This is a genomic window from Labrys sp. LIt4, from assembly GCF_017813775.1.
Taxonomy (GTDB): Bacteria; Pseudomonadota; Alphaproteobacteria; order Rhizobiales; family Labraceae; genus Labrys; species Labrys okinawensis_A.
The window spans coordinates 57,672-113,442 of record NZ_JAGIPY010000017.1; the positions used below are offsets into that span (position 1 = coordinate 57,672).

Here is a 55,771-nt window from a genome sequence, read left to right on the forward strand (position 1 = left end):
CGTGGGTGACGGCCAGCGTGTATCCCTCGAATCGCCCGCCAGCGAGCCAGGCGCCGACCCGCGCAATCAGGGCGGCAATGCTCTCGCCGCCATGCGGGCAGGCCTTCGGATCGGTCAGCCATGCCCCGAGCGCCTCCGGTTCGGCGGCGGCTACCGCCTCCAGGCCGAGCCCCGCCCAGCGGCCATGATCGCATTCGCGCAGGGCCTCGTCGATCTCGGGCTCGAGGCCGAGGGCCTGCGCCGTCTGGCGGGCCCGCAGCGCCGGACTGCTCAGGATGCGGGTCGCCTTGGCGAAACGCCCTTCCAGATCGCGGGCCGCCGCCATTCCCCGCGCATCGAGCGCCTCGTCGAGCGGGAAGCCCGCCGCGCGCAGCGCAGGCGTCGCCCCGTGGCACAGCAGGATCAGGCGTGGCGTCATGACGGCATTCCCCGAGACTTGGGAAGCATGATCTCTCCCGAAAAGTCGCGCAACCATTCGGGACCACGCTTAATGTCGTTTCCAGAATATTGACATATGCGTGACTTGGGCTCTTATGGAAGAGCTTTGCCAAGGGTGGGAAGCCGGTGGAATTCCGGCACGGTCGCGCCACTGTGAACGGCGGCGCTCGGCGCCGTCCGGAAGTCAGACCTCTTCCAAGGCAGCATGACTCGTAACGGGACGCGTAATCCCAAGGAGCTTTTCATGACCACCGCAACTCTGGCACCCGTCGCCCAGCAGCCGATCGCCATCCCGGTTCGGGAGATTCTGCCCTGGGCTCTCTTCACCGTGTTGCTGGCTGTGCTCGCCATCTATTTCGTCGGCGCCGAACAGGGCGCGACCTCGCTCGTTCCCGGCGTCTACATCCACGAATTCGTGCATGACGCCCGCCATCTGCTCGGCTTCCCCTGCCACTAGGGCGCATAGGCACACGACATGGTTAGATCGCTTTTGATCCGGGGGATGCTGATCGGCATCCTGGCCGGACTGCTTGCGTCTGGCTTCGCCTGGGTCTTCGGCGAGCCTCAGGTCGACGCTGCCATCGCTTTCGAGGAAAGCCACGCGTCGGCGCCGGCGCCCGCTGCGAGTACCGCTGCCGGCGCGGCGCAGACGACCATGGTCCACGACCATGAGGAGGAGCCGGTCAGCCGTCCGGTCCAGTCCAGCTATGGGCTCGTCACCGGCATGGTCGTCTATGGCGCGGCCCTCGGCGGCATCTTTGCCCTGATCTTTGCCTTCGCGCAGGGGCGGATCGGCAGCCTCAGCCCGCGCGCGACCGCCGGATTGATCGCCGTCATCGGCTTTGCCGCCATCATGGTGGTGCCGCAGATCAAATATCCCGCCAATCCGCCGGCGGTCGGCAATCCCGACACCATCGGCCTGCGCACCGCCTTCTATTTCGGCCTGATTCTGCTATCGATCGTGACGATGGCGGCGGCCCTGGGCACCGCGAACCGGCTCGCCGCCAGTTTCGGCCGCTGGAACGCCAACCTCGTGGGAGCGGCGGCCTATCTCGTCGTGATGGTGGTCGCCATGCAGATCCTGCCGTCGGTCAACGACATCCCGGCGGACTTCTCGGCCACGGTGCTATGGAAGTTCCGCATCGCCTCTCTCGGCATCCATGCCGTGCTGTGGGCAACGCTCGGGATCGCCTTCGGCATTGCAGCACAAAAATTGCTGCAAGCGCCGGCCAGCCGCTGAAAAAAGCCGGCCAGCCGCGCAAACGTCGCATTTTTACAACACCGGCCCGATTTCGGGCCGGTTTCAAAATTAATTTCATTTCGCACTTGCGAAATAAACCGATGAGGATCACTTTAGGGGCGTGGTGGACGCGCCTTTGCGCTCCCCCACTGCCCTCCTTGGGCGTTTCCTCCCTAAGACTTGGGCCGCCATTTGGGCGGCCTCTTTCTTTTTCGGGTCGGCAGACCCCATATTTCAAAGTCTGCAGCGGCATTCGCCTCCATTAACCCCAGCGCAAAACGCTTTCAGGTAAGAATGCTTGTCTGCTTTCACTCTCCGGTTCAACGCGTCTTTGCGATTTGACGGGATTCGTTCAAATTACAAAACGCTCTTGCGCCCAAGCTCGTGCTTGCCCATTTGTGTTCACCCTCGCATAGTGTGTCATTATGGATCTGGACTCGCCCTTGTTTGATCGCATCCGGGTGCGCCCAAGGGCCGAGGAGGTCCAGCCGGCGAGCGTACGGCTATGCGAACATGCCGGTTGCCGGAACGCCGGCGAATTTCGTGCGCCTAAGGGGCGCAATCGCGAAGGCCAGTTCTGGCATTTCTGCCTGGAACATGTGCGCGACTACAACAAGACCTACAATTATTTCGCCGGCCTGCCGGACGACTCGGTGAGCGCCTATCAGCGTGACGCCGCCACCGGCCATCGCCCGACCTGGACGATGGGCGTCAATCCCTGGGCCAAGAAGCGCGGCGAAGGGCCGCAACCCGGTCCCGAGATCCATGACGGCTTCGGTTTCTTCGATGAGGATCACGGTTTCCGCCGCCCGCAACGGGCGCCCGAACCGGAGAGGCGGCGGCTGAAATTGCTGGAGCGCAAGGCCCTGGACGCGCTCGATCTGCCGGAAACGGCCACCGGCCCGGAAATCAAGGCGCGCTACAAGACGCTGGTCAAACGCCTCCATCCCGATGCCAATGGCGGGGACCGGTCCAGCGAAGATAAATTGCGCGGGATCATCCAGGCCTATAATACGCTGCGTAGCGCCGGGCTCTGCTGAGCCCCGAAACACCGGCGAGGCTTCCAGGCTTGGAGCGCGTTCCAATCCCGGGAATCTCCGCCAGACCTAGAGCAAAGCGCGTTTAGACGGAAACGCTATTTTGCTCTAACTCTTTGGTTCGACGCGTCTTTGCGATTCGTGGCGATTCCGCCAAATCGCAAAACGCTATGGAAACGACGCCGGACTGCCCATGCCCGCCTGGCGAGACTGGGAAATTCGGCGGGGCCCCTGTCTCCGGCCCGCTGGAACTGATTGTCGGCTGCGCCGTCCTGGCGCCAGCCAAGGAAGGCATAATGACTGACGCAACGACACCGGCCAATCTGCCGGACATCATGGTTTCGGCCAAAAAGCTGTTTGGTTTCGATACGGATCTCGAAGTACCGGCTTATTCCCAGTCCTCCGACCACGTTCCGGACCTCGATCCCGATTATCTTTTCGACAAGCCGACGACCCTGGCGATCCTGGCGGGCTTTGCCCACAACCGCCGCGTGATGGTGACGGGCTATCACGGCACCGGCAAGTCGACCCATATCGAGCAGGTTGCCGCCCGCCTCAACTGGCCCTGTGTCCGCATCAACCTGGACAGCCACGTCTCGCGTATCGACCTCGTCGGCAAGGATGCGATCGTCCTCAAGGACGGCAAGCAGGTCACCGAGTTCCGCGACGGCATGCTGCCCTGGGCCCTGCAGAACAACATCGCCTTGGTGTTCGACGAATACGACGCCGGCCGGCCCGACGTGATGTTCGTGATCCAGCGCGTGCTGGAGGTCTCCGGCAGGCTCACCTTGCTCGACCAGAAGCGCGTGATCCGCCCGCACCCAGCCTTCCGCCTGTTCGCCACCACCAACACGGTGGGCCTGGGCGACACCTCCGGCCTCTATCACGGCACCCAGCAGATCAACCAGGGCCAGATGGACCGCTGGTCGATCGTCACCACGCTGAACTATCTGCCGCATGACAAGGAAGTCGACATCGTGCTGGCCAAGGCCAAGCACTACCAGAAGAGCCCGAACGGCCGCGACATCGTCAACAAGATGGTGCGCGTCGCCGACCTCACCCGCAACGCCTTCATGAACGGTGATCTTTCCACCGTGATGTCGCCGCGCACGGTGCTGACCTGGGCGGAGAACGCCAATATCTTCCACGATATCGGCTTTGCCTTCCGCGTCACCTTCCTCAACAAGTGCGACGAGCTCGAACGCAGCCTGGTGGCCGAGTTCTACCAGCGCGCCTTCGGCGCGGAGCTGGCCGAAAGCTCGGTAAACGTCGCGCTGACGTAACTCGGGAGCCGGACGCCCCTACGACACTCAAGTGAGTGTCGGGCGATCCGCTCCTGGAAATACCACGCTCGCAGGAGAGGAAGAGCGGACGAGGACGTCCGCGCTCCCAGGATTGACGGCATCATGACCACGACGAACCGCAAGCCCGGCGAAAAACCCAAGGACGTGCCCAACGAAGCCTTCAAGCGTTCGGTGGCCGGCGCCCTGCGCGCCATCGCCCGCAAGCCGGATCTCGAGGTGACCTTCGCTTCGGAAAAGCCGATGCTGATGGCCGACAAGGCGCGCCTGGCCGAGCCGCCGCGCAAGCTCGACGCCCATGTCGCGGCGATCGTGCGCGGCCAGGCCGATGCGATGGCCTTGCGGCTGGCCTGCCACGACCCCGCGGTGCATCGCCGCCACGCCCCGCAGAACGACCAGGCCCGCAGCGTGTTCGATGCCGTCGAGCAGGCCCGCTGCGAAGCGATCGGCTCGCGCCGCATGGCGGGGGTTGCCAACAACCTGACGGCCATGCTCGAGGACCGCTATTTCCGCGGCGGCAAATATGAGGACATCCGCGTCCGCGAGGAAGCACCGGTCGAGGACGCCCTCGCCTTGATGGTGCGCGAGAAGCTGACCGGCCTCGCCCCGCCCGAACCGGCGCGCAAGCTCGTGGATCTATGGCGCCCCCTGATCGAAGAAAAGGCCGGCAAGGACCTCGCCCGCCTCGACAGCGTGATCGAGAACCAGCGCGCCTTCGCCCGCGCCATGAACGACCTTCTCACCCATATGGGTCTGTCAGAGGAAGCGCAGGCCGATACGGACGATTCCGACGACCGTGAGAACGACGCCGAGAGCGAGCAGGAAGGCGAGAACCAGGAAAACCAGGGCGAGGTCCAGGACGATTCCGAAGCCATGAAGCTCGAGGAGACCGAGAGCGAGGACGAGGAATCTCAGGACGGCGAGACGCAGGACGCCGAATCGCCCTCCTCCGACCTGCCCGACGATACCGAGACCGGCGATGCCGAGGAGGCGGCCCAGCCCTGGCGGCCGCCCGAGCACCGCGACAATGAGCGGCGGGCCAGCGACTACAAGGCCTTCACCACCCGCTTCGACGAGATCGTCGACGCGGCGGATCTATGCGATCCCGAGGAACTCGATCGCCTGCGGGCCTATCTCGACAAGCAGCTTTCCAGCCTGTCGGGCGTGGTGGCTCGCCTGGCCAACCGGCTGCAGCGTCGCCTGATGGCGCAGCAGAACCGCTCCTGGGATTTCGATCTCGAGGAAGGCATGCTCGATCCGGCCCGGCTGTCGCGCGTGATCATCGATCCGACCTCCGCCCTCTCCTTCATGCGCGAGCGCGACACCGATTTCCGCGACACGGTGGTGACGCTCTTGATCGACAATTCGGGCTCGATGCGCGGACGGCCGATCACGGTGGCGGCGACCTGCGCCGACATTCTCGCCCGCACGCTCGAGCGCTGCGGCGTGCGCGTGGAGATCCTCGGCTTCACCACCCGGGCCTGGAAGGGCGGGCAGTCACGCGAGAGCTGGCTGCAGGCGGGCAAGCCGACCTCGCCCGGCCGCCTCAACGATCTCCGCCACATCATCTACAAATCGGCCGATGCGCCCTGGCGCCGGGCCCGCAAGAGCCTGGGCCTGATGATGCGCGAGGGGCTGCTGAAGGAGAACATCGACGGCGAGGCGCTTGCCTGGGCGCATCAGCGCCTGCTCGGGCGCTTCGAAAGCCGACGCATCCTGATGGTGATTTCGGACGGCGCCCCGGTCGACGATTCCACCTTGTCGGTCAATACCGGCAATTATCTGGAACGCCACCTGCGCTGGGTAATCGAGGATATCGAGACGCGCTCGCCGGTCGAACTGATCGCCATCGGCATCGGTCATGACGTCACGCGTTACTACAAACGCGCCGTCACCATCGTCGACGCCGAGGAACTCGGCGGCGTGATGACCGACAAGCTCGCCGAACTCTTCGAGGAAACCGGGTCACCGGGCTCGCGCCGAGCGGCGGCGTGAGCTCCCGGCAGCCGCCTCTCTGGCATCGGGCTTTGTTCGGGCCGATGCCCCTGGCATATCCCCTGGCCGCGGTTTGCGCCGGGCTCTACCTGCTGGCCGTGCTGTTCACGGCCTGGCTGGCGGGTTCGCCGCAGAATCTGGGGCGGATACTCTGGCAGCCTTCGCAGGGGATTCTCTACACGCTCGGCATCGGCGGCCAGGTTCCCTTCACTCAGGGGCGGATATGGACCTTGTTCACCGCGCCCTACCTGCATGGCAGCCTGCCGCATCTGGCGCTGAACCTGTTCTCGCTGCTGCAGGTCATGCCGATGGTGGAGCGGACCTATGGAAGGCTGCGGGCCTTCGTGATCTACGCCGTCGGCGGCGTTGCCGGAGCCCTCGCCTCGGTGCTGTGGGGCGAGACGTTTTCCCTCGGCGCCTCCGGGGCGATCTTCGGGCTGCTCGGCGCCATCGTGTTCTATGGCGCGCGGCGCGGCGACGCCTTCGGCCGGGCCCTGATGACCAACGCCGCCTTCTGGGCCGGCCTCAACTTCCTCTATGGGCTGCTCAATCCCGGCATCAGCAATGCCGGCCATTTCGGCGGCTTTCTCGGTGGCTTGTCCGCCGCCGTGCTCATCACCCGGCGCATAGGCCCCTTCCAGGACCCCCGCCGTCTTGCCTTCACACTCGCCAGCCTGGCATTGCTCGCCCTGGCCTTCGGGCTTGGCAACACGAGTTCGCAGGTCTGGCAGTTCAGCACGAATGGCCAGAGCGCCGCGATGGCCAACATCGATGACCTGCAGGATCGAGCTAGCGCGGTTCTTGCCGTTGATCCGAGCAATGCGGATGCCCGGCTGCTGCGCGCCGTCGTCCTGGCTGAGCGCGACGATTATGAGGGCGCGCTCCGGGACGTGGATCTCGCCATCAAGGGCGGGCGCAACGATGCCATGGCGCTGAATCTGAGGGCCTGGTCCCTCTTCAAACTCGGCCGCGCCGAAGAGGGTCTGGCGGATGCCGAGGCCGCGGTGAAGGCAGCGCCCAACGAAGGCGCCATCCTCGATACCCGCGCCCATATCTACGAAGCCTTGGGCCGGCGCGAGGAGGCGATCGCGGACTACAAGGCGGCCCTGCGCCTGATTCCGAACGAACCCGAAACCCAGGCCGGCCTGAAGCGGCTGACCGGCGGGGACTGAGGAACACATCACCCCATACATTCCGCCCCGCCATGGCCCGGCCTCGCTTCCTGCAACGCGTTCCGGGCGGAGCGGAACGCGATCGAGGTCTCCTCCCGCAGCGAGCCATGCCTGTGTCGCGCATCGCGATGCAGTCGCAGGCGCGCAGCATGGGACGGAGTTTCGATGAAGGCATGGATCATATTATGGGCTGTCGCCCTTTGCGTCGCGCAGCCGACGAAGCAGGCGCTGGCCGCCGATGGCGTCGGCGTTCGTCGGATTGCCGCTCCTTCCAGGGAACGCGGCGCCGATCTGGACGTGACCGTGTGGTATCCCGCGCAGCCGGGCGCCGAGCCTGTCATGCTCGGCGGCGGCATGTTCTTTACGGGAACGCCGGCGCGGCGCGATGCCGCCATCGCGCCGGGAAAATTCCCGCTCGTTCTTCTCTCCCACGGAGCGGGCCTGGCCGGCAGTGCCCAGGCCTTGAGCTGGATTGCAGCGCCCCTGGCGGAACGCGGCTTCGTGGTGGCGGCTCCCACCCATCCCGGCAATAGCGGGGCGAACAGATCCGCGGCGGAGACGATGAAGCTCTGGCTCAGGCCTGCCGATATCAGCGACAGCCTGGATGCTGTGGCGAGGGAGCCCTTTTTCAAGGATCACCTGAATGCCGGCGAGATCGGCGTCCTCGGCCTTTCCATGGGCGGCAACACGGCCCTGGCGCTCGCCGGGGCGCGCATCGATCCCAAGCGCCTGGCCGCCTATTGCGATACGGATCGGCTGAATCCGTCCCTGTGCGGCTGGATCCGGGAAAGCGGCGTCAACCTTCACGCCCTGGATCTGCGATCGGCCGGCCGGGATGGCCGCGACCGGCGCATCCGCTTCGCCATGGCGATCGACCCGGCTCCGGTCGATGTCTTCGACTCCGAGAGCTTCTCGAGCGTCGACATTCCCGTAGCCCTCCTCAATCTCGGCCCGGCCGCAAACATCCCGTTGACCGCACAGGCCGCCGGGATCGCAAAAGCCATCCCCGTCACGACCTATGAGACGATCGCGGACGCGAGCCATTACAGCATGTTCGCGCTGTGCAGGCCGGGCGCGGCGGAAAGCGCCGAGGCACAGAAAGTGGGGGATCCGATCTGCTCGGACGGCGGCGGACGATCACGGCAGGCCATTCACGCCGAACTGATCGAGCGAGCTGCGACCGCCTTCAGCCGGGCCTTGCGAACCGGCCCCTAGAGCAATGCCGCGTTTGGACGGAAACGCGGCATTGCTCTAACTCTTTGATTGAACGCGTCTTTGTGGTTCCTGGCGATTCCGCCAAATCGCAAAACGCTGTGGCGTATCGCCTGGTCACGAGACCGGGCGGAACGCTCTCGCCAGCATTCGCCTCGGCTGTTCAGGCGCCTATCGGACTCCGCCCGAGACGGCCAGCACCTCGCCGGTCACCCAGCCGGATTCTTCCGAGGCCAGGAAGACCGCGACGGGCGCGATATCGCCGGGCTGGCCGATGCGTCCCAGCGGCGTCTGGGCCACGGTCTGGCTCTCCAGATCGCCGCCGATGAAGCCGGCCGCATGCACGCCTTCGGTCTCCACCATGCCAGGGTTGATCGAGTTCACCCGGATCTTCTTGGGGCCGAGTTCCTTGGCCAGCACCCGGGTGATCGAGGTCACCGCACCCTTGGTGGCGGTGTAGACCGAGGTGGCCGGGAAATTGACGTCGGTCGCAACCGATCCGATATTGATGATGCTGCCGCCCTCGGGACCGAAGTGCTTTTCGGCCTCCTGGCTGGCCAGCAGCAGCCCGAGCACATTGGTGTTGAACTGGCGATGGAACTCGGTTTCCGTCACCTCCTGAAGCGGTGCGAAGGCATAGACGCCGGCATTGTTCACCAAGACGTCGAGCCGGCCATAGGCCTCCTGGACCTGCGCGAAGATCGCCTTCACCTCCTCCGCCTTGGAGACGTCGCCCTTGACGGCGATCGCCTTGCCGCCCTTGGCGGTGATTTCGGCGACGACCTTCTCGGCTCCATCGCGGCTCGATGCATAATTCACCACGACGGCGGCGCCCTCCGCCGCCAGGCTTTTCGCAATACCCGCACCGATGCCCTTCGAGGCACCTGTAACCACGGCGACCTTACCTGCCAATCTGCTCATCGAATATCTCTTGGTTCGAGTGACAATGCTTCGATACTTAGATAATCATCGAAACGAAACAAGAGCGGCCGGTGGAAAATTTCGTGAGCAGATTTGAGTGGAGCGGCGCTATGGGCGTTCCACGGTGCCGCGCCTCACCCTGCCTTACAGGCTGGCCAGTTCGCGCAGATAGGCATCCAGCGTTTCGCGTTTGAGCACGAGCGTGGCGAACTTGCCCTCTCGGACGATCTCGATGAGCCCGGCATTCTCGAGTTCTTTCATGTGATGGGACAAGGTCGCCGGCGTGACCTCATGCTTCTGCTGCATGCAGGCGCAGGCCACCGAGCCGCCCTGGCCGGCGATTTCCTTGAGGATCTGGTAGCGCCGCGGCTCTGCCAGTGCCCTGGCGATCAGGGTGCATTGGCGCTCCGTCAGCGCGACTGGCGAGGTCATGGTCATGATGAAGGCTATATCATGTCTGCCACCGGCTCGCGCAATATCGTAACGCGCGGCTTGCGGTAGACGGGGCGCACCCCCACCTTGCCTTGATTCGGCCTTGTCCTTCCGCTCAACATCACCGATGTCCCTCGCTTCGCTTCCCCTTCCGCTGCGCTTTGCCTTGCGCGAATTGCGCGCCGGCATCCGCGGTTTCGGTATTTTCCTGGCCTGCCTCGCCCTGGGCGTCATGGCGATCGCAGGGGTCGACGCCATCTCCAGCGCCCTGTCGGACGGGCTGCGCAGCCAGGGCCGGGTGATCAATGGCGGGGACATCGAGTTCACGCTGGTGGGGCGCGAAGCTAGCCCCGAGGAGCTCGCCTTCATCGGAAAGCAGGGCCGGCTCTCGATCGCGGCGAGCACCAGGGCCATGGCGCGCACGCCGGACGGCCAGACCGCCCTGGTCGAAATCAAGGCGGTCGACCAGGCCTATCCCCTGCTCGGCGTGGTGGAGTTCGGCCAGGGCAGGGCGCTGTCCGCCACCATCGGCAGCCAGGGCAGCCGGGCGGATGCCGCGGCCGATGCCGCCCTGTTTGCCCGGCTCGGCCTGCAACCCGGCGCTGCCGTCACCATCGGCAATTTGACGGTGACCCTGGCCGATCGCCTCATCGGCGAGCCGGACAAGATCGCCGGCGGCATTTCCTTCGGTCCCCGCCTGATGATCACTCTGGACGCGCTGCGCGAGAGCGGGCTGATCCAGCCGGGGTCGCTGATCCGCTGGCGCTATCGCCTGGTCCTGCCGCCCGATGTCTCGCCGGATGCCGTTCGCCAAAGGGCGAATCAGGCCTTCCCCCAGGCCGGTTGGGAGGTGAGAACCCGCGACGACGCCTCTCCGGAGCTTCGGCGCGGCATCGAGCGCTTCACCATGTTCATCACGCTGGTCGGGTTGACGGCCCTGTTGGTGGGCGGCGTCGGCGTCGCCAATGCCGTCAGGGCTTTCGTCGAACGCCAGCGCGACAGCATCGCCACGCTGAAGACGCTGGGAGCCGGCGCCAATCTTGTCACCGGCATCTATCTCACCCAGACCCTGCTCCTGGCCGCCCTCGGCATCGTCATCGGCCTTGCCGCCGGCGCCGCCCTGCCCTTCATCCTGGCCTATGGCTTTGCCGATTACCTGCCCTTGCCGATCACGCCGGTGCTCAATCCGGCGGGTCTGGCGCTCGCCGCCCTCTACGGCCTGCTCACGGCGCTGGCTTTCTCGCTGCTGCCGCTGGGGCGGGCGAGGGATATCTCCGTATCGGCCCTGTTCCGCGATGCCATCGCCCCGACACGGCGCTGGCCGGCCCCCATCGTGCTGATCCTGGCCGGCCTGGCCGTCGCCGCCCTGGTCGCCCTGGCGCTGTTCTTCGCCGCCGATCGCAAGGTGGCCCTGGTCTATGTCGCCTCCGCGCTCGGCGCCTTCGTCCTCCTGCGCGTGGTGGCAAGCCTCCTGATGGCGCTCGCCCGCCGGCTGCCCCGCCCGCATTCGACGCCGCTGCGCCTGGCCGTCACCAACATTCACCGCCCCGGCGCCGCCACCCCTTCCGTGGTGCTGTCGCTCGGCCTCGGACTCTGCCTTTTGGTGGCGCTCACCCTGGTCGATGGCAATATCCGCCACCAGCTCTCCGCCGCCATTCCCGACAAGGCGCCGAGCTTCTTCTTCGTCGACATCCGCCGCGCCGACGCACCTCGCTTCGATGCCTTCCTCAAACAGGCCGCCCCGCAGGCGACCAGCGAGCGCGTGCCCATGCTGCGTGGCCGCATCGTCAGCGTGAAGGACGTGCCGGCCGAGAAGATCAAGCCGCCGCCGAACATCGCCTGGGTGCTGAGCGGGGATCGCGGCGTCACCTTCACCGACGCGGTGCCGGCCGGCTCGCGCGTGGTCGAGGGCCAGTGGTGGGCTCCCGATTATGCCGGCCCGCCATTGGTATCGCTCGAGCAGGAGGTCGCGCACGGGCTTGGCCTCGCTGTCGGGGATGACATCACCGTCAATGTGCTCGGCCGCAACATCACCGCCAAGGTGGGCGCCCTGCGCAAGCTCGAATGGCAGAATTTCGGCATCAATTTCGTGCTGGTCTATTCGCCGAACACGTTCAAGGGCGCGCCGGTGACCGACATCGCCACCCTCACCTTCCCGCATGGGGCGGATGATGCCGTCGAACTCGGCCTGCTCAAGCAGGTAGCCGACGCCTTTCCGATGGTGACGGCCGTCCGCATCAAGGATGCCCTGCAGAGCTTCGCCGATCTTGCCGGCCAGCTCGCCATGGCGATCCGGGCTGCCGCCGCCATTGCCCTCGTCGCCTCGATCCTGGTGCTTGCGGGTGCGCTGGCCGCCGGGCAGAACAGCCGGCTCTACGACGCCGTCATCCTCAAGGTCCTGGGTGCCACGCGTGGACGCATCCTCTTCGCCTTCATCCTCGAATACGGGCTGCTCGGCCTTGCCACCGGCCTGTTCGGCGTGGTCGCCGGCACCGCTTGCGCCTGGCTGATCGTCACCTATCTGATGAATTTCAGCTTCACCTTCCTGGCCGGGCCGGCTTTCGGGGCCGCCTTCGGCGCCCTGGCGCTGACCATCCTGTTCGGGCTGGCGGGCACCTGGCGCATCCTGCGCCAGAAACCGGCCACGCATCTGCGAAGCCTATAGGCCCGGATGCCAGGCTCTTGGAATGACAAGCGTTTCAGCCGAAGTTCAGGCGATGAAGATCGACCACCCCACGGTGGCATACCGGCAACATTGCAAGCAATTCACTTAACTGTTTCAATGGAAAGCACTACATAAGAACAAGCTTTTTGCGGCATGTGCCGCATCTGGAGAGACACATGGCTTTCAATGATCCTCGTTTCTCGGCCGGCACCGTCAGCGACGTCCGCGCCGGAGCACCGGCGATCGATCAGGGCCTGCGCGCGTTCATGCTCGCGGTCTACAACCACATGACCCTCGGCGTGGCCATTACCGGCCTGGTGGCGCTCGGCGCCTACATGGCATCGGGGATCGTGGTCAACGAGGCGGGCAAGATCGTCGAGCTGAACTCGTTCGGCATGTTCCTGTTCAACTCCCCCTTCAAGTGGGTCGTCGCTTTCGCCCCCCTTGGCATGGTGTTCTGGATGAACATGGGAACGGAAGGTCGCTCGGTTCAAACGACGCGCGTTCTGTTCTACGTGTTCTCGGCGCTCATGGGCCTGTCGCTGTCGACGATCTTCCTCGTCTACACGCATGGCTCGATCGCTCGCGTCTTCTTCATCTCGGCCGCCAGCTTCGGTGCCCTGAGCCTCTATGGCTACACCACCAAGCGTAACCTTTCGGCCTTCGGCGCCTTCCTGATGATGGGCTTGGTCGGCCTGCTGCTCGCCAGCCTGGTCAACCTGTTCTTCCCCTCGGGCATGCTGACCTTCATCATCAGCGTCGCCGGCGTGGGCATCTTCGCGGGCCTGACCGCCTACGACACCCAGATGCTGAAGTCGCTCTATGTGGAGAATGCGCACAGCTTCAGCCGCGACGAAGGCGAGAAGCTCGCCGTCCATGGCGCGCTGACCCTCTATCTCGACTTCATCAACCTCTTCATCATGCTGCTGCGCCTGCTCGGTGACCGCCGCTGATCCCTGAAGAGCTTCTTGACGCATTGCGCCGGCCGGGGTTTCCCCGGCCGGTTTTGTTTTGGAGCGGCGTATCCGGGTGCACGGGCGTCCCGCCGCCCGTCCCTTCCCGCGAACGCAGTATTTCCAAGAACGGGCAGGATGCCGATGCACCCGGAAGTGCTACCCTCAGTCGAGCTCGCGCAGGGCCCGGCGGATGATCTTGCCCGACGAAGTCAGCGGCAGGGCGTCGACATAGGCGATCACCCGCGGATACTCGTGGGCGGACAGGCGCTCGCGCACGAAGAGCTGCAGGTCGGCGGTCATGGCATCCGATGCCGTGAAGCCCGGCTTGAGCACCACGAAGGCCTTGACGATCTCGGTCCGCAAGGTATCGGGCATGCCGACGACGGCCGCCATGGCGACGGCGGCATGGCGCATCAGGCAGTCCTCGATCTCGCCGGGGCCGATGCGATAGCCGGCCGAGGTGATGATGTCGTCCCCGCGGCCGACGAAATGCACATAGCCGTCGGTGTCGCGGCGCGCCTTGTCGCCGGTCATCAGCCAGCCATCACGATATTTCGCCGCGGTGGCGGTGGCATTGCCCCAATAGCCCAGGAACATCACTGGATCGGGCGCGCGCACCGCAATCTCGCCAATTTCGTCCGTCGGGCTCTCCCGGCCCTCTTCGTCGACCACCGCCACGCGATGGCCGGGCACGGGCTTGCCGATGGCGCCGGGCCTGGACACGCCGAGCTCGTGGCACGAGCCGAGCACGAGATTGCATTCGGTCTGGCCGTAGAGCTCGTTGACCGGAAAGCCGAAAGCGGCTTCGGCCCAGGCATAGGTGCCCGGCCCCAGCGTCTCGCCGGCCGACATGATCGAGCGCAGATGGGTGCGGTAGGCCTGGCCGGGCCGATGCGCCGCCTGCAGCATGCGCAGGGCCGTCGGCGGCAGGAAGGCATTGCGGACCTTGAAGTCCCAGAGCAATCCCAGCACCTCGTCCACGGAGAACTTGGCATGCAGGCCGGCCACCACCGGCACGCCCAGCGCCAGGCTGGGCAGCAGCACGTTGAGCAGGCCGCCCGCCCAGGCCCAGTCGGCCGGCGTCCACATCACGTCGTCGGGCTGACCCAGGCCCGGATGGGCAAAGTGCAGGCCCGGAATATGGCCGAGTACCACGCGATGGCCATGCACGGCACCCTTGGGTTGTCCTGTGGTGCCGGAGGTATAGATCATCATCGCCGGGTCGTCGGGGGTCGAGGCGACCGGTGCAAGGTCCCCCGTGGCCCCGGCGATCAGACTATGGAAGTCGAGCGCCCCGCCGCCTGCCCCGTCGACGCTGATCACCGTCTCCAGATCCGGCAGTCTCGCCTCGATCTCGCCGAGCTTGGCGAGCCCGCTTTCGTCGAGCAGCACGGCCTTGGCGCCGGAATCACGCAGGCGGAAGCTCAGCGCGTCCGGGCCGAACAACACGGCAAGCGGCAGGGAGATGGCGCCGAGCTTGGCCACGGCGAGATGGGCGATCACCACCGCCGGCGACTGCGGCAGCAGGATCGCGACCCGGTCGCCCTTGCGGATACCCAGACGTTTCAGCGCCAGGGCGAAGCGGTCTGAGGCCTCGCGCAGGGCGCCATAGCTGATGCGCTCGCTGCCGCCGCCGGGAAGCCGGCGCAGGATGGCCAGCCGGTCCGGATCGCGCCTGGCCCAGACGTCGCAGACATCCACGCCGATATTGTAGCGAGCCGGCAGCTCCCAGCGAAAATCGCGCGCGGCGATGTCGTAGTCTTGCTTGTCCAGCTCGTTCATGCCGCACTCACCCCCCGAACAGGCCGCCGAAGAGGCCTCCGGAGCTTTTCACGCGCGTAGGCCGGCGTACCACGCGTACCACCGGACCGGCCCCAAAGGCCTGCGCCTCTTCCGGCCGACTGGGTTCGCCGGCGACCGCCATGGCCCAATAGACCCGCTCGCCGGCCCTGGCAATGGCGATGCCGAAGCGGGTGGCGCCCGGCATCAGCAGATTCTCGTCATGCTCGGGCGAGTTCTTCCACTGCTTCATGGCATCGAGCTCGGTGTAGGTGCCATAGGAGACGTTCTCACCGATCTTGGAATCGTCGAGCCCGGCTGATTTGACCCGGGAGAAAAAGCTCCCACCGACCGAATGGGAAAGCTGGTTGGCCGAGGCCATGGCATTGGCCTGGTTCTGGGCGAAGGCCGTCAGGCGCGAATCGAGCGCCACCGCGGTGAGGCCCTTGCTCTGGCGGTATTGGGTCAGCCAGTCCCGGGCCTGTGCCGGATTGAAGGATACGGGCCGGCGTTGATAGGAAACGGTTTCGGGCTTTTGCGTGAGGGCGCAGCCGCCCAATCCCAAGGTAACGCCCAAGACAAGAAAAGCGGCCGCAGCCACCCTCATGCGCGACATCGAGTTCTCCACGGTCAGGATCCCGCCGCAGCCGGCGGGGTTGAAGGCTTGGCGGCCGGCTCCGAGGCAGGAGCCTCCGCCTCGGGCTTGTCGCCCTGCAGTTTGGCGGTCATCGCTGCCTGCAGCTCGGGCTCGAACAGGATCACCCGCTGCGGGGGCGCCGCGGCGCCCTGGCCCTGCAGGCGGATGCCCTTGGCCTTGAAATTCTTGAAGATACGGGCGAGCAGGTCGCTCTTCACCGCGACCTGCGTCTCCATGCTGGCGACCATCACGATGAGTTCGAATTCGAGCCCCGCATCCATCGAGGTCATGTAGACCTGGGGCCTCGGCGTCGGCAGGATACGCGGATCGTCTTCCGGCGCGGCCAGCATGGCCGCCTTCACCGCATCGATGTCGCTGTCGTAGAGCACGGTCAGGGCGATGCGCAGCCGGCTCCAGGTATTGCCATAGACCCAGTTCTTCACCGAGCCGGTGATCAGGGTCGAGTTGGGGATGATCAGCGTGGCGCGATCATAGGTTTCCAGCGTGGTCGAGCGCACGCTGATGCGGCGGACATAGCCTTCCTCGCCGGCCGCGGCGATGATGTCACCGACCCGGATCGGTCTTTCGGCCAGGAGGATCAGGCCGGAGACGAAATTGCCGGCGATACCCTGCAGGCCGAGACCGAGGCCGACGGACAGACCGCCGGCGACGATGCCGATATTCTGCCAGCTCAGGCCGATCTCGGACAGCCCGGCCGAAATGGCGAGGATGAAGCCGAGATAGCCGACGATGGTGGCGATCGAGTTCTGAACACCCGAATCGAGGGAAGTGCGGGGCAACAGCGTATTGCCGAGCCAGCCCCTGATCAGGCGCATCACCGCCCAGATGACGATGAACAGTATCACGCCGCTGATGATCGACGAGGGCGAGATCGTCAGCTCGCCGATCTTGAAGCCGAAATAGGCCCGCTGGATCGCCGGCGCCATATCGGTCGAGTAAAGACCGAAGGGCAGGCCGAGGCTGCCGACCGCGAAGGCAATGATCAGAAAGCGCAGGACACCGGAAAGCAGTGTCGCCCCGAAGGTGACCTGCTTGGAGGTGACGCCGATGGTGCTCGCCACCGCGCGACGGCGGTCGACATCCGAGATCAGCCGCTCGGTCAGGGCCGAATCGACCAGCGTGGTGAGCAGATAGCTTGCAGCCACCACGCACAGGACGAGCAACGGGAAGATCGCCGCCGCCACGGCGAGCGTGCTGTAGCCGATGGCAAGGCACACGGCCATCACCAGCACGGCAAGCCAGCCCATCGGCCGGAGAATGTCGAGCCCCGTCAGATCCTCGTCAGGCGGCAGCGCACGCCCGTCCACCACCGTCGGCGGTGCGTTGCGAATGCGGATGAGCAGGGAGACGATGATGGCGAGATAGAGGACGGCCGAAATCGTTTCGCGAGCGACGCTGAGAGAAGGATCGGCGTGGAGATGCTCGATGATGCCGTTCAGGAGAATGGACAGGCCCAGCGCCACCGCGAGCCAGCCCATGCGCCGCCCGATGCGGCGGACGGCCCAGTCGCTCAGGGGCAACAGCCGCAGTTCGGCATGGCCCTCGGCCAGCACCGCCTGCGCCAGGGCCCACAGGCCGAAGCCGATCGAGGAGGCGACGATCAGGTTCGAGCCGTATTCGGCGAGCACCCTCTCCGGCAGGAGCCCGGAAAAACCGAAAGCCAGCACCGTCACGGCGATCCCGACCGGCACGCCGAGCATGATGTGGACAATGCCGAGCACGGCATCGAGCGAGGCGACATAGCGCCGCGAGGCTCGCTTGCTGCGGGGCAGGCGGGCGCGCCAGCGCAGGATACGCAGGCGCAGGAACTGCGTGACGGCATAGCCCGCGGCGATGGTCAGCAGGAAGATCGCGATGCTGGTGGAATTGACCTTCGACACCAGATAGCTGCTGTGATCCGAGAAGGCGTTCCTCGCCAGCTCCCCTGCCCTCGGCAGGTTTTTCAGGACCGGAATCCAGAACTCGGCCGAAAAGGGACTGCTACCGCTTTTGAGCAGGCGGCCCGTGAGTTGTTCGCGCTGCAGCTCGATGATGCTGGTGGAGAAGCCCGCCGCTCTCGAGGACTGGTTTCCCGCCCGCTTGATGACATCCTTCAGCTGTTGTTGCAGATCGTTCTGTGTCGCGCGCGTCTCGGCGATATCGGTGCTTTCCGACGGATCGGGCTCACCGAGCTGCGCCAGTCTCGCCTTGGACTGATCCAGCAGGGGCGAGACCTTCGCCTGCAGTGCCGACAGATTGGCGATGGCCGTATCGACCGTACCACGCAGATCATCCAGGGTCTTCGAGGCTTTCTCCTGGTCGGCGGGGAAGCTGGTCAGAGCCGCCTCCACGTCGTCGAGGGACTTTTGTTCCTTGGCCAGCGCGTTGTTGAAGGGGCGAACGACGATGGTGTTGCCGAGCTGGTCGGCGCGCGAGATCTGCTTTTGCGTCTCGGCGGCCACGTCGTTCAGCTTGGCGAGCAGCTCCGTAGCGGCCTTGCGGGCATCGGTCGTGGCCTTGGCCTCGGGCGGGTCGACCGGCTTGGGCTGCGGAGGGAAGGCATCGAGCGCCGCCTTGGCCTTGTCGCGGGCCGGGATGATGCTACCGAGCAGCGCGGCGAGATCGACGCGCCTCTTGCTGACCGTCTCGCGCAGATCCAGCAGGGACTTCTGCGCTTCGTCGCCGCTGTCGGTAATGGTCGCGAGCTGGGTGGCGATGTCGTCGAGGGATTTCTTGTCGAGGGCCAGCCCCGCCTGGAAACCGGTCAGCGCCTCGGCGTCCTGCGCCTTCGCTGCCATCGGGGCGGCTACAAGCGTAAGGAGCAGGCTGTACAGCAGCAGGAAACGGGAAAGCGAACGAAACATGGCGCGAAACTAGAGCGATTTACGCTTCGGTGGAATGATCAAGACGCGCAAACACGCATCGAACGAGGGATCGGAGCAAAGAACGTTTCACTGTTCACGCTCTGCTCTAGAGGCTGTTGCGGCCTGATGGAAGAATTTGCGGGCGGCATTATGGCGCATAGCCCTCTTTAGGTACCAAAATCATTCCCCGAGGCCCTCAACTCGAAAATATCGAGGAAATGGGGGCTGGTCGTGCAGACCGGAAATCCCGGAATTGCTCACGCTCCGCTCGTCTCGGCCAGGTCGATGAAACCCGGCTCGTCCAGCACCAGGAAGCGATCATGGTCAAGGGTGCGGAAGCCGTGCCGCCGGTAGAAGCGCAGCCCCGCCTCGTTCCCGGCATCGAGGTCGAGGCGCATGAAGCGGGCGCCGCGCCGACGCCCGCGGCGGGCCGCCTCCGCCAGCAGGCGGATGCCGATGCGATCATTGCGCCATGGCGGCGCGACATAAAGATCGACCACGAAAACGCCATTGGCGCCGCGCCAGGTCGAGAAGCTGTCCTGGTGGACGAGATAGCCGGCCAGGCCGCCTTCGGTCGCCTCGGCCACGACGATGCCGATGCGCGGCGCCTCCCCGAAGGCCTCGGCGCGCAGGATGTCACCCGTCGTCCCGGCCGTCACGCCGAACAAGGCGGCAAGCTCGCCCACCATCGCCGCGACGGCATCGCAATCCCCCGGCGCGGCGGAGCGGATCAGCATCAGCGCGGCCGGACGCCGATGATGGCACGCGCCTCGTCCGGGGTGGCGATGGCCAGGCCCAGTTCCTCCAGGATGGTGCGGATCTTGGTGACCTGCTGGGCATTGGAGGTGGAGAGCTCGCCCTTGCCGATCCACAGATTGTCTTCCAGCCCGACGCGGACATGGCCGCCCATCACCGCCGCCATGGTCCCGAGCGGCATCTGGTTGCGGCCGGCCGCCAGCATCGACCACTGATAGTCCTTGCCGAACAACTTGTCGGCCGTGCGGCGCATGTCGACCACGCTGTCGGGATTGGCGCCGATGCCGCCGAGAATGCCGAGTACGGTCTGCACGAAGAGCGGCGGCGTCACCAGCTTGCGGTCGAGGAAATGGGCAAGCGTATAGAGGTGGCCGATATCATAGCATTCGAACTCGAAGCGCGTGCCGAGCGGGCCCATGGTGGTGAGGATGTGCTCGATATCGGCCAGCGTGTTCTTGAACATGCCGCCGCGCGTCGCCTCCAGATAGGGGACTTCCCAATCGTGCTTCCATTCCCGCGGCCGGTCCAGCATCGGATAGAGCCCGAAATTCATGGTGCCGAGATTGAGCGAGCACATTTCCGGCTGAAGGCTCGCCGGCCCTTTCAGGCGTTCCTCGATGCTCATGCGGGCGGAGCCGCCGGTGGTGATGTTGATAATGGCGTTGGTGGCCTCGCGGATGCGGGGCACGAATTGCTCGAAGACGGTCACGTCGGGCGTAGGCGCCCCCGTCTTGGGATCGCGCGCATGCAGATGCAGAACGGCCGCCCCGGCTTCCGCCGCCCCGATGGCCGAGGCGGCGATCTCGTCCGGCGTCACCGGCAGATGCGGCGACATGGAGGGCGTATGGATCGAGCCGGTGATCGCGCAGGAAATGATGACTTTGTTGGCCATGGCGGCTCCTATGGTGAGTGTTTTGGTATCAACATGCATCGAAATCGACTTATCCGTCATTGCGGGCGTCGCGCAGCAATCCCGGAGACCGGAGCATCGCGCTCTCTAATCTCTGAATTGCTGCGCGACGCCCGCAATGACGAAATCGCACCGTTACGCTCCGATATCCGCCAGCGCCTGCCGCAGGGAGACGGCAAAGCGCCCGGCAATCTCGCTCAGTTCGCCGTCAGTGGCGTTGTAGGGGGGCGCCAGGATCACGGTATCGCCCTTGATGCCGTCGACATTGCCGCCGGAAGGGTAGCAGATCAGCCCATTGGCGAAGGCCCGCGCGCGGATGTTGAGGAACAGCGCCTTCTCGGCCGGGAAAGGTTCCTTGCTGTCGCGATCGGCAACGATCTCGATGCCGGTGAAGAAGCCGCGCCCCCGGATGTCGCCGACATAGGGAATGCCATGGAGGGCATCGGCCAAAGTGCGCTTGAACTCCTCGCCCTTCACCGCGACGCGCTGAACCAGCCCCTCGCGCTCGACGATGCGCTGCACGGCGACCCCGGCCGCGCAGGCGGTGGTATGGCCGGTGAAGGTGTGTCCGGTTTGCGGCCCGCCGTCGACCGCGTTGATCGGCTCGGCCACCCTGTCGGAATAGACGGCCGCCCCCAGCGGCAGATAGCCCCCGCCCAAACCCTTGGCCACCGTCATGATGTCGGGAAAGACGCCATCATGCTCGAGCGCCCGCCAGGTGCCGCAGCGCCCGGCCCCGCACATCACCTCGTCGGCGATCATCAAAACGCCATGGCGGTCGCAGATCTCGCGCACCTTCCTGGCATAGCCCGGCGGCGCCGGCACCACCCCGCCGGCCGCGCCCACCACCGGCTCGAACACGAAGGCGGCGACCTTGTCGGGGCCGAGTTCCAGGATCTTGTCTTCGAGTTGCTGGGCGCAGGTCGCCCCGACATCTTCCGGCGCCACACCGGCGGGCGGGCGATAGATGTTGGCGGGAGATAGGCGCGGCACATCGACGAGTGCGCCCTCGAAGGAGAGGCGGCGCTCGCGGAAACCCGAAAGCGCCAGCGCGCCCAGCGTGTTGCCGTGCCACGAGCGTTCGCGCGAAATGAAGCGCCGCCGGCTCATCTCGCCGCGGGCCGCGAAATATTGCAAGGCGAGCTTCAGGGCTGATTCGACCGCCTCCGAACCGCCGGAGACGAACACCATCTGCCTGAGCGTACCACCGCAGAGCCGGCCGACGCGCTCAGTCAGTTCCTCCAGGGGGTCGGAGGTGAAATTGTAGCGATAGCCATGGGCGATGCGGTCGAGCTGGTCCTTGATCGCCTGGTTGACCTCCTCATTGCCATGGCCGAGACAATAGACGGCGGGGCCGCCCGAACCGTCGAGATAGTGCTTGCCGTCGACATCGGTGAGCACGAGGCCCTTGCCCCAGGCGATCTTCGGCAGGCCCGCCGCCGCTACCGAGGTCGATTCCGCGACGTCGCCCGCCATTGCCGTCTCCATTCCCGGTATCGAGCACCGAGCTCCGGCGCATTGTTTGGCAGGATTTATGGGAGGTCGCATCGCCGGGCGTCAAGCGTGACATCTTTACCCTCCCCTGGAGGGGGAGGGTCGGTCCGCAGGGCCGGGGTGGGGTGAGAATACGCAGACCGTGATGATAGCGACTTTCATTTTTATAAAGAAATCACCCCACCCCGAGGCTCTGCCTCGCCCCTCCCACTCCAGGGGAGGATAAAATGTCCGCGCTCCCAGCATCTTGATCTTACCCCGCAATCCACGCATGGTCCGCTCTTTCGCCGGCTTTGGCGGCTTTGGGGCGCGTACATGAATATCGATATTGCCAAGAGGGTGTATGATCGGACCTGGAAGCTCGATCCGATCGTCCGCAGCCTCCTGGACACGGACTTCTACAAGCTCCTGATGCTGCAGCCCATCCATGCCCGGCATGAGAATGTGCGCACCACCTTCACCGTGATCAACCGCACCAAGTCGATCAATCTCGCCGCGGTGATCGACGAGAAGGAACTGCGCGACCAGCTCGACCATGCCCGAACGCTGCGCTTCGGCAAGCGCGAGCTGATCTGGCTGCGCGGCAATACCTTCTATGGCAAGCAGCAGATCTTCCGGCCCGAATTCCTCGACTGGCTCGCCGATTTCAGCCTGCCGGAGTATGATCTGCGCATCGAGAACGGCGACTATGTGCTCGAATTCGACGCGCCCTGGAGCCAGGCCACCATGTGGGAGGTGCCGGCCCTCGCCATCATCAACGAGCTGAAATCGCGGGCCGCCACCCGCTCCATGGGCCGCTTCGAGCTCGACATCCTCTATGCCCGCGCCAAGGCCAAGCTGTGGGACAAGATCGAGCGATTGAAGAAGCTGGACGGCCTGAGGATTTCCGATTTCGGCACCAGGCGGCGCCATTCCTTCCTATGGCAGAGCTGGTGCGTGGAGGCGATGAAGGAGGGGTTGGGCAACGCCTTCGTCGGCACCTCCAACGTGCTGCTCGCCATGAACAACGATCTGGAATCGATCGGCACCAATGCCCATGAGCTGCCCATGGTCTATGCGGCGCTGTGCGAGGAGGACGGTTGCCTGCGCGAGTCGCCCTACAAGGTGCTGGAGATGTGGCGCGACTTCTATGACGGCAATCTGCTGATCGTGCTGCCCGACACCTTCGGCACCGCCGCCTTCCTGGCGCGCGCCCCGGACTGGGTGGCCGACTGGACCGGCATGCGCCCCGATTCCAAGCCGATCCAGCAGGCCGGCGAGGAGATCATCGCCTGGTACAAGGCGCGAGGCCGCGACCCTGCCAAGAAGCTGATCATCTTCTCCGACGGCCTCGACATCGATTCGATCGAGACCGCCCATCGGAATTTCAACGGCCGCATGCGCCCCTCCTATGGCTGGGGCACCAATCTCACCAACGACTTCCGCGGCTGCGGCTCGCATCCGATCCCGCTGCTCGATCCGATCTCGCTGGTGTGCAAGATCACCTCGGTCAACGGCAAGCCGGCGGTGAAGCTTTCGGACAACCTCGCCAAGGCCACCGGCGGCAAGGAGGCGATCGATCGCTACCTGAAGGTGTTCGGCGAGGAGGGGCGCGGGGTGCAGGCAGTGAGTGTATGAGAAAATCGGTCGGCTGCCTTGCTCTTCTGGCCTTCGACTCAGCACGATCGCGCCGAACATGGCGTGGGCGGGGATCTCGCCTTCGAGACGCTCAGTCTTATTGACAGCCGCTCGGCGGTCTTGGCTGGGGGCCCACCGCTGCTCGACAGATGAGGGATTATTAGATAAAGTTGCGTAATATTATTGAATGAACTGGCACTCTATGCCGCAAATTCGCAACGCCCCCGAGATTGTCGACGGCCGAACGATCCGTGGCCTGGTGGAAGCACGGGCCTTGCGCGGCGCGACTATCCTCGGCCAACCTGGCGGCTGGGCCGTGCTCGTGCGCTATGGCGATACCGAGCGCGCCGTGGCGGCACAGCGCGCGCGCAAGGCACGGTTATGGCGCAATCTCAACACGGCCGCTTCCTATGTCAGCGAAGAGCTCGGCCTGTCGCGTTTCGAGGTCGACAGTACCGATCATCAGCCCGACGCCATCGAACGCAAGCGCCCCGACAGCGCCGAACGCCTGCGCAAGCAGCATGAGGCGGCGGCCTATGACGCCTGGTTCCGCGCCATGGCGCAGGAAGGCATCGAAGCTGCGGATCGCAGCGACTTCGTACCGGAAGACGAAGTCGCCAGGCGCTTTGCCCGCATGCTGGGTAGCTGATGCAGGTACGATGGACGACGCCAGCTCTTTCAGACATCGAACATATCCACGCCTGGCACAAACCGCATGGCGAACATGACGCCGCCAAGCTCGTCTCTCGCCTTCGCGAACGCGCCGAGAGTCTCGCCGCCCTGCCGAAGCAGGGGCGGCCCGGGCGCGTCGCCGGGACGCGCGAGCTGACGGTCAGCGGTACAAGCTACCTGATCCTCTATCGCTTGCGGGACGACTATGTCGACCTGCTCCGCGTGCTTCACACGCGGCAGCAATGGCCGTTCAAATCGTAGCGATCCCAGGGCGGCTACCCCTCCTCCGCGGCGACAGCCCGCCGCCCCAACGGCCGCTTCAGCAGTTGCGCCGCGATCACGCCGGTCAGCACCAGCCCGCCGCCGATGACGTGGTGGGAGCGGATCGGCTCGCCCAGCATGACGATGGCGGTGAGCGCTGTGAACACCGGCAGCAGGTTGAGGAAGATGGCGCAGCGGCTGGGGCCGAGCTGTTCGACGCCGCGGATCCACAGGACCGGCAGCACCACCGAGGCGGCGCAGCCGGCATAGGCAATCAGCGGCAGGGTTTCCGGGTTGAGAGCCCTGAGCGGCGCCGGCGTCGCCAGCAAGGCCGGGAACATCACCGCCAGCGAGCACAGCGCCTGCATATAGGTCGACTGCCAGCCCGACACCGGCAGGTTCCAGCGCTTCAGCAGCACCGAATAGAGCGCATAGACCAGGCCCGCCAGCAGCATCAGGGCATCGCCCGGATGCACGCCGTCCCGGACGAGGCTGCCGAGATCGCCGGCACTGACGAGATAGACGATGCCGACGATCGAGAGGATGCCGCCGCCGACCATGCCGAAGGTCGGCCGCTCGCCCAGCATCGCGGCGCTCAAGGCCACCGTCAGCAGGGGCGACAGCGCGGTGAACACCGCCATGTTGGTCGCGGTGGTCGAGCCGGCGGCGAGATAGGACAGGCTCTGGAACAGGCACATGGCCAGGAAGCCGAGCACCGCGAACTCGCCGAGATGGCGCCACAGCACGGCCCGGTTGCGCCAGGCCGGCAGGCCGACGAAGAGGCTCATCAGGCCGATGGCAAGCACCAGGCGATAGAAGGTGATGGCCTGCGGCCCGATCGCATGGGCCGACAGCCTGGAGACGATGACGTTGCCGGCCCACAGGACGATGGCAAGGAAGGGATAGAGCAAGGCTAGGGGTTTGGAAGGCATGGCACACCCGTGACGTTGAGGGGCGGACCCTGCCTGTTTCCATCACGTCCGTCTCACGCTAATCTAACATTGACTATTGCGTTTGAGACATGAGCGACGACCGCACCACCCGCCACCTTGCTTTCCACGACACCGGACGTGCCGTCGTGGCGATGGAGATCGACTATCCCGACGGCTCCGATACCGGCTGGCATGCCCATCCGCGTGCGCAGCTGCTCTATGCCATCCAAGGCGTGATGATCGTGCGTTCCCAGGCCGGCAGCTGGGTGGTCCCGCCCAACCGGGCGGTTTGGCTGGCAGGCGGGCTGGAGCACGAAGTGCGCATGTGCGGCGACGTGAAGATCCGCACCGTCTTCATCGACCCCACGGCGTCCGCCACCCTGCCCACCGGCAATTGCGTGATCGCCGTCTCCCCGTTGCTGCGCGAACTGATCGTGGCGGCCGTCGCCATTCCGCCCGATTATCCCCCCGGCGGCCGCGACGAAAGGCTGATGCAGCTGCTGCTCGACGAACTCAAGCTTCTCGACGTCCTGCCGCTTCATCTGCCGATGCCGACAGATCTTCGCCTGCGCGCCATCTGCCGGCACCTGATAGCCCACCCGGAAAACGAGGAGACGGCGCAGGACTGGGCCCGGCGGCTCGGCATCACGCCCAAGACGGTTCACCGGCTTTTCGCCAGCCAGACGGGGCTCACCTTCGGCCAATGGCGCCAGCAGGCCCGCCTGCTCTTTGCCCTGGAGCGCCTCGCCGCCGGCGCCCGTATCATCGATGTCGCCTATGACAGCGGCTATGCCAGCCAGAGCGCCTTCACCGCGATGTTTCGGCGGCATTTCGGCCTGCCGCCGAGTGAGTTCTATCGCTGAGCGTGTCTTCCCGGGGACTTGCCAAGCCCGCCTTCCTTGCTTCAAACAGGCATTCTCCCTTTTCCGGATTGCTTTCATGAAATTTCATAAGCTCGGCCGCACCGGCCAGGACGTCTCCGTGATTTGCCTGGGCACCATGACCTGGGGCGAGCAGAACAGCGAGGCCGATGGCTTCGCCCAGATGGATTATGCCGTCGAGCAGGGCGTCAATTTCTTCGACACCGCCGAAATGTATGCCGTGCCGCCGCGCGCGGAGACCGCGGGTTCGACCGAGCGCATCATCGGCAACTGGTTCAAGGCGCGCGGCAGCCGCGACAAGGTGATTCTCGCCAGCAAGGTCGCCGGCGCGGGCACCTCGGTCTGGCTGCGGGACGCCGGGGAACCGACCCGGCTCAATCGCGCCCAGATGACCGAGGCGCTCGACAAGAGCCTGAAGCGCCTCCAGACCGACTATATCGACCTCTACCAGCTCCACTGGCCCGAGCGCTCGATGCCCTGGGGCTCCAATCCCACCGCCTTCCGCGTCAGTCCGGCCGACGAGACCACCTCGATCGGCGAACAGCTCGATATCCTCGACGGCTTCGTGAAGGCCGGCAAGGTCCGCTGGCTCGGGCTCTCCAACGAAAGCGCCTGGGGTGCGATGCGCTTCCTCACCGAAAGCGAGACGCGCGGCCTGGCGCGCATGCAGTCGATCCAGAACGCCTACTCGCTGGTCAACCGCACCTTCGAAACCGCCCTGGCCGAGGTCGCCATGCGCGAGCAGCTCGGCCTGCTGGCCTATTCCGCCCTGGCGCAGGGCTATCTCACCGGCAAATACCGCGACGGCGCCCTGCCGGCCGGGTCGCGCAAGGCCCTGTTCAACCGGCTGCAGCGTTACGAGAAGCCCGGCGCCGACATCGCATTCAACGCCTATCTCGACCTCGCCCGCGAACGGGGCCTCGATCCGGCACAAATGGCGCTGGCCTTCGCCAACACCAGGCCCTTCACGACCGCCACCATCATCGGGGCGACCACCATGGCGCAGCTCAAAACCGCCATCGCCTCGATCGACGTCGCCATTCCGGCCGATCTGGAGGAGCGGATCGACGCCATTCACCAGCTGCACATGAACCCGGCGCCGTGAAGACGCAGCGGATCGGCAGCCGGCGCTGGCCTGGCCGTTTTCCGCAGAAAAAAACAAGCCGCCGGGAGGCCGCGACGCTTTGCGCTTTCCCCTCGGCGGCAAAACTCTCTAGGATTGGCCATCCGACGATAACCATACGGCGTTCATGCCATGCCGCGTCTGTTTACCGCTCTGGAAGTCCCCCCAATCATCGGCATGAAGTTGTCGACGCTCCGCGGTGGCTTGCCCGGTGCCCGCTGGATCGACGTCGAGAACTATCACATCACCCTGTCCTTCATCGGCGACATCGACGATGGGCTGGCGCGTGATGTCGCCGAAGCCCTCGACGGCGTTCGCCGCCCCATCGTCGACATCGTCGTCGACGGGCTGGACGCCTTCGGTGGCAGCAGGCCGAAATCCGTCCATGCCAGGGTGCTGCCCAACCCGGCCCTGATGGAATTGCAGGCCGTGCAGGAGCGCCTGCTCCGCCGGCTCGGCGTGCCGATCGAGAACCGGCAATATACGCCGCATATCACGCTGGCGCGGCTGCGCAGCGAGGCGACGGCTCGCCTTACCGCCGACTGGCTCGCCCTGCGCGGCGGCGGGCGTCTCAGCTTCACCGCCGAACGCTTCGTGCTCTACTCCTCGCGCGATTCGGTGGGCGGCGGTCCCTATATCGTCGAAGAGGCCTATGAGCTGCAGCGGCGGGAAGAGCCTGCAATGCGCTGACGTCGTCCCTGCTGCCTACAAAGCGGCATCGTCACCGCCACGGCTCAATTGCATCGAAGGAGGCCGACATGCCCCAGGCGAAACTGAACGAGGACGAACGCCGCTCTGGCTTGGCGGAGCTTTCCAAATGGGCACCGACGCCGGGCCGGGATGCGATCCGCCGCGTCTTCGTCTTCCGCAATTTCAGCGAGGCCTTCGGCTTCATGGCACGGGCCGCCCTCACCGCCGAAAAGCTCAACCACCATCCCGAATGGTCGAATGTCTACAAGACCGTCGACGTCACCCTCTCCACCCACGACGTCGACGGGCTCACCGAACTCGACCTCAAGCTCGCCAGGAGCATGGACAAGATCGCCGCGACGGTGGGGGTTTGACAGTCGATTCCCGATCGGTTGAAGTTCATCTTCAACCCGGTTCACCGCGCAAATAGGTGCTTTTCCATGATGATCGTACGTTCATCACCGTAATAGCTGTCTCGCACGGCCTTAAAGCCCAACTTGTTATAGAACCGTTCAGCCGTCACGGTTGACGGAACCCGCAATGTCACAAGACCTGCGCGCCGCGCCAAATCCTCGATCTCGGCCATGAGGCGTCGACCAATACCGGTGCCCTGAGCTTCGGGAATGACAAACACCGTACGGACCCACTCCCCTTCCAAGCTCGCAGTCCCAGTCACTCGCCCGTCTACGAGAGCAACGAGGACTTCTCGTTTCCGTATCAGTTCTTCCACCTGTGGAGGCGTGAAGCTCCGTTCGACCTGCTCAATGATTTCAGGTCCATAGTCGCGAGCATTGGTTTCCCATAGAGCTGCAAGAATGATCTCGCTGATCGCTGCCGCATCGTTCGGGTTGGCACGACGGATATCATGATTGACTGGCATGTGCTCACACCATGACGTTGCATCGTTCCAGCGCAAAGTTTGATCGCACCTTCAGGCCGCCTGCCATTTCTGAGCGTATTCACCGCGCAGGGCGACGAACCAGGGTGGCTGCGCCGGCAACCACCAGATCTTCGACAGGGCATCGTCAGGATAGGCAGCCCGGAGAAAATCCCGCAGCTTGGCGTCGAGCCGGTCGACGGCCCCCCGCGCCACCGGATTGGCGGAAAAAGCCGTGGCATAGGCAGCCGAGGCCTCCGGCGTCACGATGAAGCGGGCCCATTCATGCGCCTGTTCGGCATTGCGGGCAGTCTTGAGCAGGCCGTAGCCCTGCAGCCAGCCGAAGGCGCCCTCCTTGGGGGCGACGAAGCCGACATCGTCGCCGGCCAGCACCAGAGCCGTGGTGTCCCAGGTCAGTCCCAGCGTACAGACCTTGCTGCGGAAGGCCGTCAGCGCCTCATTCTCGCTGCTCCAGAACTGGCCGATCATGGCTTTGCGCCTGACCGCCTCGGCCAAGGCCAGGTCCCAGAGCCGGCGCATGGTCGCCTCGTCCTTATAGCCGTCGAGCCAGGGCCTCGGCAGTTTGCCCTCGGCCTCCAGCACCCGGCCCATCGCCGCCAAGCCCGTCGACGGCCGCAGGGTGACCTTGCCGCGGTATTTGTCGTCGAAAAGCATGGCGAGCGAGGCCGTGCCATAGGCCTGCGGTGCAGTCTGGCGCGCATAGGCCAGCGCCTCGGCGCCCCAGACCACCGGCAGGAAATAACGCCGGCCCTCATGCATGGCCGAGCCGGTCAGGAAGGCCTTGTCATAGAGATCGAGACCGACATTGCCATCATCCCAGGGCTGCAGCAGGTCCGCCTGCAGCCATTCCGGCAGTCGATCGATCGACGGCTCGACGATGTCGGCACCCACGCCTTGGGAGGCGATGCGCGCCTGCGCCAGCATCGCCTCCTGATCGGGCTGCTCGACGAAATTGACGGTGATGCCGGTCTTTTCGGTGAAGCTGCGGAACAGGGCGCTGAAATCATAGCCCGACCAGCCCAGATAATTCAGTTCCCCGGAGGAGGCGAAGGCCCGGCTGACGATGGCGGGCGAAGCCACCGTTCCCAGGCCGAGCGCCGCCGCTCCACGCAGGAAAGCGCGGCGGGTGGGGCGCGGATGATGCCGGCTTGCCGTGCTCATCGGGCCTCGGAAACGCGAAGCCAGGCCCATGTAGATGCCTTCTCCTCTTGCGGGAGAAGGTCCCGGCAGGGGGATGAGGGGAAAAGCAGCATGCTTACCACCAGTGGGCTCCATTCATGATCTACAGGACTGGCCTCCGGCTCACCCCTCATCCGCCTGCCGGCACCTTCTCCCGCAAGGGGAGAAGGAACATAATTCTCCGCTGTCACGCTTGTCTGCGGCCATCCGCCTCACCTACTCCGCGCGCGCCAGCGCCTGGGCCAGGAAAGTGCCGCCGAGCCGCAGGCCCTGATTGTCGATGCCGTGGCCGAGCCCGCGGCTCATATGGGCCTCGACCGGCACGGACAGGGCCTTGAGCCCTTCCTGGGAGAACTGGAGCGCAAAGGGAGGAATGACCTGGTCCTGGTCGCCATGCATCAGCAGGACCGGCGGCCTCGCCGTGATCTCCGGCGTCATCACCGTCGGCAACTGTCCGTCCGGGCAGACGAGCACGCCGGAATAGCCGACGATCGCCCCCATCGCCTTGGGCCGGCGAAGCCCGACATGCAGGGCCATCATGGTACCCTGGCTGAAGCCGACCAGGGCGAGAGCGGCCTCGTCCAGCCCTTCGCGCTTCAGTTCCTCGTCCAGAAAGGCATCGAGCACGGGACGGGCCGTCTCGACGCCATGCCAGCGCTCATTGGGAATCTGGAAGGTCAAAGGAAACCATTGGCGCCCGAAGGGACCTCCGGCGCAGGGCTCGGGCGCGTGGGGCGAAACAAAGGCGGTGTCGGGCAGGAGTTCCTGCCAGGCTCGGCCGATGTCGATCAGGTCGTTGCCGTCCGCGCCATAGCCATGCAGGAACACGACGAGCTGGCGGGCTTTGCCCGATCGGGCGGGCAGGCGGGGTCCGTCGAGCTTCGTCATCCTGGTCTCCTCAAGCAACTCTTGGATTCACTGAACACCCTTGCGTGACGAAAATACGTCGCATCGTCTACTCCAACGCGACGCCCGCGCGGTTCTTCATCTTGGCGTAATAGGCAAAGAGCAGGCGGGCAGCAACACTGCGCCAAGGACGCCAGGCTTCGGCGATATCGGCAAGCGCGGCCGCATCCGGGCGCTCTTCGAGCTCGAGCAGCATGCGTGCGGCTTCCTGCAGGGCAAGATCGCCCGTAGCGAAGGCATCGCCATGGCCGAGGCAGAACATCAGATAGATGTCGGCCGTCCAGGGACCGATGCCTTTGACCTTGGTCAGTTCGAAGCGGGCCTCATCGGCGCTCAGCGTGGCAAGGGCGTCGAGATTGAGCCCCTCCAGCATCGCCTGGCCGAGTGCCCTGAGGGTGCGGATCTTCGGCATGGAGAGGCCGCCGGCGCGAAAATCCGCCTCGGGAGCGCTGACCAGTCTCCGCGCCGTGAAGGGATCGAACACAGCCTTGGTGCGCGCCCAGATCGCCCGGGCGCTGGCGACGGAGACCTGCTGGGACACGATGATCCAGGCGAGCCCCTCCAGGCCTCCTTCCCTGCGGCGCAAGGGCGGCTCGCCACACAGGTCATGGATGGCGGCCAGCCTCGGGTCGAGCGCGCGCAAGGCCTCGACGCCGGCGAGGATTTCGGCACGCGAACGGATGATCACGGTCATGCCTCTGTGTTACATCGCAGGCGTGACAAATCAATCGAGCAACCGCCCGGTCCTGCGCTTCGCACCCAGCCCGACCGGCCATCTCCATCTCGGCCATGCCCTCTCGGCCTTCGAGAACGAGCGCTGGGCGAAGGCGAGCGGCGGGCGCCTGCTGCTGCGCATCGAGGACATCGACACCACACGCTGCCGCCCGGAATTCGTCGCTGCCCTGCTGGAAGATCTCGCCTGGCTGGGTCTCCCCTTCGAACCATCGCCGCGGCGCCAATCCGAGCATTTCGACGATTATCGCCAGGCCCTCGACCGTCTCGCCACCATGGGGCTGCTCTACCGCTCCTATGCCTCGCGGGCGGAGATTGCCGCAGCCGTCCGCCAGCCCGGCCATCCGCGCGATCCGGACGGAACACCGCTCTATCCCCGCGCCGCGCTCGCCGCCATGGACGATCCCGCCAGGAGGGATCCAGCCGAGCCCTTCGCCCTCCGGCTCGACATGACGGCGGCCTTGGCAAAGACTGCGGCGCTGGGACTGTCCCTATTCTGGCGGGAACAGCGAACCCCTGGAGACCAGAGCGCCCAGCCAATTCCCGCCGGGCCGGAACGCTGGGGCGATGTCGTGCTGGCGCGCAAGGAGTTTCCGGCGAGCTATCATCTGGCCGTGGTGGTCGACGATGCCCTGCAAGGCATCACCCATGTCGTGCGCGGCCGGGATCTCTACCATGCCACCGGCCTGCACCGCCTGCTGCAGGCCCTGCTCGGCCTGCCCGAGCCGATCTACCATCATCACGACCTGCTGCTCGGCCCCGACGGCGAGAAACTGTCGAAATCCGCCCGTTCCACCAGCCTGCGGGCCCTACGCGCGGACGGCGCCACGCCGGCGGACATCAAGCAGATGGCGGTGATGGGCTGAGGGCGCGTGATCGACGGGCGTTGATTTTGGAGCGCGTTATGCCGCCCCTCACCCTGTTTTTATGGGGCGAGGGTAAGGGTGAGGGGCAGAACCAAGCCTAGCCAGTTTCTATTCTCACGCCTGCTTTGCCACTTCCTCCACCGCCAGCCATCCCCCCTCGACACGCACCACCCTGATACGCGCACCAGCGCCTGCGTCGGGACCCCTGACCTGCCACACCGTGTCGCCGACCCGGATCCGCCCCTCGCCGTTCACGATGGGGTCGGCCAGGGTGAAACTCTGGCCGACGAGTGCATCGGCCCGGCGGTTGAGGAAGGGCTGCTCCTTGTCGGACGCATCGGCCCTGTGGGCGAAATGCCGGCCGATCCAGGCGAAGACCACGCCGAGAGCTGCGAACAGCAGCAGGGCCAGCGGCCAGCTCAATGGCAGGAAGAGGCTGACGACACCGATAGCCGCGGCGGCGAGGCCGAGCCAGATCATGAAGGCGCCGGGCAGAAACACCTCTAGGCCGATCAGCACGGCGGCCAGAACGAACCATCCCCAGACATTGATGGACGCAAGTTCGGTCATGGGCAGCTCCAGTCTCAATCCTGGCCGGTCCGCGGCACGCCGGAGCCGGCGCGCTTGGCCGGCGAGGCTGCATCCCCGAAGGTCGCCTTGGCGATCTCGCCGATACCCGCGAGCGAGCCGATCAAGGCCGTCGCCTCCATCGGCAGCACCATCACCTTCTGGTTCGGTGCCGTCGCCATCGCCTGCATGGCCTTCACATATTTGTCGGCGATGAAGTAGTTCAGCGCGGCGACATTCCCATGCGACAGGGCTTCGGAGACGACCTGCGTCGCCGCCGCTTCGGCCTGGGCCGCGCGCTCGCGCGCCTCCGCATCACGGAAGGCGGCTTCCTTGCGCCCTTCAGCTTCCAGCACCTGGGCCTGCTTGCGGCCATCGGCCCGCAGGATCTCCGCGCGCTGCTGGCCCTCGGCCTCGAGAATGACCGCCCGCTTCTCGCGCTCGGCCTTCATCTGGCGTCCCATCGAGGCGATCAGGTCCGCCGGCGGCACGATATCCTTGATCTCGATGCGGGTGACCTTGATGCCCCAGCTGGTCGCCGCCGCATCGACCACGGTCAGGAGCCTGTTGTTGATCTCGTCCCGATGGGAGAGCAGCTGGTCGAGATCCATCGAGCCCATCACCGTACGGATATTGGTCATCAGCAGGTTGAGGATGGCGCTGTTGAGATTGGCCACTTCATAGGCCGCCCTGGCCGCATCGATCACCTGGAAGAAGGCGACGCCGTCGACCGCCACCGAGGCGTTGTCGCGGGTGATGATTTCCTGGGTCGGAACATCCAATACCTGCTCCATCATGTTCATGCGCACGCCGATGCGATGAAAAATCGGCGGTACGATGTTGAGGCCAGGCTGAATGGTATAGGCGTAGCGGCGAAAACGCTCGACCGTGTAATTGTAACCTTGCGGCACGGTCTTCACCATCTTCATCAGGAAGAACAGCAGGACAATGGCCAAGACAAGCACGGCTGTCGTTGCGGTGAGCGGAATATCGGGCATGGCGGTTTCCAGGATCGGGCGAGATCTCACCATGTCTAGCGGTGACCGCGAAGGCTGCAAAGCGCTCTTGCGAATTCGTACAACCGGAAGATGCGAAAACGCACGACGGCCGCCGCCAGCAATGCCATTGCGCTTGCTTGGGTGCGTGATATTAGGATGTATCGAACGAAACGTTCGGCAAATCGAACGAATTGCCGGACGGGCCTTGGGTGACGTGGGAAAAGCAGACGCATGTCGGAAGGTGAGCAGCTACGGGCGAGCTTCCCGGAACTGGCCCGCAAACAGGCAGACCAGCCCGATGACAGCCTGATCGTGGATTTCGGCCCGGAACGGCCGCTCCGCCTCGACAGCGGAGTCGATTTTGCCCCGCTGCGCATCGCCTACACCACGGCGGGTACGCTGAATGCGGCGCGATCCAATGCGGTGCTGGTCTGCCACGCACTCACCGGCGACCAGCATGTCGCCAGCATCCACCCCGTGACCGGACGCGCGGGCTGGTGGGACACGCTGGTGGGGCCGGGCAAGCCGATCGACACCGAGCGCTTCTTCGTGATCTGCCCCAATGTGATCGGCAGTTGCATGGGCTCCTCCGGCCCGGCCTCGACCAATCCGGCGACCGGCCGGCCCTATGGCCTCGATTTTCCGGTGGTGACCATCGCCGACATGGTGCGGGCGCAGGCCATGCTGCTCGACCATCTCGGCATCGAGAGCCTGTTTGCCGTGCTCGGCGGCTCGATGGGCGGCATGCTGGTCCTGCAATGGGCCGCCTCCTACCCCGAACGGGTCTTTTCGGCGCTGTGCATTGCCAGCGCCGCCCGGCATACGGCCCAGAACATCGCCTTCAACGAGGTCGGTCGGCAGGCGATCATGGCCGATCCGGACTGGCGCGGCGGCCGCTATATCGAGGCCGGCACCAGGCCCGCCAAGGGCCTGAGCGTCGCCCGCATGGCGGCCCACATCACCTATCTTTCCGAGGACGCGCTGCAGCGCAAATTCGGCCGCAACCTGCAGGATCGCGCCGCGCGCACCTTCACCTTCGATGCCGATTTTCAGATCGAAAGCTATCTGCGCTATCAGGGCCTGAGCTTCGTGGAACGCTTCGACGCCAATTCCTATCTCTATGTCACCCGCGCGATGGACTATTTCGATCTCGCCGCCGAGTATGGCGGCTCCCTCGCCGCCGCCTTCAAGGGCACGCATACGCGCTTTTGCGTGGCATCCTTCACCTCGGACTGGCTTTTCCCCACCAGCGCCTCGCGCCAGATCATGCATGCGCTCAACGCCGCCGGCGCCCGTGTCTCCTTCGTCGAGATCGAGACCGACAAGGGCCACGATGCCTTCCTGCTCGACATACCCGAGCTGTTCGAGATGGTGCGCGGCTTCGTGGGGGCCGCCGCCCGCGAGCGAGGCGTGGCATGAGCAGGTTCCGCCCCCGCGACACCAGGACGATGACGGCCCAGCGCAGCGCCACGGCGGCGCCGGGCAGCCGCCTCGATTTCCTGCAGATCCGCGACATGGTGATGCCCGGCGCCCGCGTGCTCGATGTCGGCTGCGGCGATGGCGAATTGCTGTCCCTGCTGGAGGCGACGCGCGGCGTCGATGGCCGCGGCATCGAGATCAGCCAGCTCGGCGTCAACGCCGCCGTCGGGCGTGGCCTCGCCGTGATCCAGGGCGACGCCGATTCCGACCTCTCCGACTATCCCGACGACAGCTTCGACTATGTGATCCTGTCGCAGACCCTGCAGGCCACCCGCAATCCGCGCCAAGTGGTCGAGGACATGCTGCGCATCGGCCGGCGTGCCATCGTCTCCTTCCCGAATTTCGGGCATTGGCGCATTCGCGGCCAGATCATGTTCCGCGGCCGCATGCCGGTGACCGACAACCTGCCCTATGCCTGGTACGACACGCCCAACATCCATTTCTGCTCGATCCGGGATTTCGTCGAGATGGCGCGCGGCCTCGATGCGGTGATCGAACGCGCCGAGGCGCTGACGCTCTCCGGCCAGCCGGTCCAGGTCAGGGCACCGTGGTGGTTCTGGAACCTGTTCGGCGAACAGGCGGTATTCCTGCTACGGCGGCGCTGAGTTGCTGTCTGGGGACGCTCCCCTGTCATCCCCGGCTAGGCCGAAGGCCGAGGGAAGGGGATCCAGGGGCATAAGTCGAGCCCCTTAATTCCTAGATCCCCTTCCCTGGCTGCGCTCGCCGGGGATGACAGTATTTCTGATTCATTTTCGAAAAGTAGCAAGCTCACGCCCCGTCGGCGACCCGCCCGGCCGCCGGGCTCGGCAGCAGCACAGGCGTGAATTTCGGCGACACGGCGCGCTTGGCGCGCACGGTGATCGGGCGGAACACCTGCTTGGAGGCCTCCACGATGTGCACGCCGGCGAAGGGGGAGGCAAAGCGCCCGGCAAAACGCTCATAGGCCGGCGCGGAACGCAATGCCCAGCCATGGAACATTGGCGGCAGATAGAGCGCCTCCGTCCAGTTCACCGGCGAGAACAGCGCATCGCGCAGCAGCCGGGTCAATTGCGGGCGCGAGAAGGGCCGGCCATTGCCGAAAGGCGTGGCATCCGAACGCGCCCAGACCCCGCGCCGGTTAGGCGCCACCAGCATCACCGTACCGCCCGGGGCAAGCACCCGCCAGATCTCGCGCAGCGTATCGAGGGCGGAATCCGCCTCCTCGAGCAGATGGATGGCCAGCACGCGGTCGAGGCAGCCGTCCGCCAGCGGCAATTCGGTCTCCTCGACCAGCGCTGCGGCAAGCGGGCCGTTTTCAGGCCATTCCAGCACACCCTGCGTCGCCGGATTGAAAGAGACGACGCGTTCGGCCTCGTCCCGGAACATGGTGAGATAGGGGGCGGCAAAACCGATGCCGGCGACGCGCTGTCCACGCAGGTCGCTCCAGCGCGCCCGGATCTTGGTGGCGATCAGGCGACCGGCCACGATGCCAAGATTGGTCGAGTAGAAGTCGCGGAGATCGACGACATCGAGCGACATTGCAACCAACACCCACTTACGACAGCTGCAGGTCGACCCTGCAAACCGGAATGACGCCGCCCCGTGCCTTGCCAACTCCCGCCAGGACCGAGCGTCTCCGTGCCCTACCGATCGCGGGCACGCTGACAGTTGAAACCGTTCAGCCGGCAAGCGCAATAGAATGCGTGAGCCCTCTCCCATGCCGGGAAAGGGCTCACGGATCAATCGATCAAGAAAATCGGCGTCAGTTGGTCGCCGTAGCGCCCTGCTCGCCGCCCAGGCCCAGCCAGCGCTTGTAGAAGGGCTGCTCGGTCGGCGGATTGGTGATCGCCGGCGGCAGTTCGGCCATCTGCGCGGCCGGCAGTGCCGCCGCGGCCATCATCGGCTTGCCCGGCGTCAGCGTCTTTGCCTTGCCCGGCTTGGGCTTGGCATCGGGCACCGTGCCGGTCTGGATCGGATCGACCTTGATCGCCGCAACCGGCGAAGCCGGCTGCTCGGTCGGCGCAAAGCCAAGCCAGCGCGCATAGAAGGGCTGGCCTTCCGGCGCGGCCGAAGCCACCAGCTGGCTGGCCGGCGCACTGGAAGCAACCGGTGCAGCGGCCACCGCCACCGGCGTCTGCGGTATCGGAGCCGGCAACTTGCTGCCCATCAGGCGGGCATAGACGGCCTCCTGGCGCTTGGCGACAGCCTTGGGATCCGCCGCGCCCTTGATCGGCTTGCGGGCCACTGCGGCTTCCGAATAGAGCAGGCTTTCGGCTGCGGCATAGGTGACGCGATGGGCCGCATTCGCATCCGCTTCCGTCGCCGGGGCACCCGCGTCATTGAGCGCCACTTCGGTCACGTCGACGCGCGAATAGCTGAAGGGCCGATCCTTGCCGGGCACCGCCGACTGATCGACGGCACGCGCTGCGAACACCGGATTGGAACCGCCGTCCTGATAGATATAGTTGACGGCCTTGGTACCGGAGGCGATCAGCGCGGTGATCTTGGCATCGTCGCTGCGCCGCTTCTCGTAGACGGCGGCAGCCACGCTTTGGTTCGCCGGAGCGATACCGCACTCGGTCCCGCCATTGCCGTTGAAGACATAGCGGCCCTTGCAGACATCGACCTTCACCGTCTGCTTGGTGACCTCGAAATTGTCGGTGCCTTCCTTGAGATTCTGCCAGAAGCCGATATTCGGATTGCGGCGATTGCGGGCCATGTTCTCGGGCGTCATGCGGAAGGGCAGCGACTGCACCTGGAACGAAGCCTGGCCGCCCTGCAGCGCCTCGCGCGCCACGGCATAGATCTCGGCCACCTGCTTGTCGGTCATGGCAAAGCAGCCGCGCGAAGAGCAGGAGCCGTGCACCATGATGTTGCCGCCGGCGCGGCCGAGCTGACGATCGAAATTGTTGGGATAGCCGATGTCGAAGGACAGGTAATATTGCGAATTCGGATTGAGGCTGCTCATGCTCACGGCATAGAAGCCCTCGGGCACCTGCCGATCGCCCTCGCTCTTCTTCGGACCGAGCTGGCCCGACCAGCGGCAGACCGGATAGCTCTTGAGCAGGGCATAACGTCCACTCGATGTCTGCTTCCAGATTTCGAGTTCGGACTCCTTCTTGTAGATGCGCACCAGGATCGGCGCAGAACGCGCCATGCCCTTGGCCTGCATTTCGGCAATCAGCGCCTGCGGCACCGGGCTAGTCGAGCGAACACTTGCGCCATTCTGATTGGAACAGGCCGCCGCCAGCAAAAGAACCGGCACGGCCATTGCAATCTTGCGCATCAACTTGAAGTGAGCGGTCATGAACCAGTGAACCCGTGCAAAGTCAGTAATACAGACTAAGGGACATTTACAGTCAACGACCACTCGCCGCAAGTCGTGGGCCAATCGTGGTTACGCAACAGCGTGAACGAACTCTTAACGGCACAATGCCTGATTCCACGCCCTGCCGATAGGGGCCTTTCACCCGAAACTGGCTGGCGACCCTATAGATTTCCTCACCACTCGACAAGCATCGCCGCGACGAGACCTCGGACCGCACAGGACAATGGATTGCGGGATGGAGTCTTCGCCGCTCCCCCCGGGCGAACGAGCCGCCCCTATACTGCGTATGAAGCGGGCTGATCCTGAGCCTGCTCGCTGTCATGGACCTGTCGCACGCGCTGGCTATCCCTAGCGCAAAGCGCGTTCAGGGGGAACGCGCTGTCTTCCAGCTCTTTGTTTCGGCGCGTCTTTGCAAGTGCGGCACCTTCGCCAAACCGCGGGAGGCTCCAGTGACAAAGTCGGCTTCGCATCGCGAAAGGATTGCCATGCGCACGCTCCTCGCCGCTCTTGCGGTCACCACCATGCTGATCGGTCCCAGCCAGGCCGCGGGCATCTATCCTCTCGACCGCGCCACCATCCTGGCCGGCTCGCCCTTCGACTTCAAGGCCGAGTTCGCCGGCACCGTGAAGCCGGAGGATGTGCGCGTTACCGTCAACGGCCAGGACTACAAGGGTGTGTTCGGCAAGGACGTCGAGTTCATCGCCTCCGAAAAGGGCAAGGACGACAAGGATCTCGGCTCGGCGGTGCTGCTGCGCGGCCTCACCCTCGGCGTGCCCGGCACCTACAAGGTCGAAGTCTCGGCCGGCGGACAGAGTCGCAGCGTGACCTGGGACGTCTTCGGCACGCCCGCCACGCCCAAGGCCAAGAACATCATCTTTCTGCTCGGCGACGGCCTGACGGTCGCCAATCGCACCGGCGCGCGCATCATGTCCAAGGGCATGACCGAGGGCAAGGCCAATGGCCGTCTCAACATGGACGACCTCGACCACATGGCCTTCATCGGCACTTCGGCCACGGACGCCATCGCCACGGACAGCGCCAACACCATGTCGGCCTATATGACCGGGCACAAGACGGCGGTGAACGCTCTCGGTGTCTACGCCGACCGCACGCCCGCCACCCTGGATGATCCGCGTGTCGAGACTATCGCGGAGGCGCTGCGCCGCACGTCCAAGAAGTCGATCGGCGTGATATCCACCGCCGAGATCGAGGACGCCACCCCCGCCGCCGTGGTCGCCCACACCCGCAAGCGGGCCGACAAGGCAGAAATCGTCGGCATGTTCTACGACGTGAAGCCCGAAATCATCCTGGGCGGCGGCTCGGCCTATTTCCTGCCGAAATCGACCACCGGCTCCAAGCGCAAGGACGACAAGGACTATATCCAGCTCTTCAAGGATGCCGGCTACACTGTCGCCACCGACAAGGACAGCCTCGCCGCGGCTTCCGGCACCAATACCGGCAAGATCCTCGGCCTCTTCCACACCGGCAACATGGACGTGGCGCTCGACCGCAACCTGCTCAAGAAGGGCACGGTGGAGAAGTTCCCCAACCAGCCCGGCCTGGTCGACATGACCAAGACGGCCCTCGACCAGCTGTCCAAGAATCCGGAAGGCTTCTTCCTAATGGTGGAAGCCGCCACGGTCGACAAGATGTCGCATGCGCAGGATGGCGAGCGCTCGCTCTATGACACCATCGAATTCGACAAGGCAATCGGCGTGGCGCGCGAATTCGCCAAGACCCATCCCGACACGCTGATCGTCGCCACCGGCGACCATACCCATTCCATGTCGATCATCGGCACCGTCGACGACAGCAAGCCCGGCACCGACATGCGCGAGAAGGTCGGCATCTATGCCGAGGCCGGCTTCACCAATTACGAGGACAAGGACGGCGACGGCTATCCCGACAAGATCGATCCCAGCAAGCGCCTGGCCATCGTCTACGGAAACTATCCCGATCACTACGAGACCTTCAGCCCGAAGCTGGACGGCCCCTATGAGCCGGCCATCCAGAACGAGAAGAAGGAATATGTCGCCAATCCCGCCTATAAGGACGTGCCCGGCGCCGTCTTCGTGCAGGGCAACATCCCGCGCAACAACGACAGCACCGCCCACGCCGTCGACGACGTCGTGCTGCAGGCAACGGGCCCGGGCGCCGAAGGCTTCAAGGGCTATCTGGAAGAAAGCGACGTCTATCGCGTTCTTGCTGACGCCTTCGCGCTCGGCGCCTCCGGCCCTCAGAAGGCCCAGATGCAGTAAGGCTTTGCCTGAAATAAACGAGTCGAATTGGCTCAACCTTTGTCATTGCCGGGCTTCACCCGGCAATCCAGCCCTCCTCCCGGCACTGAAGACGAGGCGGTTGGATGCCCGGGTCAAGCCCGGGGCATGACAATGGCAGCGTTTCAGTTGTTGCCGACAACGCCTAATGATCGGACGGCAACCCTCGGGCGGCTAGCCGCCCGATGGCGATGTTTCTCGAGAGCGCCGACCTCGGCCCGCGTAAGAGCTCACCATGACGACCATCCCTTTCCTGTCCCGCCGCCATGTCGTGACTCTGCTCGGGCTGTCGCCTCTCCTCCTGGCTCGACCGGCCCTGGCGGCCCCTGCAACGCTCGGCTTTCCCGAACTCTACGGCAAGATCAGCGTGCTCGGCCTGGAATTCTCGGCCAAGGTCAAGGAGCTCGACGGCAAGGACGTGGTAATGAGCGGCTTCATGGCGCCGCCGCTCAAGGCCGAGGCCACCTTCTTCGTGCTCACCGAAATCCCGATGTCGATCTGCCCCTTCTGCTCTTCCGACGCGGACTGGCCGGACAATATCGTGGTGATCTATCTCGACGAGAAGCAGACCTTCGTGCAGCCCGGCACCAGGATCGAGGTGTCGGGACGCCTGGAAATGGGGTCCTGGACCGATCCGGAAACCGGCTTTCTCAGCCGGCTGCGCCTGCGGGATGCCCGCTACTGGGTGGTCTGATCCCGTGCTGGCGCTCAAGCTCGAAAATATCACCATCTCCTTTCCCGGCCTCGCCGCACCGGCGCTGCGCATCGAGCGGCTGGCTCTGGCCGCAGGCAGCCAGCTCGCCGTGACCGGCCCGTCGGGCTCGGGCAAGAGCACCTTCGTCAACGTCGTCACCGGCCTCGAGCGCGTCGCGCAAGGCCGGGTATGCTGGGGGGAAACCGACATCGCCAAGCTGCCGGAGGGCGCCAGGGATCGCTGGCGCGGGCAGAATATCGGCCTGGTCATGCAGGATTTCCATCTCTTCCCCGGCCTGTCGGCCCTGGAGAACGTGCTGCTGCCGCTGCGCCTGTCGGGGCGTGCCGGCAAGAGCGCGATCGAGCGCGGCCACGCCCTGCTCCAGCGGGTGGGCTTGTCCCGGCCGGATCAGGCGATCGACGGCATGTCCCGCGGCGAGATGCAGCGTGTCGCCCTCGCCCGGGCGCTGCTGCGCCGGCCGGCCGTGCTGGTGGCGGACGAACCGACCGCCAGCCTCGACGCCGAGAGCGGCGCCCTCGTGGGCGACCTCCTCATCGAGCTTGCCGGCACGGAAGGCTCTACGCTCATCGTCGTCTCGCACGACACCGCACTCACGAGCCGGCTGGCAAGGCGGCTGACGCTCGCCGCCGGCCGCGTCGCATCGGACGAGCAAATAAGGGCGCAGGCCGCATGATCCGCTTCATCCTCGCCGATCTGCGCCGCGTCTGGGAGGGCGCGCTGGCCGTGGTGCTGCTGGTGGCGCTGGCGACCGCACTCGGCGTCGGCGTGGTGCTGCAGGAACGGGCGATGCGCCTCGGCAGCGCCCGTGCCGCAGACAGGTTCGATCTCGTCATCGGTGCCGCCGGCAGCGAGGCCCAGCTGGTGCTCTCCTCCGTCTTCCTGCAGCCCTCGCCTTTGCCCCTGATGCCGGCGGAGACGCTGCGCAAACTCGCCGCCGATCCGCGCGTGGCCTGGGTCGCCCCGATCGGCTTTGGCGATTCCTACCAGGGCCGGCCGATCGTCGGAACCACCACGGCCCTGCTGAAGGCGTTGTCGGATGGTCTTGCCGAAGGCCGCGCTTTCGCCGCCGAGGGCGAGGCGGTGGTCGGCGCTGCCGCCGGCATTCCACTCGGCACCCGCATCAAGCCCTCGCACGGCATGGCCGAGGAAGGGGGCCATGCCCATACCGAACTCGCCTATACCGTGGTGGGACGCCTCAAGCCGAGCCATACGGCCTGGGACAAGGCCGTATTGGTGCCGATCCAGGCCGTCTGGCATCTGCACGGGCTCGGCCATGCCGAGGAAGCCGCCGATCACGATGCTCATCACGAACATGAGGGCTCCAAGCCTGGAGAAGCCGACCATGGCGAAGCCGGCCATGAGGAGCATGAGCATGAGCATGAAGGCGCGATCGACGCGGCGGCTCCGCTCGACGAGAGCTTTGCCACTACCGCCGCCGGCGTGCCGGCCCTGCTGATCAAGCCCCGCACGATCGCGGACGCCTACAAGCTGCGCCAGGCCTATCGCGGCGAGGGCACGCTCGCCGTCTTCCCGGCCGAAGTGCTGACTCGGCTCTACGCCACGCTCGGCGACGCCCGCACCGTGCTGGTGGCGGTGGCAGCCGGCGCGCAATTGCTGGTGGCGGCGGCCCTGATCTTCGTGACGGTGATCCATGTCGGCCAACGCCGGCGCCAGATCGGCGCGCTGCGCGCCCTCGGCACGCCGCGCCTGACCGTTCTTGCCATCGTCTGGTCCGAGCTTTTCGTCCTGCTCGCACTCGGCATCGCAGCCGGCTTCGCGCTCGGCTATCTCGGCGCCCTCACCCTATCGGGCTGGGTGACGAGCTGGAGCGGCATGGTCCTGCCGGTGGCGTTCACGCGGGCCGATCTCGGCCCCGCCGCCCTGCTGGCCGGTTTCGCTGCCCTTCTCGGCCTCGCCCCTGCCTTGCTGGCCTATCGGCAATCGCCGGCGGCAGCGCTGAGGGGGTGAGGCGCAGACGCCTTGACCATGTCATTGCGAACGTAACGGAGCAATCTAGGAGTTACAGCCGATATTCGCGACCCAGGATTGCTTCGCTACGCTCGCAATGACGCGTGAATAGCAGCCCCCCTCTACAGGCTGCGGCCGATCATCAGATATTTGTCCTGGCGCGCCCGGATCAGGGCTTCGCGGGACTGATTGAAGAGTTCGCGCAGCGAATTCTGAATGAAGTCACCGGTGGTCTCGATCGCCTTCTCGGGCGTGCGATGCGCACCGCCTGTCGGCTCGGGAATGATGGCGTCGATCACGCCGAACTTCAGGAGATCCTGCGCCGTAATCTTCATGTTGTTGGCGGCATCCTGCGCCTTGCTGGCCTCGCGCCAGAGGATGGAGGCCGCGCCTTCCGGCGAGATCACCGAATAGATGGAATGCTCCAGCATCAGGACCCGGCTCGCCGCCGCCACCGCGATGGCACCGCCGGAACCGCCTTCGCCGATGACGACGGCAACGTTGGGCGAGCCCAGCCCCAGACAGGCATCGGTCGAGCGGGCAATCGCCTCGGCCTGGCCACGCTCCTCGGCATCGATGCCCGGATAGGCGCCGGCCGTGTCGACGAAGGAAATCACCGGCAATTCGAAACGATCGGCCATTTCCATCAGACGCACGGCCTTGCGATAGCCTTCGGGCCGCGCCATGCCGAAATTATGCCGGATGCGGCTTTCGGTGTCGGAGCCCTTTTCATGGCCGAGGATGCAGACGGCCTCGCCGCGGAAGCGGCCGAAGCCGCCGATGATCGCCTCGTCGTCGCCGAACTTGCGGTCGCCGGCAAGCGGCGTGAAATCCTCGATCAGGGCGGCGATATAGTCATTGGCGTGCGGACGCTCCGGGTGGCGAGCCACCAGGGTCTTCTGCCAGGGCGTGAGCTGGGCATAGAGATCGCGCAGCGCCTGGTTCGCCTTGGCCTCCAGCCGCTGGATCTCATCCCCGATCGCCACTGCGTCACCCGACTCCGCCATCGCGCGCAGTTCCTCGACTTTGGCCTCGAGCTCGGCCACGGGTTTTTCAAAATCGAGATAGCTGCGCATGGGTGCCCAAATGACGACGAAAGGAGCCGGAAACTGGCGTCTCACGCCAGGGAAGTCAAGGAAGGGTTTCGCATATCTCCCCTTCGCACAGACCGTTCACCGCTTCATGACGAACGGAGCAGTCCGGCGAAAGGCACTATTTCTGCCGTCGCTGCCGCTGGGCGCGGGCGAGGACGGGCAACACCATCCGGGTCGGCAGGACCGACAGGATGGCAACCATCAGCCTCGGGATCATGCCCGGCACCACCACGGTACGACGCCCGAAATAACCGGCCAGTCCGATATGGGCAACATCCTTGGCCGAAAGCGGGCGCGTCATGGCGATAACGCCGGACCTGCCGAAACCCGCCCGGGCGCCGAAGCGGGTGGGCACCGGGCCGGGGCAGAGGGCGCAGACGCGGATACCGCTCTCCCGCTCCTCGAAAGCCAGAGCCCGCGTCAGCGACAGCACGAAGGCCTTGCTGGCGTAGTAGACGGCAAGCCCCGGCCCCGGCGTGAAACCGGCGACCGAGGCGACGTTCAGCACGCCGCCTTCGTTCTCGCGGATCTCGGGCAGGAAGGCGAGCGTCAGCGCCAGCAAAGCCCGGCAATTGAGGTCGACCATGCCGATCTGGCCGGATACCGGCAGGTCCGCCATGTCGCCGGCCAGGCCGAAGCCGGCATTGTTGACCAGGTGCCGGACGCTGAGGTCCTGCTCGCGCAACGCGGTCCTGACGGCCTCGGCAGCATCGGCCCGCTCGAGATCCAGCGCGGCGACCGCAACGAAACGCCCCGTCGCCGCCGCGATCTCGCCCTGGACGCGCAGCAATTCGCCCTGCGTCCGGGCGATCAGCATGAGGTCCTCGCCCTGCTCGGCCAGGGCATGGGCCAATGCCTCGCCGATGCCGCTGGATGCGCCCGTGACCAAGGCGACCGGACGGCTCACTCGCTGGCTTCCGGCAGGAGCACGTCGTTCTGGGCAGCCGCCTTGCTGCGGATCGTGGTGCGCGCCGGCACCGGCACATCGAGGGCCTCGGCGACGCGCCAGACGAGATTATCCTCGAACTCGTGCAGCATACCGTCGGCGAACACGATCTCCCACATCATCTCGACGATGCGCTGGCGCCCTTCGATGTTGTAGGCGCGCTTCACCACGCCGGTGAAATCATTGAAATCGAGGGCATCGCGATTGCGCTCGCCCGCCGCTGCCAGCAAAGCGCGGGTCTCGTCCTCATCGAGCGAAAAGCGTTCCTGCAGCAATGCGGCTACCCGCGCCTTCTCGGCCGGACTCTCGACCCCGTCCACATTCATGGCATAGACGAGCAACCCGGCGGCCGCGACGCGATGGTCGGTCTCGTCGAAGACGTAACGCGGCCTGGCCGGTCCGCCCGGTGCAAAACCGCGTATCAGCTTTTGCAAGCGAGCCAACATGGCAACATCCCGCCTCGGAACCATACCCGTGCAGAACGCGCGTTCACGGCTGAACGTGCCTTGCACCAACTCTTCAGTTCGACGTTCTTTGCGGCTTGCGGTGATTCCGTCAAACGGCAAAGACCCTGTCCTGCGCTGGCTCCGATTATGGCCGCCCGGCTGACCCAGAAGGCGATAAATAGAACCTGAGTTCAATATGCGGGGGCCCTGCGCAAGTTCAACCCGTCGACAATAAAAAAGCCGGCGATCCCGTGGGATCGCCGGCTGCTCAGGTAAAACCGATTGGTTTGGCGCCTATTCGCTCGCGGTTTCCGCGCTCGCTTCAGCCGTTTCACTTGCGGCGGCAGCCTTCTTCGAGACACGGCGCTTGCGCGGACGCGGGGCGACGGCAGCCTCCGCCTCGGCTTCCACCGCTGCGGGAGCAGCTGCAGGAGCCGCTTCTAGCGTTGCGGCAGGTGCCGGGGCGGCGGGGGCCATTGCCGGCGTGCCGGTGATGAAGGAGGGCAAGGTGGAAAGGGCATGGTCGTCATGCAGATCCGGCTGGGGCTGGTCGACCGGCACCACCGGTGCCGGCTGGAACGCGCCGCGCTCGCCCTGCCCCCGTTCGCTGAAAAGCGGCCCGTCGCCGGCATTGGCGCGGTCACGGAAGGGACGATCGCCACGATCGAAGCGGCGGTCACGCCGGCCATGGCGCTGATTGAAGCGCGGTTCGCCACCACCCTCGCCCTCGGCCGCCTGGCCATTGGGCTGTCCGTCGAACTGACGGTCACGCTGGCGCTCCTCGCGATAAGGCCGCTCCTCGCGGGGCTGCCTGTCCTCGCGCGGCTGGCGCTCCTCACGCGGGCCGCGCTCGCCGTTGAAACGGTCATTGCGGTCGCGGAAACGGTGCTCGCGCTCGCGGTAAGGCTGGCCGCCTTCGCCGCGCTCGCCGAAATTGCGGTCACGTCCCGGCTGTACCAGGCGCGGCTGCTCGTCGAAGCCCTGCGCGCCGCCGAACTGATTCGCCGGCGTACCGAACCCCTGCGGCATCGACGGGATCGGGCCCTCGAAATCGGCATCGTCGCCGTCTTCCTCGTCCTCGGCACCATGGCCGAAGGTCTGGTCGCTGGGAAACTGGGGCTGTGCCGCCGCGATGATGCGGAAATAATGCTCTGCATGCTGCAGATAGGACTCGGCCAGGATCGGGTCGCCGGAGGATTGGGCATCGCGCGCCAGCTGAACGTATTTTTCAGCAATGTGGGCGGCGGTTCCACGAACCTTCACGTCCGGGCCATTCGACTCATAGCTCCGGCTCAGCGGGTTCGGACCCTTGCCGCCGCGTGAACGGCCACGCATACGCTTTTGCTGTCCCTGCCTCATAGATTGATCTCATTCTCCGCTATAAACCTGCGCAATCTCGCGAAGCGACGGCGAACCTTCGTCATGGCCATTGCATCGCAGCAGTCAATGCATGGGTCAGGAAAACCATGGTTCAGCCTGCGTCGGGCGCAGCAGCACACTCCGGCAGATCGCCACCTTGGCTCTTGGTACCGGAATAGGCATTTCCATCGTTAGGGCGAACGAGCGCTTCGCTCGATGTTCGACTAAAAGTGCATCTGCACTCGAGCCGGCTCGTACTATCGACGCCAGCCCCGAACGATTTGTGTATCTCTAGATAGTCGCTCGCGCGGCAAAGTCCAAGCCCTTTTTAAAGAGCTTGGGCGCTTTTTACAGAAAATATGCTGCCCAATCGAGATTTTGCGGCCTGTGAGGTTTTTTGGCAGCTCGGCTTGTCATTCGCGCCGCGATGGCCCATATACGCGGCGGGAGGTTGGCGGTGGACGCAACACTCGCCAACCGGGTCAGGTCCGGAAGGAAGCAGCCCCAACGAGACCGCTGCGGGTCTTCGTCCAACCTCCTACCTCATGCAGTGGCAGCGGATCGCGAGGGACCCCTTCCAGGGATTCGGGGGAATTGATGGAAGACGCGACGCCGACCGACAGCCAGCCCTACCGCGTCCTCGCCCGCAAATACCGTCCCCAGACCTTCGACGACCTGATCGGCCAGGACGCGATGGTGCGTACCCTCTCCAACGCCTTCGAGACCGGACGCATCCACCAGGCCTACATGCTCACCGGCGTCCGGGGTGTCGGCAAGACCACGACGGCGCGCATCCTGGCACGCGGCCTCAACTACGAGCCGCCGGAAGGCGGCGGCAGGCCGACCATCAACATGCCGGGCCTCGGCCGCCACTGTCAGGCCATCATCGACAGCCGCCACATCGACGTGATGGAGCTCGACGCCGCGTCCCATAACGGCATCGAGAACATTCGCGAGATCACCGACAGCGTGCGCTACGCCCCGGTCTCGGCGCGCTTCAAGGTCCTCATCATGGACGAAGTCCATATGGTGACCACGCAGGCCTTCAACGCGTTGCTGAAGACGCTGGAAGAGCCGCCGCCGCATGTAAAATTCATTTTTGCCACCACCGAAATCCGCAAGGTCCCGATCACCATCCTGTCGCGCTGCCAGCGCTTCGACCTCAGGCGTGTCGACAGCGGCCTGCTCGCGCGCCATCTCGGCGCGATCTGCGAGAAGGAAAGCGTTTCGATCGACGCGGAGGCGCTGGCGATGATCGCGCGGGCCGCCGAGGGCTCGGTGCGCGACTCGCTGTCCCTGCTCGACCAGGCCATCGCCCATGGTGGCGGCACGATCGACGCCGAGAGCGTGCGCGCCATGCTGGGCCTCGCCGACCGTTCGCGCGTGATTGACCTGTTCGAGGCGGTGATGCGCGGCGATGCCGCTTCGGCGCTCGACGAACTGCGCGCCCAGTACGACCAGGGCGCCGATCCGGCGGTAGTGCTGTCGGAGCTCGCCGAATTCACCCATTTCGTCACGCGCGTGAAGATTTCGCCGGCCGCCGCCAATGATCCTTCGGCAACCGAAGTGGAGAAGGTGCGCGGCTCCGAACTCGCCGGCAAGCTCTCGATCAAGGCGCTGACGCGCCAGTGGCAGATGCTCCTCAAGGGCATTCCCGAGACGCAGACCGCCGCCAAGCCGCTCGCTGCCGCCGACATGGTGCTGGCGCGTCTGTGCTATGCGGCCGACCTGCCTTCGCCCGACGACCTCATCCGCCAGCTCACCGAGAATGGTGGCGCCCTGCCCTCGCGTGGGCCTGCGGCACCGCCGCCGGCATCCCCACCGCCCGCCCCGCGGGCCCAGCTGATCACGGCCGCCACCCAGGCGCAGTTTCAGCCGCAACCGCAGCGGGCGCTCTCGCCCGAGCCGGCCTCGGCCGGGCAGCCCAGCCGCGCGCTCGCCAGCTTCGCCGAGATCGTCGCCCTTGCCATGGAAAAGCGCGACCTGCCGCTCAAGCTGGCGCTGGAGCGGTTCGTGCGGCTGGTCGCCTTCGCCGATGGCCGCCTCGACATCGCCCTCGAGCCCGGCTCGCCACAGGGCCTAGTCAACGATCTCTCGCGCAAATTATCGGACTGGACCAATAAGCGCTGGCTGGTGGTGCTGTCCTCGGAAAGGGGCGAGGCGACCCTGCGCGAGCTCGCCGAAGCGCGGCAGGCCGCCGTGCTCTCGGGGATCAGGGCCGATCCCTTCGTCCGTGCCGTGATGGAGCGCTTTCCCGGCGCGGAGATCGTCGACATCCGGGACAATGCCCCGGTGGAGACGCAATCCCTGGCGCCGGCGCCCGACGATGGCGGCGATCCCGACGATGCCGAGGAGGCCGCGTCCTACTCGGCCGACGACATCTGAACACAGGAACAGGAGTTCCCATGAAAGACGTGATGGGCATGATGAAGCAGGTTCAGGCCATGCAGGCCAAGATGCAGTCCCTGCAGGCCGAACTGGAACAGACCGAGGTCGAGGGCGTGGCCGGCGGCGGTCTCGTCAAGGTGCGCCTCACCGCCAAGGGCGAGATGAAGGGCGTCGACATCGACGCATCGCTGCTCAAGGCCGAGGAAAAGGAAATCGTCGAGGATCTCGTCCTCGCCGCCCATAACGATGCGCGTGGCCGGGCTGACCGCCTGACCCAGGAAAAGATGGGCTCGATCACGGCCGGCCTGCCTTTGCCTCCGGGGATGAAGCTGCCGTTCTGAGATCATATCGATGTGGCGGGCCATGCTGGCAGTTTTGCTGGGGATCGCCATGACGACAATGGCGCAGGCCGCCAATTATGCCGTCGGCCAGATCTGGTCCTATCGCACGCGGGCGGGCGAAGAAAACTCGCGTGTGATCATCGATAAGATCGAGGACGCCCGCACTCTGGGAAAGATCTATCACGTCACCATCAAGGGCGTGAAGGTCAAGAACCCCAAGATCGCCGGCGGAATTTCAGATACACTGCAGCATCTGCCGCTGTCCCAAGCTTCATTGGATGGCAGCGTGCTCAAACTCATTGGCACCGGCAAATCCGATCTCTCGTTTCAGGAGGGATATCGCGAATGGAAAACCGCTTTCGATGCCGGCAAGGCGGGGATTTGGACGGTTTCCATCGAGAAAATCGTCGGAGCGGTCGAGAAAGCCATCAACCAATAGCGGTTGGCCATGCCGACACGCATTGGCTGGTCTCCTTGCCAGGATAGCTGACCCGCATCGGCCAACGAACTGGCCAACACGAGCCGACGGGAGCCAGCGGGCAGACCATCACCGCGCTCTGCCCTCGGCGGTCAACTCAGCAGCGGCAGCATCCAGAACCCGAATGATTTCTTCATCGGACAGAACGCCACCCTCTTCTATGGACGCGTTTACCATTTCTCTGAGTCTGACGAGCCGCATCGCTCGTTCCTCTTTTTCCTGGGCAATGGCGCCACCAGCTTTATCCCATCCAAGAGGCATAGGATCATTCATGGCGGTATTCCTGCGCTTGCCGTAAGGCATGGCGGCTACCCCAGCGCGTTCACCGCGGCCGGCGTGTTGCGGAAGCTGATGGCCAGGCGGTTATAGGTGTTCATCAGGCCGATCGCGATGGTGAGGTCGGCGACTTCCTTCTCGGAAAACACCGCCCGCACGGCTTCGAACTCGGCTTCGGGCACGGCGGTCTCGGCAACCCTCGTCACCGTCTCCGCCCAGCGCAATGCCGCCTTTTCCTGTTCGCTGAACAGGGCACCGGCCTCGTGCCAGACCGGCACCAGCACCAGCTTTTCCTGGGGCAGGCCGTCCTTGGTCAGGTCGCGCGAATGCATGTCGATGCAATAGGCGCAGCCATTGATCAATGAGATCCTGAGATAGACCAGGTTGACCAGCATGCGGGGTAGGCTCTGGCTGACATAGCCATAGACGCCGCCGAGGGCCTTCATGCCGGCCGGAGCGGCAGCGTTGTAATCGAGGCGCGGGGCCATTTCACTTCTCCTGTTCGTAGACGGTGAGGTTGCGGTCGCCGGAATCGGCGACGAAGACGGCGAGCAGCGAGGCGGGCCTGGTCTTGCTGACATTCTCGCTGACCTGATGGTGGGCTCCCGGCTCCTCGAACCAGCTCTCGCCGGCGCGATAGACCTTGACCGGCCCGCCATTGACCTGGCTGCGGATCGAGCCGGACAACACATAGGCAAAGACGAAGGCCGTCTTGGAATGGGTATGCGCGGGCGACTTGCCGCCGGGCGCATAGCGCACGAGGACGCTGGTCATGCTCTTGCCGGGCACGTTGGGCAGCGCCTGCTCGAACACCGGCGCGGCGCTGGCCCCGCCGGATCTCGATTGCGGCGAATGGGCGAGAGCGGGGACGGCCGCGAGAGCGATGCCCGTGCCGAGCAGAAAGGCTTTGGAGATCATCATCTTGGTTCCTGTCTTGCGATGGCCGGAACATCGCTCTCTTTCGGCTCACAAAAAAGCACCAAGAATTACATGAAATATTGTACCATCGATCGCATGAACGAGCCCTTCAAGATCAGCATCGATCGCGCCGCCCAGATTCCGCTGGCCGTGCAGATCCATCGCAGCATCGCCGCCGCCATCCTCGACGGCCGACTGGGAAACGGCGTCCGCCTGCCGTCCTGGCGCGATCTCGCAGCCCAGCTCGGCGTCGCCCGCGGCACGGTGCGTGTGGCCTATGAGAAGCTCGCCGACGAGCAGCTGATCGCCGGCATGGGAGCGGCCGGCACGCGCGTGATCCACAAGGCAAGCCGCCCGCAGGCCGCGGGCCGGCTGCCGGAAGCCACGCCCCTGCCGGCACTCTTTCCCGATTTCGAGCGCCCGCCCGCCACCTTCCAGATGGGGGTGCCGGCGCAGGACGCCTTTCCCTTTTCGCTATGGTCGCGCATCATGGCGCGCAGCGCCCGCGCCGCCGCCGCGGCGCCGGTGAGCTATCCCGACCCGCGCGGCCATATCGAGCTTCGGCGCGAAATCGCAGCTTATCTCGCGCTGGCGCGCGGCATCCAATGCGAGCCGGCTCAGATCCTGGTGACATCGGGCTATGCCGGCGGCCTCGGTCTCATCCTGCGCGCCCTCGGGCTCGGCGGCCGCAAGGCCTGGCTCGAAGATCCCGCCTTCATCCTGACACGCCTCGCCCTGGAGCAGGCCCGGGTCGCGGTCACGCCGGTTCCGGTCGACCGGGACGGCATCGACGTCGCTGCCGGCATCCGCTTCGCGCCGGATGCCGCCTTTGCGGTGGTCACGCCCGGCCAGCAATCGCCGCTGGGCCTCACCCTGTCGCTCGAAAGGCGTCTTGCCCTGCTCGATTGGGCGCAGGCGCGGCAGGCCTGGATCGTCGAGGACGATTATCTCAGCGAGCTGCAATTGAGGGGGAGGGCAGCGCCCGCCCTCGCCTCGCTCGACCGGCAGGGCCGGGTTCTGCATGCCGGAACCTTCAGCAAGACCATTACACCGGCGCTGCGCCTGGGTTTCCTGGTCGTGCCGCCGCAACTGGCGGCCCGCTTCGGCGACGTTGCCGCCGCCCTCGCGCCGGCGCCGGCGGCTTCGATCCAGCGAGCCGTGGCGAGCTTCCTGGCGGAGGGCCATTACCTCCGCCATCTGCGGCGGATGAAACGCCTCTACGCCACCCGGCGCGACGCCCTCGCCGCCTGCCTTGCCGAGCGCATCGGCCCCGGCCTGACGGTGCATGCCAATGGCGGCCTCGCCGTGCTGCTCGAACTGCCCGACGCCACGGACGATGTCGCCGTTTCCCGGCAGGCCCTGCCTTTCGGGCTCGCTCCCGTTGCGCTCTCGCCCTGGTACAAGGCCACGCGCCGGGCCGGCCTGCTTCTGGGCGTCACCAATGTCGATATCGACAGCCTTGCAGCCGATTGCGACCGGCTGCTGGCGCTGGTCGCAGCCCATGGCTGAACGCGAGGCCGCCAAGACGGTTTACATTCGCCGGCACTAGTGCACACTGCGCAGCCTGCGGCCTGCGAGGTAGCGAAGCCGCGGGGAGGAATTCGATCGAGCTGGTGCGTTCCACGCAAGATCCAAGCAAGACATGGTTTCTGATCCGGATGGATCAAGAAACCCCTTTCCAAGGGAGGCTGGCCGCACCTTCTCATGGCTTCGCATGTCGATCATATCCGCGAGATCGAAAGCGTCGGCCTGGGCGCAGCGACCATGCGCGACGCCACGGTTGTGCAAAGCTGGCTGCGCTGCATCAACAAGCATCGCTTGGATCCGGCCCAGGCCTGCGAGGCCTACATCGTGCCGGATACCCAATTGCGCGAGCATCGCCAGCAATCGGAAGAACTGATCACAATCGCCCGCTCGGGCCTCGAAAGCCTGTTCCGCCAGGTGGCGGGGCAGAACTACGTGCTGCTGCTCTCGGACAGGGCCGGCGTGACCGTGGATTTCTACGGAGACCCGCTGTTCGACAACAATCTGCGCAAGGCCGGCCTCTATCTGGGCTCCGAATGGTCGGAATCGCGGGCCGGCACCTGCGCCGTCGGCGCCTGCATCGAAGCCGGCGAGGCCTTGACCATTCATCAGACCGACCATTTCGACAATACCCACACGCCGCTCTCCTGCACCGCCGCTCCGATCTACGATATTCAGGGCGGGCTCTCGGCGGTGCTCGACATCTCCCTGCTTTCCTCGCCGATCAAGAAGGCCAGCCAGAACCTGGCCCTGCATCTCGTCTCGGCCACGGTGCGGCGGATCGAGCTCGCCAACCTGATGGCGCAATCGAGCCGCGAATGGGTGCTGCGCTTCTCACGCTCCCCGGAATTTCTCGATGTCGACCCTGAAGCCGGCATCGCCATCGACGGTTCCGGCCGCATCATCGGCATGACCAATGGCGGCGCCAAGGTGCTGGCGCGCTCGGGCAATCTCGACTGGCGCGACCCGCAAGCCCTGATCGGCCAGCCCTTGTCACGCTTCTTCGACATGGACATCGACGACCTGCCCGATCTGACGCGCCAGCATCGCCCGCAGGATCGCCTCGTCTTCGCGCGCGACGGCAACGCCCTGTTCGCCCATGCCATCGAGCCCAATATTGCCGTGCGCTCGCCGGCAGGGGCACGCCACGACATTCCCGCCTCGCTGCGCAATCTGAGCGGCGGCGACGGCCAGCTTGCCGCCTTGCAGGCCAAGGTCGCCAAGCTCGCGCCCCGGCCGGTCTCGATCCTCATCCAGGGCGAAACCGGCACGGGCAAGGAATATCTGGCCCGCGCCATCCACGAGGCGAGCGGCCGAACCGGCAAGTTCGTGGCGGTGAACTGCGCGGCGATCCCCGAGCCGCTGATCGAAAGCGAATTGTTCGGCCATCTGCCGGGTGCCTTCACCGGTGCGGCCCCGCGGGGGCGCATCGGGCTGATCGAGGAGGCCAATGGCGGCACGCTCTTCCTCGATGAGATCGGCGACATGCCGTTGGCGCTCCAGAGCCGGTTCCTGCGGGTGTTGTCGGAGCGGGAGCTGACGCCGGTGGGCGCTTCGCGCGCCAAGCCGCTGGACATCAGGGTGGTGTCGGCCTCCAACCGGCCGCTCGAGGCGCTCGCCAGGGATGGCGGCTTTCGCGAGGACCTGCTCTACCGGCTCAATGCCGCGACGCTCGTGCTGCCCGCCTTGCGCGAGCGATCCGATTTCGTCTGGCTGCTCGACAAGATCCTTGCCAAGCACCGCATGAACGGCGAGGCGCTGGCGGTTGCGCCGGCGGCCCTGCTCGCGCTCAAGGCCTATCACTGGCCCGGCAATATCCGCGAACTCGACAATGTGGTCTCGGTGGCCGCGGTGCTGTGCCACAATGGCGTCATCGAAGTGAGCGACCTGCCCGAAACCTTGTTGCGGCGGGCGCTTCCGCAGAGCAGCGAGGAGCCGCATACGCAAAGAGGCGCTCTCGAGGCCGTGCTCGCCAGCTGCAATTGGAATGTGTCAGAGGCGGCACGCAGCCTGGGCGTCGACCGGTCCACGGTGCATCGCCAGATCAAACGCCATGGCCTGAACCACCGCAACTGACCTGTTGCAGCAGCCCTGCCACAGCTGTGGCATTCGTTGCACGCCGTGC

53 protein-coding genes, 1 other RNA gene and 1 riboswitch (1 of these 55 running past the window's edge) are annotated in these 55,771 nt (G+C 65.5%); of the genes, 29 read left to right on the top strand and 25 right to left on the bottom strand.

The window, feature by feature from the left end; translation table 11 throughout:
- On the bottom strand, positions 1-418 hold the 5' portion of the coding sequence (locus tag J8I29_RS24360; protein ID WP_209433625.1) for a histidine phosphatase family protein. The gene continues 137 nt to the left of window position 1, outside the view; 418 of the gene's 555 nt are visible here — the first part of the coding sequence; it begins with the start codon at positions 416-418; its stop codon lies off the left edge, out of view.
- Between the two features lie 102 nt (positions 419-520).
- Positions 521-650, top strand: a riboswitch (cobalamin riboswitch).
- Between the two features lie 32 nt (positions 651-682).
- Between J8I29_RS24360 and J8I29_RS24365 the strand changes: the two genes are divergently transcribed.
- The 7 genes from J8I29_RS24365 (at position 683) to J8I29_RS24395 (ending at position 8,398) form a co-directional block, all read left to right on the top strand.
- Positions 683-895, top strand: coding sequence for a CbtB-domain containing protein (locus tag J8I29_RS24365; RefSeq protein WP_105861261.1), 213 nt, complete (start codon positions 683-685; stop codon positions 893-895).
- An 18-nt stretch (positions 896-913) separates the two neighbouring features.
- Positions 914-1,678, top strand: coding sequence for a CbtA family protein (locus J8I29_RS24370; RefSeq protein WP_209433626.1), 765 nt, complete (start codon positions 914-916; stop codon positions 1,676-1,678).
- A gap of 443 nt (positions 1,679-2,121) precedes the next feature.
- The gene (locus tag J8I29_RS24375) at positions 2,122-2,718 is read left to right on the top strand and encodes a J domain-containing protein (protein WP_342588399.1); all 597 of its coding nucleotides are present in this window, start codon (positions 2,122-2,124) and stop codon (positions 2,716-2,718) included.
- Between the two features lie 293 nt (positions 2,719-3,011).
- The gene (cobS, locus tag J8I29_RS24380) at positions 3,012-3,998 is read left to right on the top strand and encodes a cobaltochelatase subunit CobS (RefSeq protein WP_105861258.1); all 987 of its coding nucleotides are present in this window, start codon (positions 3,012-3,014) and stop codon (positions 3,996-3,998) included.
- 123 nt (positions 3,999-4,121) lie between these two features.
- Positions 4,122-6,011 carry a cobaltochelatase subunit CobT gene (gene cobT, locus J8I29_RS24385; RefSeq protein ID WP_105861257.1) on the top strand — a complete coding sequence of 630 codons (1,890 nt, stop codon included), beginning with the start codon at positions 4,122-4,124 and terminating at the stop codon, positions 6,009-6,011.
- 44 nt (positions 6,012-6,055) lie between these two features.
- A complete protein-coding gene (locus tag J8I29_RS24390) occupies positions 6,056-7,183 on the top strand; it encodes a rhomboid family intramembrane serine protease (protein ID WP_209433627.1) in 1,128 nt (375 codons plus the stop codon).
- A 165-nt stretch (positions 7,184-7,348) separates the two neighbouring features.
- Entirely contained in the window at positions 7,349-8,398 is a 1,050-nt protein-coding gene (locus J8I29_RS24395; RefSeq protein ID WP_209433628.1) for an alpha/beta fold hydrolase, read from the top strand.
- A 168-nt stretch (positions 8,399-8,566) separates the two neighbouring features.
- On the opposite strand, the gene J8I29_RS24400 is transcribed toward J8I29_RS24395, so the two are convergent.
- Positions 8,567-9,316 carry a glucose 1-dehydrogenase gene (locus J8I29_RS24400; RefSeq protein WP_209433629.1) on the bottom strand — a complete coding sequence of 250 codons (750 nt, stop codon included), beginning with the start codon at positions 9,314-9,316 and terminating at the stop codon, positions 8,567-8,569.
- 144 nt (positions 9,317-9,460) lie between these two features.
- On the bottom strand, positions 9,461-9,754 hold the full coding sequence (locus J8I29_RS24405) for a helix-turn-helix domain-containing protein (protein ID WP_105861253.1): 294 nt from the start codon (positions 9,752-9,754) through the stop codon (positions 9,461-9,463).
- Between the two features lie 121 nt (positions 9,755-9,875).
- Between J8I29_RS24405 and J8I29_RS24410 the strand changes: the two genes are divergently transcribed.
- Complete coding sequence (locus J8I29_RS24410; protein ID WP_209433630.1) at positions 9,876-12,413, top strand: FtsX-like permease family protein; 2,538 nt, start codon at positions 9,876-9,878, stop codon at positions 12,411-12,413.
- 176 nt (positions 12,414-12,589) lie between these two features.
- Positions 12,590-13,366, top strand: coding sequence for a Bax inhibitor-1/YccA family protein (locus J8I29_RS24415; RefSeq protein WP_105861251.1), 777 nt, complete (start codon positions 12,590-12,592; stop codon positions 13,364-13,366).
- A gap of 165 nt (positions 13,367-13,531) precedes the next feature.
- Here J8I29_RS24415 and J8I29_RS24420 read toward each other — a convergent pair whose 3' ends face one another.
- The 6 genes from J8I29_RS24420 to J8I29_RS24445 form a co-directional block, all read right to left on the bottom strand.
- The gene (locus J8I29_RS24420) at positions 13,532-15,151 is read right to left on the bottom strand and encodes an AMP-binding protein (protein WP_209433631.1); all 1,620 of its coding nucleotides are present in this window, start codon (positions 15,149-15,151) and stop codon (positions 13,532-13,534) included.
- A 7-nt stretch (positions 15,152-15,158) separates the two neighbouring features.
- Positions 15,159-15,764 carry a CAP domain-containing protein gene (locus tag J8I29_RS24425; protein WP_209433632.1) on the bottom strand — a complete coding sequence of 202 codons (606 nt, stop codon included), beginning with the start codon at positions 15,762-15,764 and terminating at the stop codon, positions 15,159-15,161.
- 14 nt (positions 15,765-15,778) lie between these two features.
- A complete protein-coding gene (locus tag J8I29_RS24430) occupies positions 15,779-18,649 on the bottom strand; it encodes a DUF3772 domain-containing protein (RefSeq protein WP_209433633.1) in 2,871 nt (956 codons plus the stop codon).
- 257 nt (positions 18,650-18,906) lie between these two features.
- Positions 18,907-19,386 carry a GNAT family N-acetyltransferase gene (locus J8I29_RS24435; protein ID WP_105861247.1) on the bottom strand — a complete coding sequence of 160 codons (480 nt, stop codon included), beginning with the start codon at positions 19,384-19,386 and terminating at the stop codon, positions 18,907-18,909.
- Entirely contained in the window at positions 19,386-20,297 is a 912-nt protein-coding gene (locus J8I29_RS24440; protein ID WP_105861246.1) for a 3-keto-5-aminohexanoate cleavage protein, read from the bottom strand. The genes J8I29_RS24435 and J8I29_RS24440 overlap by 1 nt, the downstream gene beginning before the upstream one ends.
- Before the next feature lie 153 nt (positions 20,298-20,450).
- Positions 20,451-21,791: an aspartate aminotransferase family protein gene (locus tag J8I29_RS24445; RefSeq protein ID WP_209433634.1), complete on the bottom strand. Its 1,341-nt coding sequence runs from the start codon at positions 21,789-21,791 to the stop codon at positions 20,451-20,453.
- A gap of 333 nt (positions 21,792-22,124) precedes the next feature.
- On the opposite strand from J8I29_RS24445, the gene J8I29_RS24450 reads away from it, so the two are divergent.
- From J8I29_RS24450 to J8I29_RS24460, 3 genes are all read left to right on the top strand, one after another.
- A complete protein-coding gene (locus tag J8I29_RS24450) occupies positions 22,125-23,426 on the top strand; it encodes a nicotinate phosphoribosyltransferase (RefSeq protein WP_105861244.1) in 1,302 nt (433 codons plus the stop codon).
- Between the two features lie 202 nt (positions 23,427-23,628).
- On the top strand, positions 23,629-24,075 hold the full coding sequence (locus J8I29_RS24455) for a hypothetical protein (RefSeq protein ID WP_245197321.1): 447 nt from the start codon (positions 23,629-23,631) through the stop codon (positions 24,073-24,075).
- Complete coding sequence (locus tag J8I29_RS24460; protein WP_209433635.1) at positions 24,075-24,359, top strand: type II toxin-antitoxin system RelE/ParE family toxin; 285 nt, start codon at positions 24,075-24,077, stop codon at positions 24,357-24,359. The genes J8I29_RS24455 and J8I29_RS24460 overlap by 1 nt, the downstream gene beginning before the upstream one ends.
- A gap of 14 nt (positions 24,360-24,373) precedes the next feature.
- Here J8I29_RS24460 and J8I29_RS24465 read toward each other — a convergent pair whose 3' ends face one another.
- Entirely contained in the window at positions 24,374-25,291 is a 918-nt protein-coding gene (locus tag J8I29_RS24465; RefSeq protein ID WP_209433636.1) for a DMT family transporter, read from the bottom strand.
- An 89-nt stretch (positions 25,292-25,380) separates the two neighbouring features.
- Here J8I29_RS24465 and J8I29_RS24470 point away from each other — a divergent pair, with 89 nt between their 5' ends.
- From J8I29_RS24470 to J8I29_RS24485, 4 genes are all read left to right on the top strand, one after another.
- On the top strand, positions 25,381-26,154 hold the full coding sequence (locus J8I29_RS24470; RefSeq protein WP_209433637.1) for a helix-turn-helix transcriptional regulator: 774 nt from the start codon (positions 25,381-25,383) through the stop codon (positions 26,152-26,154).
- Between the two features lie 76 nt (positions 26,155-26,230).
- Entirely contained in the window at positions 26,231-27,277 is a 1,047-nt protein-coding gene (locus J8I29_RS24475) for an aldo/keto reductase (protein ID WP_209433638.1), read from the top strand.
- Positions 27,278-27,427: 150 nt separating this feature from the next.
- On the top strand, positions 27,428-27,985 hold the full coding sequence (gene thpR, locus J8I29_RS24480; protein WP_105861239.1) for an RNA 2',3'-cyclic phosphodiesterase: 558 nt from the start codon (positions 27,428-27,430) through the stop codon (positions 27,983-27,985).
- 68 nt (positions 27,986-28,053) lie between these two features.
- Positions 28,054-28,359 carry a 4a-hydroxytetrahydrobiopterin dehydratase gene (locus J8I29_RS24485; RefSeq protein ID WP_105861238.1) on the top strand — a complete coding sequence of 102 codons (306 nt, stop codon included), beginning with the start codon at positions 28,054-28,056 and terminating at the stop codon, positions 28,357-28,359.
- Positions 28,360-28,400: 41 nt separating this feature from the next.
- Here the strand turns inward: J8I29_RS24485 and J8I29_RS24490 are convergent, their stop codons facing one another.
- From J8I29_RS24490 to J8I29_RS24505, 4 genes are all read right to left on the bottom strand, one after another.
- Positions 28,401-28,865, bottom strand: a complete 465-nt coding sequence (locus tag J8I29_RS24490) for a GNAT family N-acetyltransferase (protein WP_209433639.1) — start codon at positions 28,863-28,865, stop codon at positions 28,401-28,403.
- A 51-nt stretch (positions 28,866-28,916) separates the two neighbouring features.
- The gene (locus J8I29_RS24495; RefSeq protein ID WP_209433640.1) at positions 28,917-30,044 is read right to left on the bottom strand and encodes an extracellular solute-binding protein; all 1,128 of its coding nucleotides are present in this window, start codon (positions 30,042-30,044) and stop codon (positions 28,917-28,919) included.
- Positions 30,045-30,278: 234 nt separating this feature from the next.
- Positions 30,279-30,950 (bottom strand): dienelactone hydrolase family protein, encoded by a 672-nt coding sequence (locus J8I29_RS24500; protein WP_209433641.1) that lies wholly within the window; start codon positions 30,948-30,950, stop codon positions 30,279-30,281.
- A gap of 67 nt (positions 30,951-31,017) precedes the next feature.
- Entirely contained in the window at positions 31,018-31,662 is a 645-nt protein-coding gene (locus J8I29_RS24505) for a DNA-3-methyladenine glycosylase 2 family protein (RefSeq protein ID WP_245197323.1), read from the bottom strand.
- Here J8I29_RS24505 and gluQRS point away from each other — a divergent pair.
- The gene (gene gluQRS / locus J8I29_RS24510) at positions 31,661-32,566 is read left to right on the top strand and encodes a tRNA glutamyl-Q(34) synthetase GluQRS (protein ID WP_245197325.1); all 906 of its coding nucleotides are present in this window, start codon (positions 31,661-31,663) and stop codon (positions 32,564-32,566) included. The two genes, J8I29_RS24505 and gluQRS, sit on opposite strands and share 2 nt — an antisense overlap.
- Positions 32,567-32,680: 114 nt before the next feature.
- Here gluQRS and J8I29_RS24515 read toward each other — a convergent pair whose 3' ends face one another.
- Positions 32,681-33,136, bottom strand: coding sequence for an NfeD family protein (locus tag J8I29_RS24515; protein WP_209433644.1), 456 nt, complete (start codon positions 33,134-33,136; stop codon positions 32,681-32,683).
- A gap of 14 nt (positions 33,137-33,150) precedes the next feature.
- Positions 33,151-34,131: an SPFH domain-containing protein gene (locus J8I29_RS24520; RefSeq protein WP_105861233.1), complete on the bottom strand. Its 981-nt coding sequence runs from the start codon at positions 34,129-34,131 to the stop codon at positions 33,151-33,153.
- Between the two features lie 231 nt (positions 34,132-34,362).
- On the opposite strand from J8I29_RS24520, the gene J8I29_RS24525 reads away from it, so the two are divergent.
- Positions 34,363-35,550, top strand: coding sequence for a homoserine O-acetyltransferase (locus tag J8I29_RS24525; protein WP_209433645.1), 1,188 nt, complete (start codon positions 34,363-34,365; stop codon positions 35,548-35,550).
- A gap of 29 nt (positions 35,551-35,579) precedes the next feature.
- A complete protein-coding gene (gene metW / locus J8I29_RS24530) occupies positions 35,580-36,215 on the top strand; it encodes a methionine biosynthesis protein MetW (protein WP_209433667.1) in 636 nt (211 codons plus the stop codon).
- Positions 36,216-36,378: 163 nt separating this feature from the next.
- Here metW and J8I29_RS24535 read toward each other — a convergent pair whose 3' ends face one another.
- Positions 36,379-37,128: a methyltransferase domain-containing protein gene (locus J8I29_RS24535; protein WP_209433646.1), complete on the bottom strand. Its 750-nt coding sequence runs from the start codon at positions 37,126-37,128 to the stop codon at positions 36,379-36,381.
- A gap of 223 nt (positions 37,129-37,351) precedes the next feature.
- Positions 37,352-38,896, bottom strand: coding sequence for a murein L,D-transpeptidase family protein (locus J8I29_RS24540; RefSeq protein ID WP_209433647.1), 1,545 nt, complete (start codon positions 38,894-38,896; stop codon positions 37,352-37,354).
- Between the two features lie 506 nt (positions 38,897-39,402).
- Here J8I29_RS24540 and J8I29_RS24545 point away from each other — a divergent pair.
- The 4 genes from J8I29_RS24545 to J8I29_RS24560 all read left to right on the top strand — a co-directional run bounded on the left by J8I29_RS24545 (position 39,403) and on the right by J8I29_RS24560 (position 43,876).
- Positions 39,403-41,175, top strand: coding sequence for an alkaline phosphatase (locus J8I29_RS24545; RefSeq protein ID WP_209433648.1), 1,773 nt, complete (start codon positions 39,403-39,405; stop codon positions 41,173-41,175).
- A 253-nt stretch (positions 41,176-41,428) separates the two neighbouring features.
- Entirely contained in the window at positions 41,429-41,887 is a 459-nt protein-coding gene (locus J8I29_RS24550; RefSeq protein ID WP_209433649.1) for a hypothetical protein, read from the top strand.
- Positions 41,888-41,891: 4 nt separating this feature from the next.
- Entirely contained in the window at positions 41,892-42,581 is a 690-nt protein-coding gene (locus tag J8I29_RS24555) for an ATP-binding cassette domain-containing protein (protein WP_209433650.1), read from the top strand.
- Entirely contained in the window at positions 42,578-43,876 is a 1,299-nt protein-coding gene (locus J8I29_RS24560; protein ID WP_209433651.1) for an ABC transporter permease, read from the top strand. The genes J8I29_RS24555 and J8I29_RS24560 overlap by 4 nt, the downstream gene beginning before the upstream one ends.
- Positions 43,877-43,998: 122 nt before the next feature.
- On the opposite strand, the gene J8I29_RS24565 is transcribed toward J8I29_RS24560, so the two are convergent.
- From J8I29_RS24565 to J8I29_RS24580, 4 genes are all read right to left on the bottom strand, one after another.
- Complete coding sequence (locus tag J8I29_RS24565) at positions 43,999-44,952, bottom strand: acetyl-CoA carboxylase carboxyltransferase subunit alpha (RefSeq protein WP_105861353.1); 954 nt, start codon at positions 44,950-44,952, stop codon at positions 43,999-44,001.
- A gap of 136 nt (positions 44,953-45,088) precedes the next feature.
- Positions 45,089-45,877 carry an SDR family NAD(P)-dependent oxidoreductase gene (locus J8I29_RS24570; protein WP_209433652.1) on the bottom strand — a complete coding sequence of 263 codons (789 nt, stop codon included), beginning with the start codon at positions 45,875-45,877 and terminating at the stop codon, positions 45,089-45,091.
- Positions 45,874-46,362 (bottom strand): TerB family tellurite resistance protein, encoded by a 489-nt coding sequence (locus J8I29_RS24575; RefSeq protein ID WP_105861224.1) that lies wholly within the window; start codon positions 46,360-46,362, stop codon positions 45,874-45,876. Before J8I29_RS24575 ends, J8I29_RS24570 begins: the two co-directional genes overlap by 4 nt.
- A 294-nt stretch (positions 46,363-46,656) precedes the next feature.
- Complete coding sequence (locus tag J8I29_RS24580; RefSeq protein WP_209433653.1) at positions 46,657-47,697, bottom strand: DUF4167 domain-containing protein; 1,041 nt, start codon at positions 47,695-47,697, stop codon at positions 46,657-46,659.
- A 469-nt stretch (positions 47,698-48,166) separates the two neighbouring features.
- Between J8I29_RS24580 and ffs the strand changes: the two genes are divergently transcribed.
- From ffs to J8I29_RS24600, 4 genes are all read left to right on the top strand, one after another.
- An RNA gene (ffs, locus tag J8I29_RS24585) (signal recognition particle sRNA small type) lies at positions 48,167-48,264 on the top strand.
- Between the two features lie 54 nt (positions 48,265-48,318).
- Positions 48,319-50,106, top strand: coding sequence for a DNA polymerase III subunit gamma/tau (locus J8I29_RS24590; RefSeq protein WP_209433654.1), 1,788 nt, complete (start codon positions 48,319-48,321; stop codon positions 50,104-50,106).
- Positions 50,107-50,126: 20 nt separating this feature from the next.
- Positions 50,127-50,450 carry a YbaB/EbfC family nucleoid-associated protein gene (locus tag J8I29_RS24595; protein ID WP_209433655.1) on the top strand — a complete coding sequence of 108 codons (324 nt, stop codon included), beginning with the start codon at positions 50,127-50,129 and terminating at the stop codon, positions 50,448-50,450.
- Positions 50,451-50,472: 22 nt separating this feature from the next.
- Positions 50,473-50,889, top strand: a complete 417-nt coding sequence (locus J8I29_RS24600; RefSeq protein ID WP_209433656.1) for a hypothetical protein — start codon at positions 50,473-50,475, stop codon at positions 50,887-50,889.
- A gap of 108 nt (positions 50,890-50,997) precedes the next feature.
- Here J8I29_RS24600 and J8I29_RS24605 read toward each other — a convergent pair whose 3' ends face one another.
- From J8I29_RS24605 to J8I29_RS24615, 3 genes are read right to left on the bottom strand one after another with little or no spacing between them, the layout of a single operon-like run.
- A complete protein-coding gene (locus J8I29_RS24605; RefSeq protein WP_209433657.1) occupies positions 50,998-51,201 on the bottom strand; it encodes a hypothetical protein in 204 nt (67 codons plus the stop codon).
- Between the two features lie 35 nt (positions 51,202-51,236).
- Entirely contained in the window at positions 51,237-51,692 is a 456-nt protein-coding gene (locus J8I29_RS24610; protein WP_209433658.1) for a carboxymuconolactone decarboxylase family protein, read from the bottom strand.
- Between the two features lies 1 nt (position 51,693).
- Positions 51,694-52,122 (bottom strand): cupin domain-containing protein, encoded by a 429-nt coding sequence (locus J8I29_RS24615; protein WP_209433668.1) that lies wholly within the window; start codon positions 52,120-52,122, stop codon positions 51,694-51,696.
- Between the two features lie 72 nt (positions 52,123-52,194).
- Between J8I29_RS24615 and J8I29_RS24620 the strand changes: the two genes are divergently transcribed.
- Both J8I29_RS24620 and J8I29_RS24625 read left to right on the top strand, forming a co-directional pair.
- Entirely contained in the window at positions 52,195-53,631 is a 1,437-nt protein-coding gene (locus tag J8I29_RS24620; protein ID WP_245197327.1) for a PLP-dependent aminotransferase family protein, read from the top strand.
- 195 nt (positions 53,632-53,826) lie between these two features.
- Positions 53,827-55,722 (top strand): sigma-54-dependent Fis family transcriptional regulator, encoded by a 1,896-nt coding sequence (locus J8I29_RS24625; RefSeq protein ID WP_209433659.1) that lies wholly within the window; start codon positions 53,827-53,829, stop codon positions 55,720-55,722.
- The last annotated feature ends 49 nt before the right edge of the window (positions 55,723-55,771 follow it).

Excerpts from the sequence above, each read along its gene's own strand:
- J8I29_RS24475 (WP_209433638.1), top strand. The coding sequence starts at position 26,231 with ATGAAATTTCATAAGCTCGGCCGCACCGGCCAGGACGTCTCCGTGATT.
- J8I29_RS24605 (WP_209433657.1), bottom strand. The coding sequence starts at position 51,201 with ATGAATGATCCTATGCCTCTTGGATGGGATAAAGCTGGTGGCGCCATT.
- J8I29_RS24515 (WP_209433644.1), bottom strand. The coding sequence starts at position 33,136 with ATGACCGAACTTGCGTCCATCAATGTCTGGGGATGGTTCGTTCTGGCC.
- J8I29_RS24440 (WP_105861246.1), bottom strand. The coding sequence starts at position 20,297 with ATGGCCAACAAAGTCATCATTTCCTGCGCGATCACCGGCTCGATCCAT.
- J8I29_RS24415 (WP_105861251.1), top strand. The coding sequence starts at position 12,590 with ATGGCTTTCAATGATCCTCGTTTCTCGGCCGGCACCGTCAGCGACGTC.
- J8I29_RS24620 (WP_245197327.1), top strand. The coding sequence starts at position 52,195 with ATGAAATATTGTACCATCGATCGCATGAACGAGCCCTTCAAGATCAGC.
- J8I29_RS24615 (WP_209433668.1), bottom strand. The coding sequence starts at position 52,122 with ATGATCTCCAAAGCCTTTCTGCTCGGCACGGGCATCGCTCTCGCGGCC.
- J8I29_RS24590 (WP_209433654.1), top strand. The coding sequence starts at position 48,319 with ATGGAAGACGCGACGCCGACCGACAGCCAGCCCTACCGCGTCCTCGCC.
- J8I29_RS24425 (WP_209433632.1), bottom strand. The coding sequence starts at position 15,764 with ATGTCGCGCATGAGGGTGGCTGCGGCCGCTTTTCTTGTCTTGGGCGTT.
- J8I29_RS24595 (WP_209433655.1), top strand. The coding sequence starts at position 50,127 with ATGAAAGACGTGATGGGCATGATGAAGCAGGTTCAGGCCATGCAGGCC.
- gluQRS (WP_245197325.1), top strand. The coding sequence starts at position 31,661 with ATGCCTCTGTGTTACATCGCAGGCGTGACAAATCAATCGAGCAACCGC.
- J8I29_RS24580 (WP_209433653.1), bottom strand. The coding sequence starts at position 47,697 with ATGCGTGGCCGTTCACGCGGCGGCAAGGGTCCGAACCCGCTGAGCCGG.
- J8I29_RS24390 (WP_209433627.1), top strand. The coding sequence starts at position 6,056 with ATGCCCCTGGCATATCCCCTGGCCGCGGTTTGCGCCGGGCTCTACCTG.
- J8I29_RS24435 (WP_105861247.1), bottom strand. The coding sequence starts at position 19,386 with ATGCTGATCCGCTCCGCCGCGCCGGGGGATTGCGATGCCGTCGCGGCG.
- J8I29_RS24610 (WP_209433658.1), bottom strand. The coding sequence starts at position 51,692 with ATGGCCCCGCGCCTCGATTACAACGCTGCCGCTCCGGCCGGCATGAAG.
- J8I29_RS24495 (WP_209433640.1), bottom strand. The coding sequence starts at position 30,044 with ATGAGCACGGCAAGCCGGCATCATCCGCGCCCCACCCGCCGCGCTTTC.
- J8I29_RS24450 (WP_105861244.1), top strand. The coding sequence starts at position 22,125 with ATGAATATCGATATTGCCAAGAGGGTGTATGATCGGACCTGGAAGCTC.
- J8I29_RS24545 (WP_209433648.1), top strand. The coding sequence starts at position 39,403 with ATGCGCACGCTCCTCGCCGCTCTTGCGGTCACCACCATGCTGATCGGT.
- J8I29_RS24470 (WP_209433637.1), top strand. The coding sequence starts at position 25,381 with ATGAGCGACGACCGCACCACCCGCCACCTTGCTTTCCACGACACCGGA.
- J8I29_RS24565 (WP_105861353.1), bottom strand. The coding sequence starts at position 44,952 with ATGCGCAGCTATCTCGATTTTGAAAAACCCGTGGCCGAGCTCGAGGCC.
- J8I29_RS24455 (WP_245197321.1), top strand. The coding sequence starts at position 23,629 with ATGCCGCAAATTCGCAACGCCCCCGAGATTGTCGACGGCCGAACGATC.
- thpR (WP_105861239.1), top strand. The coding sequence starts at position 27,428 with ATGCCGCGTCTGTTTACCGCTCTGGAAGTCCCCCCAATCATCGGCATG.
- J8I29_RS24420 (WP_209433631.1), bottom strand. The coding sequence starts at position 15,151 with ATGAACGAGCTGGACAAGCAAGACTACGACATCGCCGCGCGCGATTTT.
- J8I29_RS24500 (WP_209433641.1), bottom strand. The coding sequence starts at position 30,950 with ATGACGAAGCTCGACGGACCCCGCCTGCCCGCCCGATCGGGCAAAGCC.
- J8I29_RS24485 (WP_105861238.1), top strand. The coding sequence starts at position 28,054 with ATGCCCCAGGCGAAACTGAACGAGGACGAACGCCGCTCTGGCTTGGCG.
- J8I29_RS24395 (WP_209433628.1), top strand. The coding sequence starts at position 7,349 with ATGAAGGCATGGATCATATTATGGGCTGTCGCCCTTTGCGTCGCGCAG.
- J8I29_RS24540 (WP_209433647.1), bottom strand. The coding sequence starts at position 38,896 with ATGACCGCTCACTTCAAGTTGATGCGCAAGATTGCAATGGCCGTGCCG.
- J8I29_RS24560 (WP_209433651.1), top strand. The coding sequence starts at position 42,578 with ATGATCCGCTTCATCCTCGCCGATCTGCGCCGCGTCTGGGAGGGCGCG.
- J8I29_RS24505 (WP_245197323.1), bottom strand. The coding sequence starts at position 31,662 with ATGACCGTGATCATCCGTTCGCGTGCCGAAATCCTCGCCGGCGTCGAG.
- J8I29_RS24365 (WP_105861261.1), top strand. The coding sequence starts at position 683 with ATGACCACCGCAACTCTGGCACCCGTCGCCCAGCAGCCGATCGCCATC.
- J8I29_RS24600 (WP_209433656.1), top strand. The coding sequence starts at position 50,473 with ATGCTGGCAGTTTTGCTGGGGATCGCCATGACGACAATGGCGCAGGCC.
- J8I29_RS24575 (WP_105861224.1), bottom strand. The coding sequence starts at position 46,362 with ATGTTGGCTCGCTTGCAAAAGCTGATACGCGGTTTTGCACCGGGCGGA.
- J8I29_RS24465 (WP_209433636.1), bottom strand. The coding sequence starts at position 25,291 with ATGCCTTCCAAACCCCTAGCCTTGCTCTATCCCTTCCTTGCCATCGTC.
- J8I29_RS24550 (WP_209433649.1), top strand. The coding sequence starts at position 41,429 with ATGACGACCATCCCTTTCCTGTCCCGCCGCCATGTCGTGACTCTGCTC.
- metW (WP_209433667.1), top strand. The coding sequence starts at position 35,580 with ATGACGGCCCAGCGCAGCGCCACGGCGGCGCCGGGCAGCCGCCTCGAT.
- J8I29_RS24535 (WP_209433646.1), bottom strand. The coding sequence starts at position 37,128 with ATGTCGCTCGATGTCGTCGATCTCCGCGACTTCTACTCGACCAATCTT.
- J8I29_RS24400 (WP_209433629.1), bottom strand. The coding sequence starts at position 9,316 with ATGAGCAGATTGGCAGGTAAGGTCGCCGTGGTTACAGGTGCCTCGAAG.
- cobT (WP_105861257.1), top strand. The coding sequence starts at position 4,122 with ATGACCACGACGAACCGCAAGCCCGGCGAAAAACCCAAGGACGTGCCC.
- J8I29_RS24405 (WP_105861253.1), bottom strand. The coding sequence starts at position 9,754 with ATGACCATGACCTCGCCAGTCGCGCTGACGGAGCGCCAATGCACCCTG.
- J8I29_RS24370 (WP_209433626.1), top strand. The coding sequence starts at position 914 with ATGGTTAGATCGCTTTTGATCCGGGGGATGCTGATCGGCATCCTGGCC.
- cobS (WP_105861258.1), top strand. The coding sequence starts at position 3,012 with ATGACTGACGCAACGACACCGGCCAATCTGCCGGACATCATGGTTTCG.
- J8I29_RS24520 (WP_105861233.1), bottom strand. The coding sequence starts at position 34,131 with ATGCCCGATATTCCGCTCACCGCAACGACAGCCGTGCTTGTCTTGGCC.
- J8I29_RS24430 (WP_209433633.1), bottom strand. The coding sequence starts at position 18,649 with ATGTTTCGTTCGCTTTCCCGTTTCCTGCTGCTGTACAGCCTGCTCCTT.
- J8I29_RS24445 (WP_209433634.1), bottom strand. The coding sequence starts at position 21,791 with ATGGCGGGCGACGTCGCGGAATCGACCTCGGTAGCGGCGGCGGGCCTG.
- J8I29_RS24625 (WP_209433659.1), top strand. The coding sequence starts at position 53,827 with ATGGCTTCGCATGTCGATCATATCCGCGAGATCGAAAGCGTCGGCCTG.
- J8I29_RS24525 (WP_209433645.1), top strand. The coding sequence starts at position 34,363 with ATGTCGGAAGGTGAGCAGCTACGGGCGAGCTTCCCGGAACTGGCCCGC.
- J8I29_RS24490 (WP_209433639.1), bottom strand. The coding sequence starts at position 28,865 with ATGCCAGTCAATCATGATATCCGTCGTGCCAACCCGAACGATGCGGCA.
- J8I29_RS24460 (WP_209433635.1), top strand. The coding sequence starts at position 24,075 with ATGCAGGTACGATGGACGACGCCAGCTCTTTCAGACATCGAACATATC.
- J8I29_RS24410 (WP_209433630.1), top strand. The coding sequence starts at position 9,876 with ATGTCCCTCGCTTCGCTTCCCCTTCCGCTGCGCTTTGCCTTGCGCGAA.